The organism is Parerythrobacter jejuensis, from assembly GCF_039536765.1.
In the GTDB taxonomy this organism is placed as follows: Bacteria; Pseudomonadota; Alphaproteobacteria; order Sphingomonadales; family Sphingomonadaceae; genus Parerythrobacter; species Parerythrobacter jejuensis.
On the sequence record NZ_BAAAZF010000001.1, the window covers coordinates 1,924,254 to 1,980,518 of the forward strand.

The 56,265-nt window shown below is 59.5% G+C and carries 58 protein-coding genes and 1 tRNA gene (2 of these 59 running past the window's edge); 25 read left to right on the top strand and 34 right to left on the bottom strand.

The window, feature by feature from the left end; all coding sequences use genetic code 11:
- Positions 1-543, top strand: the 3' portion of a protein-coding gene (locus tag ABD653_RS09530; protein ID WP_234032129.1) for a metallophosphoesterase family protein. 210 nt of this gene lie to the left of the window's left edge; only the last 543 of its 753 coding nucleotides appear in the window; its start codon lies beyond the left edge, outside the window; its stop codon occupies positions 541-543.
- Between the two features lie 71 nt (positions 544-614).
- Here ABD653_RS09530 and rpsI read toward each other — a convergent pair whose 3' ends face one another.
- The 5 genes from rpsI to ABD653_RS09555 form a co-directional block, all read right to left on the bottom strand.
- On the bottom strand, positions 615-1,100 hold the full coding sequence (rpsI, locus tag ABD653_RS09535; protein WP_234032250.1) for a 30S ribosomal protein S9: 486 nt from the start codon (positions 1,098-1,100) through the stop codon (positions 615-617).
- A 167-nt stretch (positions 1,101-1,267) separates the two neighbouring features.
- Positions 1,268-1,747, bottom strand: coding sequence for a 50S ribosomal protein L13 (rplM, locus tag ABD653_RS09540; protein ID WP_160778461.1), 480 nt, complete (start codon positions 1,745-1,747; stop codon positions 1,268-1,270).
- A gap of 160 nt (positions 1,748-1,907) precedes the next feature.
- Positions 1,908-2,618: a hypothetical protein gene (locus ABD653_RS09545; RefSeq protein ID WP_160778462.1), complete on the bottom strand. Its 711-nt coding sequence runs from the start codon at positions 2,616-2,618 to the stop codon at positions 1,908-1,910.
- Positions 2,619-2,939 (bottom strand): divalent-cation tolerance protein CutA, encoded by a 321-nt coding sequence (cutA, locus tag ABD653_RS09550; protein WP_160778463.1) that lies wholly within the window; start codon positions 2,937-2,939, stop codon positions 2,619-2,621.
- Positions 2,939-4,024 (bottom strand): COX15/CtaA family protein, encoded by a 1,086-nt coding sequence (locus ABD653_RS09555; protein WP_160778464.1) that lies wholly within the window; start codon positions 4,022-4,024, stop codon positions 2,939-2,941. The genes cutA and ABD653_RS09555 overlap by 1 nt, the downstream gene beginning before the upstream one ends.
- Before the next feature lie 93 nt (positions 4,025-4,117).
- Here ABD653_RS09555 and ABD653_RS09560 point away from each other — a divergent pair, with 93 nt between their 5' ends.
- From ABD653_RS09560 to ABD653_RS09570, 3 genes are all read left to right on the top strand, one after another.
- On the top strand, positions 4,118-4,489 hold the full coding sequence (locus tag ABD653_RS09560; protein WP_160778465.1) for a MerC domain-containing protein: 372 nt from the start codon (positions 4,118-4,120) through the stop codon (positions 4,487-4,489).
- Positions 4,490-4,506: 17 nt separating this feature from the next.
- A complete protein-coding gene (thiS, locus tag ABD653_RS09565; protein ID WP_160778466.1) occupies positions 4,507-5,487 on the top strand; it encodes a sulfur carrier protein ThiS in 981 nt (326 codons plus the stop codon).
- A 122-nt stretch (positions 5,488-5,609) separates the two neighbouring features.
- Positions 5,610-6,137 carry a hypothetical protein gene (locus ABD653_RS09570; RefSeq protein WP_160778467.1) on the top strand — a complete coding sequence of 176 codons (528 nt, stop codon included), beginning with the start codon at positions 5,610-5,612 and terminating at the stop codon, positions 6,135-6,137.
- A gap of 90 nt (positions 6,138-6,227) precedes the next feature.
- Here the strand turns inward: ABD653_RS09570 and ABD653_RS09575 are convergent, their stop codons facing one another.
- From ABD653_RS09575 to ABD653_RS09585, 3 genes are all read right to left on the bottom strand, one after another.
- Positions 6,228-8,033, bottom strand: coding sequence for an AMP-dependent synthetase/ligase (locus ABD653_RS09575; RefSeq protein ID WP_160778468.1), 1,806 nt, complete (start codon positions 8,031-8,033; stop codon positions 6,228-6,230).
- 100 nt (positions 8,034-8,133) lie between these two features.
- Positions 8,134-9,867, bottom strand: a complete 1,734-nt coding sequence (gene ggt / locus ABD653_RS09580) for a gamma-glutamyltransferase (protein ID WP_160778469.1) — start codon at positions 9,865-9,867, stop codon at positions 8,134-8,136.
- An 11-nt stretch (positions 9,868-9,878) separates the two neighbouring features.
- The gene (locus tag ABD653_RS09585; RefSeq protein ID WP_160778470.1) at positions 9,879-10,910 is read right to left on the bottom strand and encodes a quinone-dependent dihydroorotate dehydrogenase; all 1,032 of its coding nucleotides are present in this window, start codon (positions 10,908-10,910) and stop codon (positions 9,879-9,881) included.
- Positions 10,911-11,220: 310 nt separating this feature from the next.
- On the opposite strand from ABD653_RS09585, the gene ABD653_RS09590 reads away from it, so the two are divergent.
- The 12 genes from ABD653_RS09590 to ABD653_RS09645 all read left to right on the top strand — a co-directional run bounded on the left by ABD653_RS09590 (position 11,221) and on the right by ABD653_RS09645 (position 20,848).
- Positions 11,221-13,068 (top strand): DUF885 domain-containing protein, encoded by a 1,848-nt coding sequence (locus tag ABD653_RS09590; protein ID WP_160778471.1) that lies wholly within the window; start codon positions 11,221-11,223, stop codon positions 13,066-13,068.
- Positions 13,069-13,084: 16 nt separating this feature from the next.
- A complete protein-coding gene (locus ABD653_RS09595; RefSeq protein WP_160778472.1) occupies positions 13,085-14,035 on the top strand; it encodes a helix-turn-helix domain-containing protein in 951 nt (316 codons plus the stop codon).
- A gap of 104 nt (positions 14,036-14,139) precedes the next feature.
- Complete coding sequence (locus ABD653_RS09600; RefSeq protein WP_160778473.1) at positions 14,140-14,550, top strand: SUF system Fe-S cluster assembly regulator; 411 nt, start codon at positions 14,140-14,142, stop codon at positions 14,548-14,550.
- A complete protein-coding gene (sufB, locus tag ABD653_RS09605) occupies positions 14,547-16,028 on the top strand; it encodes a Fe-S cluster assembly protein SufB (RefSeq protein WP_160778474.1) in 1,482 nt (493 codons plus the stop codon). The genes ABD653_RS09600 and sufB overlap by 4 nt, the downstream gene beginning before the upstream one ends.
- On the top strand, positions 16,025-16,540 hold the full coding sequence (locus ABD653_RS09610) for an endonuclease domain-containing protein (protein WP_160778475.1): 516 nt from the start codon (positions 16,025-16,027) through the stop codon (positions 16,538-16,540). Before sufB ends, ABD653_RS09610 begins: the two co-directional genes overlap by 4 nt.
- Before the next feature lie 17 nt (positions 16,541-16,557).
- Positions 16,558-16,926, top strand: coding sequence for a hypothetical protein (locus ABD653_RS09615; RefSeq protein WP_160778476.1), 369 nt, complete (start codon positions 16,558-16,560; stop codon positions 16,924-16,926).
- Between the two features lie 21 nt (positions 16,927-16,947).
- A complete protein-coding gene (gene sufC / locus ABD653_RS09620) occupies positions 16,948-17,697 on the top strand; it encodes a Fe-S cluster assembly ATPase SufC (RefSeq protein WP_160778477.1) in 750 nt (249 codons plus the stop codon).
- A complete protein-coding gene (locus ABD653_RS09625) occupies positions 17,694-17,999 on the top strand; it encodes a hypothetical protein (RefSeq protein WP_160778478.1) in 306 nt (101 codons plus the stop codon). The genes sufC and ABD653_RS09625 overlap by 4 nt, the downstream gene beginning before the upstream one ends.
- Positions 17,996-18,751, top strand: coding sequence for a SufD family Fe-S cluster assembly protein (locus ABD653_RS09630; protein ID WP_160778479.1), 756 nt, complete (start codon positions 17,996-17,998; stop codon positions 18,749-18,751). The genes ABD653_RS09625 and ABD653_RS09630 overlap by 4 nt, the downstream gene beginning before the upstream one ends.
- Positions 18,748-19,977, top strand: coding sequence for a SufS family cysteine desulfurase (locus ABD653_RS09635; RefSeq protein ID WP_160778480.1), 1,230 nt, complete (start codon positions 18,748-18,750; stop codon positions 19,975-19,977). Before ABD653_RS09630 ends, ABD653_RS09635 begins: the two co-directional genes overlap by 4 nt.
- The gene (locus ABD653_RS09640; protein ID WP_160778481.1) at positions 19,974-20,492 is read left to right on the top strand and encodes an SUF system Fe-S cluster assembly protein; all 519 of its coding nucleotides are present in this window, start codon (positions 19,974-19,976) and stop codon (positions 20,490-20,492) included. The genes ABD653_RS09635 and ABD653_RS09640 overlap by 4 nt, the downstream gene beginning before the upstream one ends.
- Entirely contained in the window at positions 20,492-20,848 is a 357-nt protein-coding gene (locus ABD653_RS09645; RefSeq protein WP_199801083.1) for a HesB/IscA family protein, read from the top strand. Before ABD653_RS09640 ends, ABD653_RS09645 begins: the two co-directional genes overlap by 1 nt.
- 3 nt (positions 20,849-20,851) lie before the next feature.
- Here the strand turns inward: ABD653_RS09645 and ABD653_RS09650 are convergent, their stop codons facing one another.
- From ABD653_RS09650 to ABD653_RS09660, 3 genes are all read right to left on the bottom strand, one after another.
- On the bottom strand, positions 20,852-21,796 hold the full coding sequence (locus tag ABD653_RS09650; RefSeq protein ID WP_160778482.1) for a hypothetical protein: 945 nt from the start codon (positions 21,794-21,796) through the stop codon (positions 20,852-20,854).
- A gap of 74 nt (positions 21,797-21,870) precedes the next feature.
- A complete protein-coding gene (locus ABD653_RS09655) occupies positions 21,871-22,317 on the bottom strand; it encodes a hypothetical protein (RefSeq protein WP_160778483.1) in 447 nt (148 codons plus the stop codon).
- On the bottom strand, positions 22,307-23,029 hold the full coding sequence (locus tag ABD653_RS09660) for an EI24 domain-containing protein (RefSeq protein WP_199801084.1): 723 nt from the start codon (positions 23,027-23,029) through the stop codon (positions 22,307-22,309). The genes ABD653_RS09655 and ABD653_RS09660 overlap by 11 nt, the downstream gene beginning before the upstream one ends.
- A gap of 131 nt (positions 23,030-23,160) precedes the next feature.
- Between ABD653_RS09660 and ABD653_RS09665 the strand changes: the two genes are divergently transcribed.
- Entirely contained in the window at positions 23,161-24,168 is a 1,008-nt protein-coding gene (locus ABD653_RS09665) for an adenosine kinase (RefSeq protein WP_160778484.1), read from the top strand.
- Here the strand turns inward: ABD653_RS09665 and purD are convergent.
- Positions 24,165-25,454 carry a phosphoribosylamine--glycine ligase gene (gene purD / locus ABD653_RS09670; protein ID WP_160778485.1) on the bottom strand — a complete coding sequence of 430 codons (1,290 nt, stop codon included), beginning with the start codon at positions 25,452-25,454 and terminating at the stop codon, positions 24,165-24,167. The two genes, ABD653_RS09665 and purD, sit on opposite strands and share 4 nt — an antisense overlap.
- Between purD and xseA the strand changes: the two genes are divergently transcribed.
- From xseA to ABD653_RS09690, 4 genes are read left to right on the top strand one after another with little or no spacing between them, the layout of a single operon-like run.
- Complete coding sequence (xseA, locus tag ABD653_RS09675; RefSeq protein WP_160778486.1) at positions 25,453-26,919, top strand: exodeoxyribonuclease VII large subunit; 1,467 nt, start codon at positions 25,453-25,455, stop codon at positions 26,917-26,919. The genes purD and xseA overlap by 2 nt on opposite strands.
- Before the next feature lie 24 nt (positions 26,920-26,943).
- Positions 26,944-27,147, top strand: coding sequence for a DUF2093 domain-containing protein (locus tag ABD653_RS09680; RefSeq protein ID WP_160778487.1), 204 nt, complete (start codon positions 26,944-26,946; stop codon positions 27,145-27,147).
- The gene (locus ABD653_RS09685; RefSeq protein ID WP_407672744.1) at positions 27,144-28,103 is read left to right on the top strand and encodes a M23 family metallopeptidase; all 960 of its coding nucleotides are present in this window, start codon (positions 27,144-27,146) and stop codon (positions 28,101-28,103) included. The genes ABD653_RS09680 and ABD653_RS09685 overlap by 4 nt, the downstream gene beginning before the upstream one ends.
- A 16-nt stretch (positions 28,104-28,119) precedes the next feature.
- Positions 28,120-29,094, top strand: a complete 975-nt coding sequence (locus ABD653_RS09690) for an esterase-like activity of phytase family protein (RefSeq protein WP_160778488.1) — start codon at positions 28,120-28,122, stop codon at positions 29,092-29,094.
- A gap of 75 nt (positions 29,095-29,169) precedes the next feature.
- Here the strand turns inward: ABD653_RS09690 and rpmB are convergent, their stop codons facing one another.
- Positions 29,170-29,469, bottom strand: coding sequence for a 50S ribosomal protein L28 (rpmB, locus tag ABD653_RS09695; protein ID WP_160778489.1), 300 nt, complete (start codon positions 29,467-29,469; stop codon positions 29,170-29,172).
- Between the two features lie 119 nt (positions 29,470-29,588).
- Here rpmB and ABD653_RS09700 point away from each other — a divergent pair, with 119 nt between their 5' ends.
- On the top strand, positions 29,589-30,044 hold the full coding sequence (locus tag ABD653_RS09700; RefSeq protein WP_160778490.1) for a nucleoside deaminase: 456 nt from the start codon (positions 29,589-29,591) through the stop codon (positions 30,042-30,044).
- Here the strand turns inward: ABD653_RS09700 and ABD653_RS09705 are convergent.
- The 5 genes from ABD653_RS09705 to ABD653_RS09725 all read right to left on the bottom strand — a co-directional run bounded on the left by ABD653_RS09705 (position 30,015) and on the right by ABD653_RS09725 (position 34,538).
- Complete coding sequence (locus ABD653_RS09705; protein WP_160778491.1) at positions 30,015-30,797, bottom strand: SpoIIAA family protein; 783 nt, start codon at positions 30,795-30,797, stop codon at positions 30,015-30,017. The two genes, ABD653_RS09700 and ABD653_RS09705, sit on opposite strands and share 30 nt — an antisense overlap.
- A gap of 57 nt (positions 30,798-30,854) precedes the next feature.
- The gene (locus ABD653_RS09710) at positions 30,855-31,481 is read right to left on the bottom strand and encodes a ribonuclease T2 family protein (RefSeq protein WP_344705331.1); all 627 of its coding nucleotides are present in this window, start codon (positions 31,479-31,481) and stop codon (positions 30,855-30,857) included.
- 74 nt (positions 31,482-31,555) lie between these two features.
- Positions 31,556-32,416, bottom strand: a complete 861-nt coding sequence (nadC, locus tag ABD653_RS09715; protein WP_160778492.1) for a carboxylating nicotinate-nucleotide diphosphorylase — start codon at positions 32,414-32,416, stop codon at positions 31,556-31,558.
- A 112-nt stretch (positions 32,417-32,528) separates the two neighbouring features.
- On the bottom strand, positions 32,529-33,326 hold the full coding sequence (locus ABD653_RS09720; protein ID WP_160778493.1) for a LytR/AlgR family response regulator transcription factor: 798 nt from the start codon (positions 33,324-33,326) through the stop codon (positions 32,529-32,531).
- 3 nt (positions 33,327-33,329) lie between these two features.
- The gene (locus tag ABD653_RS09725) at positions 33,330-34,538 is read right to left on the bottom strand and encodes a sensor histidine kinase (protein WP_160778494.1); all 1,209 of its coding nucleotides are present in this window, start codon (positions 34,536-34,538) and stop codon (positions 33,330-33,332) included.
- Positions 34,539-34,632: 94 nt separating this feature from the next.
- On the opposite strand from ABD653_RS09725, the gene ABD653_RS09730 reads away from it, so the two are divergent.
- The gene (locus ABD653_RS09730; RefSeq protein WP_160778495.1) at positions 34,633-35,250 is read left to right on the top strand and encodes an HD domain-containing protein; all 618 of its coding nucleotides are present in this window, start codon (positions 34,633-34,635) and stop codon (positions 35,248-35,250) included.
- A gap of 3 nt (positions 35,251-35,253) precedes the next feature.
- On the opposite strand, the gene ABD653_RS09735 is transcribed toward ABD653_RS09730, so the two are convergent.
- The 11 genes from ABD653_RS09735 to ABD653_RS09785 all read right to left on the bottom strand — a co-directional run bounded on the left by ABD653_RS09735 (position 35,254) and on the right by ABD653_RS09785 (position 45,355).
- Entirely contained in the window at positions 35,254-36,228 is a 975-nt protein-coding gene (locus ABD653_RS09735; RefSeq protein WP_160778496.1) for a hypothetical protein, read from the bottom strand.
- Positions 36,225-36,941: a DsbA family protein gene (locus tag ABD653_RS09740; RefSeq protein ID WP_344705332.1), complete on the bottom strand. Its 717-nt coding sequence runs from the start codon at positions 36,939-36,941 to the stop codon at positions 36,225-36,227. The genes ABD653_RS09735 and ABD653_RS09740 overlap by 4 nt, the downstream gene beginning before the upstream one ends.
- Positions 36,942-36,951: 10 nt before the next feature.
- Entirely contained in the window at positions 36,952-38,298 is a 1,347-nt protein-coding gene (locus tag ABD653_RS09745; RefSeq protein ID WP_425566725.1) for a M48 family metalloprotease, read from the bottom strand.
- Between the two features lie 18 nt (positions 38,299-38,316).
- Complete coding sequence (locus ABD653_RS09750; protein WP_234032131.1) at positions 38,317-39,285, bottom strand: alpha/beta hydrolase; 969 nt, start codon at positions 39,283-39,285, stop codon at positions 38,317-38,319.
- A complete protein-coding gene (locus ABD653_RS09755) occupies positions 39,275-40,378 on the bottom strand; it encodes a phosphatase domain-containing protein (protein ID WP_160778499.1) in 1,104 nt (367 codons plus the stop codon). The genes ABD653_RS09750 and ABD653_RS09755 overlap by 11 nt, the downstream gene beginning before the upstream one ends.
- 64 nt (positions 40,379-40,442) lie before the next feature.
- Positions 40,443-42,095 (bottom strand): PAS domain-containing protein, encoded by a 1,653-nt coding sequence (locus ABD653_RS09760; RefSeq protein ID WP_160778500.1) that lies wholly within the window; start codon positions 42,093-42,095, stop codon positions 40,443-40,445.
- Between the two features lie 109 nt (positions 42,096-42,204).
- Positions 42,205-42,621, bottom strand: coding sequence for a DUF2141 domain-containing protein (locus tag ABD653_RS09765; RefSeq protein ID WP_325065371.1), 417 nt, complete (start codon positions 42,619-42,621; stop codon positions 42,205-42,207).
- A gap of 5 nt (positions 42,622-42,626) precedes the next feature.
- Positions 42,627-43,349 carry a sterol desaturase family protein gene (locus ABD653_RS09770; protein ID WP_160778502.1) on the bottom strand — a complete coding sequence of 241 codons (723 nt, stop codon included), beginning with the start codon at positions 43,347-43,349 and terminating at the stop codon, positions 42,627-42,629.
- A 42-nt stretch (positions 43,350-43,391) separates the two neighbouring features.
- Positions 43,392-43,904 carry an MmcB family DNA repair protein gene (locus ABD653_RS09775; RefSeq protein ID WP_160780334.1) on the bottom strand — a complete coding sequence of 171 codons (513 nt, stop codon included), beginning with the start codon at positions 43,902-43,904 and terminating at the stop codon, positions 43,392-43,394.
- Positions 43,905-43,955: 51 nt separating this feature from the next.
- On the bottom strand, positions 43,956-44,360 hold the full coding sequence (locus ABD653_RS09780) for a hypothetical protein (RefSeq protein WP_234032133.1): 405 nt from the start codon (positions 44,358-44,360) through the stop codon (positions 43,956-43,958).
- Between the two features lie 38 nt (positions 44,361-44,398).
- Complete coding sequence (locus ABD653_RS09785; RefSeq protein ID WP_160778503.1) at positions 44,399-45,355, bottom strand: sulfotransferase; 957 nt, start codon at positions 45,353-45,355, stop codon at positions 44,399-44,401.
- A 114-nt stretch (positions 45,356-45,469) separates the two neighbouring features.
- Here ABD653_RS09785 and ABD653_RS09790 point away from each other — a divergent pair.
- Positions 45,470-45,546 (top strand) — tRNA-Arg (locus ABD653_RS09790).
- A 2,508-nt stretch (positions 45,547-48,054) separates the two neighbouring features.
- Here the strand turns inward: ABD653_RS09790 and ABD653_RS09795 are convergent.
- From ABD653_RS09795 to ABD653_RS09815, 5 genes are all read right to left on the bottom strand, one after another.
- Complete coding sequence (locus ABD653_RS09795) at positions 48,055-50,673, bottom strand: ATP-binding protein (protein WP_199801085.1); 2,619 nt, start codon at positions 50,671-50,673, stop codon at positions 48,055-48,057.
- A 1,002-nt stretch (positions 50,674-51,675) separates the two neighbouring features.
- Complete coding sequence (locus ABD653_RS09800) at positions 51,676-51,852, bottom strand: helix-turn-helix domain-containing protein (protein WP_160778505.1); 177 nt, start codon at positions 51,850-51,852, stop codon at positions 51,676-51,678.
- A 131-nt stretch (positions 51,853-51,983) separates the two neighbouring features.
- On the bottom strand, positions 51,984-52,766 hold the full coding sequence (locus ABD653_RS09805; RefSeq protein WP_160778506.1) for a hypothetical protein: 783 nt from the start codon (positions 52,764-52,766) through the stop codon (positions 51,984-51,986).
- Positions 52,767-52,842: 76 nt separating this feature from the next.
- Complete coding sequence (locus tag ABD653_RS09810; RefSeq protein ID WP_199801086.1) at positions 52,843-54,018, bottom strand: tyrosine-type recombinase/integrase; 1,176 nt, start codon at positions 54,016-54,018, stop codon at positions 52,843-52,845.
- Between the two features lie 180 nt (positions 54,019-54,198).
- Entirely contained in the window at positions 54,199-55,737 is a 1,539-nt protein-coding gene (locus ABD653_RS09815; RefSeq protein WP_160778507.1) for a long-chain-fatty-acid--CoA ligase, read from the bottom strand.
- Positions 55,738-55,888: 151 nt separating this feature from the next.
- Between ABD653_RS09815 and ABD653_RS09820 the strand changes: the two genes are divergently transcribed.
- Positions 55,889-56,265 carry the 5' portion of a diacylglycerol/lipid kinase family protein gene (locus ABD653_RS09820; RefSeq protein ID WP_160778508.1) on the top strand. It continues 604 nt past the right edge of the window, so the window shows 377 of its 981 coding nt (coding positions 1-377); the start codon lies at positions 55,889-55,891; its stop codon lies beyond the right edge, outside the window.

Genomic DNA, 56,265 nt, shown 5'->3' on the forward strand with positions numbered 1-56,265 from the left:
CAGCCCGGCAATCATGACATGCCCTATTTCAATCTGTGGGAGCGTTTTCGCCGGCCCTATGCTCGTTTTGGCGAGCTGGAAGCAGCCGTGGGATCTGAGCTATCTCTCGATCACGCTCTGATTGTGCCTTTTGACACCAATGTCCCTGCACAGTTGCGGTGGCCGTGGTCTGATGGTGTCGTTACACGGCGCAATCTCGATGCCGCTCTTGAGCGGCTCGCCCAAGTGTCTGTTGACCCAAGGCCGAAACTGGTTGCCTGTCACCACCCGTTGTTGCCAAAGGACGACGATCGGAAGAACCCGACGATACGCGGCGATATGGCCTTTGAAGAGCTGGCTGCGGCTGGGGCCAGTGCGGTCCTAACCGGCCATGTGCACTTCCCGTTCGACATGGTGCGATCGCGTGGCAATCAGGCGATGCGTATGATCGGAGCAGGAACTCTGTCGACCAGACTGCGGGGTGCGGCACCGTCCTACAACGTGGTCACGATTGCCGAAGATGGTTCGATCTCGGTCGAACAGCGCGACTTCGAATTGGCCTGAAGGGGGCCTGCCATCCAACGAAAAAGGGCGACCCGCTGGGCCGCCCTTTTCGTAATTCCAAGACTGGAAAATCAGCGCTTCGAGAACTGGAAGCTACGGCGTGCTTTCGCACGACCGTATTTCTTACGCTCGACCACACGGCTATCGCGGGTCAGGAAGCCTGCTGCCTTCACTGTGGCGCGCAGTTCCGGCTCGTACTTGGCCAAGGCCTGGCTGATGCCGTGCTTCACTGCACCGGCCTGACCCGAGAGACCGCCGCCGCGAACGGTGGCAATCACGTCATACTGACCTTCGCGATCGGTGATGGAGAAAGGCTGGTTGATGATCAGGCGCAGCGTCGGACGTGCGAAATACACTTCCTGCTCGCGACCGTTGACGGTGACCTTGCCTTTGCCGGGCTTGATCCAGACACGTGCCGTTGCATCTTTACGACGGCCGGTTGCATAGGCACGGCCCTGCGCATCAAGCTCCTGCTCGCGCAGCGGCGCTGTGCTTACCGCGACTGTCGCTGCGTCTGCATCGGGGGCATCGCCCGCAATCGCGCCAAGATCGGCCAGATCCGAAACGGTTTCGGTCTTGGCTTCTTCAGCAGGGGCTTCCTTAGCAGGGTCCTCTTCCGTTTTGGGCTCTTCAGCAGCAGCTTCCGTCTTCGGCGCTTCTGTCTCGGGAGTTTCCGTTGCAGGAGTTTCTGCTGCGGTCTCTTCTGTCTTTTTCTTGTCAGCCATTAGGAGGCAGCCTTGTTCTTGCGGTTCATCGAGGCAACGTCGAGCACACTGGGCTTCTGGCCGTCATGCGGATGCTCGGTGCCGGCATAGAGGTGCAGGGCACGCATCTGGTCACGGCCCAACGGGCCGCGCGGGATCATGCGCTGGATAGCTTTTTCAAGCACGCGCTCCGGGAAGCGGCCTTCCAGCACCTTGGCTGGGGTCGTTTCCTTGATGCCACCAGGGTGACCAGTGTGCTTGTAATAGGTCTTGCCGGTCATCTTGTTGCCGGTGAATTTCACCTTGCCGGCATTGATGATGATGACATGGTCACCGCAATCAACATGCGGGGTGTAGCTGGGCTTGTGCTTGCCGCGCAGCAGATTGGCGACAATCGCTGCCAGACGACCAACGACGAGGCCCTCGGCATCGATAATGTGCCAGTTTTTCTCGACCTCGGCCGGCTTGATCGACCGGGTGGTCTTTGTAAGCGCCTTCATGGCTTGTCTCGTTCCTTGTTGTGTGATGCCCGGAGCGATTCCGGTCATGGGCGCGAATCTCTCATGCGAGAGACTGCTCTGGCCGCGGCAAATGGTCGCGAACCACCTCTAAGTCAAGCATTCTTGCGGGTTTGAGAGGAGGTAAAATAATACCGTGACTCTAGACGGTAAGGCTCCAGACCTCGCTCGATCGGCGGCTGGAACTACCGATACGTGTGCTGATCGTGCGATCCGCCCTCACGAGCAGGCCAGAGTCTGGATCAGTTGTCGCCGCGAAGTCGATGGTCATTTCTCCGGCCTGTTGCCCAGGCAAGGCGAGCGTTTTGGCCTCTCGCCAGTCCTTGTCTCGCGGGAAGAACAGATCTCTCGGCAAGAGCGAAAGCAATCCTGCAGCCCGTTGATCGAGGGAAGCGGCAAACGTCCGCGCAGCGGCCTTCAGATCGTCACTGGGCGCTTGGCCCGCTAAGAAATCCTCTGCTTTCGCGAGAGCATTGTCCATGGAGGCCGGGGTGAGCGGGTCTACCCCTGCCCGCAGAAGCCCGGAAGCGTCGAGCTCGATAGGAAACAAGTTGGTCTCAGTCCGCTTAGCCTCCATCTGCGCCAGCCCGGCCAATGACGGCGGGGCGTCGACGCTGACAGCGATCTGCCTTCCGCTCACCACAAAGCCGCCCGAAACCGCAGAAAAGCCGATCTGCCACTCCCGCTTCACGGAGATAGCATTGCCGTCGCTCAGCGTCCGGATAAGGGAACGCGACAAAGTACATAGCTTGTCTGGAACGATCACCTTCGCGGCGAGGGTCGCATGGGCGGGCGCCAGCAGGCCAAACCCTATCCCGACGGTGCCGACCAGAAATTGCCTGCGACTGCCCATCTACGAAATCTTCCCTGCCAGCAGGCCCAGCCAGTCCCGCGTCGCCCGCGCCGGAGCATCAGCGCGCCACCCGAGGATGGCTGGCGCTTTATACGGGTGCAAATCCTCTATCCTGGCGACTGCTTGGTCTAGAATCGTCGCATCGGTCTTGAACAGCACGCCAATCTCTGCCGCATTCGTCCTCTCGCCACCCCAGTCGAAGATCGATTCAACCGAACCCAATATGTTGGCGCAAGCCACAAGCTTCTCGTCAAGCAATATGCCTGCGGCTGTTCGCGCAGCCTCGTGATCGGGGAAAGGCGCCCAGATCATTGCCGACATCAGGCAGTGGCTCCTTTTCGCCCTGCCACATGCGCAGCCCAAGCTGTTGCAATCACGAGGAGAGCCCCGACAAGTTGGTGGGCAACGGCAATCCACAAGGCGACGCCCGTCATCACCGTTGCGATACCCAGCAGGATCTGGATGCCGAAGGCAGAATGCACTGCCACGGAAGCCCTGCGATCAATCGGGCGGACAACCCGCGCAAGAACGATTAGGGCTGCAACCGCTGCCCAGGCCCACCATCTGTGCAGGAAATGAAGCAGGAAGGGATCGTGCGTAATGGCCCAAAGCACTCCCTTTGTAGTGTCATATTCGGGAATGAAGCGCCCCTGCATCAACGGCCACGTGTCTGAGGCCAGCCCGGCATTCAGGCCCGCCACCCACGCACCAAGCAGCATCTGGATGAACAGAATGATTGCCGTCACGGTCGAAATGGCGGTGAGGCGTGATGGCGCCGCTGATGGGTCGCGTGCCAGCGCCCGCAGGTCCAGCGCGGTCCAGATCAACCCTGCCAAAGTAATAAAGGCAGTGAGCAAATGGACAGACAGCCAGAAATGGCTGACATCGGTCATGTCGCCCGAAAGGCCCGACCGGACCATCAGCCAGCCGAATGTGCCCTGCAGACCGCCCAAGGCGAGCAGGGCGAGGAGCCGTGGCTTGTAGCCGGTCGGGATCAGGCCCTTGACCCAATAGAAGGCCAGTGGGATCGCGAATGCGAGCCCGATCAGCCGGCCCATCAGTCGATGAAACCATTCCCAAAAGAAGATGAACTTGAAATCGCTCAGCGTCATGCCCGCCGGGCCGGCCTCAAGCCGGAATTCAGGCGTTTCCCGATACTCGGCGAACTCGGCCAGCCACGCTTCCTCTGTCAGGGGGGGCAAGGTGCCGGTCACCGGTTGCCACTGGGTAATTGAAAGCCCTGATTCGGTGAGGCGGGTAATTCCTCCGACCGCAACAATCGTTACCACCATGGCAGCGACAAAATATAGCCAACGGGCGAGCCGATCTGGCGCTCCATCGATGATTGGCGAACTCTTGCTCGCCAATTCAGCCGATTTTGCCGGAAAAGCTGATTGTACAACCATAGCCCCTTGATGGGGCCCGCCGGGCCGGGTTGCAAGCTGCGAAGAACGCATCACCTCTTGCGAAAAGATATACTATAACATAAATGGACCCGCATGAATCGCTCCGCCCTTTCCAACAGGTCTCGACTCGACCGAGCCGGCATTGCTTTGTCGGGCCTGTGCGCGATTCATTGTCTGGCGAGTATTGTGGTTGTTTCGGCGCTCGGGCTGGGCGGCCAGTGGCTCCTGGCCCCGGAAATCCATCGGTGGGGCCTTGCGCTTGCCTGTGTAATTGCAGGCGTCGCGATTGGCTGGGGGGCGCTACGTCACCGCCGTCGCACGCCATTTGTCGTCGCGATGACCGGGCTGACCTTCATGGGGGGCGCATTGGCTGCCCCACACGGCATTGAAGAGGCTGTATTGACCATCATCGGGGTCGCGTTGGTTTCGCTCGGCCACATACTCAACTTGCGCCACTCACATTGAACGCTATTTCGCTTGGCATGAGCGAAACATTGTCCCTGACCGTCAATGGCGAAACCCGCCGGACCACCGCCGCCACGATTGCCGCGCTGGTCCGCGAACTGGAGCTGGAGCCTGCCAAGGTTGCCGTCGAGCGCAATGGCGAGATTGCGCCCCGCGCCCAACTCGACTCGATTGTGCTTTCCGATGGGGATGCGCTGGAGATTGTCCACTTCGTGGGCGGAGGCGAGAGCGCTGACACCTGGTCGGTTGCGGGCCGGACCTTTTCGTCGCGACTCATAGTCGGCACCGGCAAATACAAGGACTTCGAACAGAACGCCGCGGCTCTCGATGCGAGCGGTGCTGAAATCGTCACTGTCGCGGTGCGCCGTGTGAATGTCAGCGATCCGAACGCACCCATGCTAACCGACTTTATCGATCCCAAGACGACAACCTATCTGCCCAACACAGCGGGATGCTTTACCGCTGAAGACGCCATTCGCACTCTGAGGCTGGCCCGTGAAGCGGGCGGCTGGGACCTCGTCAAACTCGAAGTATTGGGCGAAGCGCGCACTCTCTACCCCAATATGGTCGAGACCATTCGCGCTTGTGAGGTGTTGGCCAATGAAGGCTTCCACCCGATGGTCTACTGCACCGACGACCCGATCGCTGCGAAGCAGTTGGAGGAGGCTGGTGCCGTCGCTGTCATGCCGTTGGGTGCGCCGATTGGCTCAGGCCTCGGCATCCAGAACCGGGTAACGATCCGCCTGATCGTCGAAGGTGCGAAAGTTCCGGTGCTGGTTGACGCCGGCGTCGGCACGGCCAGTGATGCGGCAGTGGCGATGGAGCTTGGGTGCGATGGCGTGCTGATGAACACGGCAATCGCCGAGGCCAAGGATCCGATCCGGATGGCGCGGGCGATGAAGCTTGCTGTTGAAGCGGGGCGGGAGGCCTATCTCTCAGGACGCATGGCAACGCGCAAATACGCCGATCCGTCTTCGCCGTTGGCAGGCCTCATTTAACCCTTTCCTGCCGATCGCCGCTCTGGGCTGAGGGCAGAGAGTGAAGGCCGCTCTTACCCTTTATTAACCATCTTCGACGACAGTCCCCTGAGCACCCAAATGTGCAACAAGGGAATTGCAACATGGCCACCACCGGCACCCAATCGCTGTCCATCGCCGAGATGCGCGAATTCGCAAGCTTCAGTCCATGCGAGCAGCGCTATATCCGCCGTAGCCTGGATATCGGCCTGGGCCGTTGCGACGCTTTCAAGGTCTGGGCGCGGGACGCAGAAGAGAACATCGCGATCCGCAGCCAGTATGTGGCCTATCAGGAACTCAAGGCTCTGCGTGATGAATTGCCGCATATCGGCCCGGGTGACCGCATCGATACCTTTATCGGCACACTAATCCGGGTCGCCACGTTCGATCTCGGTCAAGAGCGGATCGAAGGCTTTTCGGCTTTTCGCTTTCTCTACGAGCGCCTGCTTGGTGCTCAGGCCAGGCCATGGCTGCCCAGCGCCTTCGTCGGTGCGTCCGCACTGCCGGATATTCGCCCTGAGCGCCGCAAGATCCTGCTGCAAAGCCTGAGTGAGGCTGCGGCAACGGCGCCCGGCTGGTCTGACCAGCAACCGAGCTTTTATCCGGAGTTCATCGAAGCCGAGGCTGCTTGATCCGCGGTTCTGCCAGAAACGACTAGTCCAATGGGTCGCCTCCTCGATTGACGAGGACGTGATGACCATGGCCAAATTGAGAACGGCGGCCTAACTCCGGTATAAACCGTTGAGCTGCTCCTGATACCGTTCGCGGATCATGTGGCGGCGGATTTTCATGCTCGGCGTCATTTCTTCGTTTTCGATCGAAAAAGCTTCATCGGCAAAAGTGAATTGCCGCACCTTCTCGATCACTGAAAGATCCTTGTTCACCCGGTCGACCGCGGCGCGAACGGCAGTCTTGAACGCTGGCAGGTCCTGCAACGCCTTCAGGTCGAACTTCTCGTCATTGGCCTTCGCCCATTCCAGCGCCCATTCGGCATCTGGCACGATCAGGCCGACAACATAGGGTCGCTTGTCACCCGCAACCATTGCCTGGCCAATCTCGGGCTGCAGTGTCAGCATGCCCTCGATCTTCTGCGGCGCAACATTATCGCCCTTGTCGTTGACGATCATGTCTTTCTTGCGATCGGTGATGACAATCCGGCCATTGGCATCGAGATGGCCGATATCGCCCGTGTGCAGCCAGCCGTCCTTCAATGTACGATCTGTTTCGGCTTGGTTCTGCCAATAGCCTTGCATCACCAGTTCGCCGCGCACGAGGATTTCGCCATCTTCGGCAATCTTTACCTCGACCCCATGCATCGGCGGGCCGACAGTTTCCATTGCAATGCCCGCCTTGGGCCGGTTGCAACTGATGACCGGCCCGGACTCGGTCTGGCCATAGCCTTGCAGCATGGTCAGCCCCATTGCTTCGAAGAAGATGCCGACGTCGGGATTGAGCGGGGCGCCGCCACTGACCATCGCCTTGATCCGTCCGCCAAAACGCTGCCGAATCTTCGGGCGCAGCAGGCGTTCGAGCATGAAGTCCATCGGCTTGTCGCGCAGCCGGCCTTTGCCTTCTGCCTTTTTCTCGCCAATCGCGAGGGCGCGGTCCATCATGTAGTTTGCCATCCGGCCCTGCTTGGCAACCTGTTTCATAATCCGGGTGCGCAAGACCTCGAACAGACGCGGGACGACCACCATGATTGTCGGGCGGGTTTCCTCGATATTGCTGGCGAGCTTTTCGAGGCCTTCGGAATAGTAGATTTGTGCGCCTACACCGATCGGCAAAAACTGCCCTCCAGTATGCTCGTAAGCATGGCTGAGCGGCAGAAAGGAGAGGAAGCGCTCTTCTTCATCCAGCCCGAAATCATTTGCGAGAATTTCGGCCGCGCCCATGACATTGCAAAGGATAGCGCCATGGTGCTGCAGCACACCGCGCGGCGCGCCGCCTGTGCCGCTCGTGTAGATAATGCAGGCAGTGGTATCGCGGCCAATCCCTGCCAACCGCGATTCGACAGCCTGGCGAGCAGTATCGACGTCGCCCTGGACCATGTCGGCCCATGCACTGACGGTTACAGACCCTGACTGGTGCGGGCGCATGCTATCGATGGGGATCACATGTTCTGCGATACCCGTCCGCATGATCGCGGGCAGCAACGGATCCGACAGCTTCTCGTTCGAGACAATCACAGCCCGCGCGCCTGAATTGTCCAGAATGTGGATGTGGTCGCGCTGAGTGTTGGTGGTGTAGGCGGGTACTGTGATGCAGCCAGCCGCCATGATGGCGAGATCCGCGATGCACCATTCGGGCCGGTTCTCGGACACCAGCATGACCCGGTCACCATCTGCCAGCCCCAGACCGCGCAGGTTTTCGGCGAGAACACACACTTGCTGCGCCACTTCGCGCCAGCTCTGTGTTTGCCATGTCCCATCGTGCTTTGCGCCCAGGAATGGCTTGTCACCATTCTCGTCAGCACGCTTCAGGAATAGTTCGACGAGGTTATTTGCGGTTTCGAAATCGCTCAGTTGCACTGCGGTGCACTCCTGCTCCCGGGGAGGATTGAGATTGTTTTCTTCGTTGTCGGCGTTCTAGGCTTCTGGTTTTGCGGCGGCAAGCGCGCAGGAATCCAGATCAGTCTTCTGCCGGCATCTGCAATAGCGGGATCAGGCGCGGATCGTGGGCCGCCGTCCATCCATCTTGCGTGCGCATAGCTGCATTGGTCCGAAACAGGAATGCACTGGTGATGACCTGTTCATGGCCGAGCGCATTGAGCTGTGGCGCTGCATCAGCCAGCCAGGTGTCTTTCTCTACAATGACGCGCGGCCCGAATGCCATGATCATCGGCATCGCCAGCGCCTCTTCCAGCGACAAGCCGAAGTCGATCACTCCGATGATCGATCGCGCTGTCTGGATCGGAATGGTCGGACCGCCAGCAGCCCCGATCGCCAGCAGGGGCTTCCCGTCCGGATCGTAAACAACCGTGGGTGCCATCGAACTGCGCGGTCGCTTCCCGCCTTGCACCCGATTGGCGACGGGCTGACCATCCCGCTCTGGCCGGAAGCTGAAATCGGTGAGTTCATTGTTGAGGTAGAACCCTCCGAACATATAGCCCGAGCCGAACGCACCCTCGATCGTAGAGGTGTAACTGACCATCGTCCCGTCCGCGCCAATGGCGACCAGATGGGTGGTGCCGCTATCAGGATAATTCTCGCCTACCGCGCGCGCTTGCGGGGCGCTCGGCGGCTTGCCAGCTTCAAAGCGGGCAGTTCTCCTGTCCGGATCAATAAGTTGCGACCGGGCTGCAAGATAGGCAGGGCTGATCAGGCCATCGACCGGGATGTCGACGAAGTCCGCGTCGCCGGTGTAAAGTGCACGATCAGCATATGCTAGACGCTGCGATTCCACGAACAGGTGCCACGCCTTTACCGATCTCGGACCCATCGCTGCGAGGTCGAACCGTTCGAGCTGCTCAAGTATCGCGATAATAGCCAGACCGCCGGACGATGGCGGACCCATGCCGCAGATCTTGTAGCCACGGTAGTCCCCGCACACCGGATCCCTCTCTTTGGATTGATAGGCGATGACATCATCCATCGTCATCTTCTCCGCCCGGGGTGTCGCGGCTGCGATCGTGTCCGCGAGGCCGGAGGCAAAGGGGCCGGAATAGAAATGATCGGGCCCCATAGTGGCCAGCATTTCCAGGGTTCCAGCCAGTGCCGGCTGCAGGATTCGTGACCCTACTGCCTTCGGAGTTTCGCCCTCTGCGTAAAACGTTGCCTTGCCACCTTCTGTCAGCCCAGCCCGATAGGCGTAACCGTCAAGCGAGGCATTCAGTCGCGGATTGAGGATGAACCCGTCGCGTGCCAGCTTGATGGCGGGCTCGAACAATGTCGCCCAAGGCAGCTTGCCATGCTTCCCGTGTGCCCTTTGCGCGACAGAGATATTGCCGGGCACACCGATGCTGAGGCCAGACAGAACCGCTTCGCGCGACGGAAGGGGTTTGCCGTCTTCATCGAGAAACCAGTCGGGCGAAGCGGCGGCTGGTGCCGTTTCGCGCCCGTCATAACTGGTGACTTCCCCACCTGGCGCACCCCTGACAATGAAGCCGCCGCCGCCAATGCCCGAACTTTGTGGCTCGACAACCGTCAGCGCAATCATGGTGGCAATGGCTGCATCGGTTGCGCTTCCTCCGCGCCGCAGCATTTCCTCGCCGGCTGCTGTGGCGCGCGGGTCCGCTGATGCGACAGTTCCGGCAAATGCTGGCTGCGATGCTTGCGACGCAGTCTCGACCTCGCCCGAATAGGCAGAGGAGCAACTTGCGAGGAAAAGGGATCCGGTGGCGATTAAGAGCGTGCGCAGTTTCATGGCCGCAGGTGCTATTCGCTTCCGACCGCCTCTTCAATCGAAGTCATACCGCGCTGGCGCAATTTTCTCGAAAGTCCACGCGCAATAGACCGGCCTAGCCCGGGCCCTTCATAGACCATCGCCGAATAGAGTTGCACCAAGCTCGCCCCGGCGCAGATGCGGGTCCAGGCATCCTCAATCGAGGAGATACCCCCGACTCCCACTAGTGGGAGCGCGCCGCCGGTTGCGGTTCGAAAATCGCGCAGGCGTTGCAAGGCAAGGTCACGCAGGGGCTGCCCGGACAAGCCCCCGGCTTCATGCGCATCCGAGGATAGGAGCGGTGGCCGCGAAATGGTGGTGTTGGAAACGATCAGTGCAGCGAGGCCTTTTGCGATCCCGATCCGCGCGATCGCATCGATATCGGCAGGCTCGAGATCGGGCGCCACCTTTAACATAACTGGCACGTCATGCGATCTGCGTGCTTCCATGATAGCGTCGAGCAAGCCGGATAAGGCACCTTCATCCTGCAAGGCGCGCAGGCCAGGGGTGTTCGGGCTCGAAATATTGGCAGTCAGATAAGAAGCATAGGGGGCCATGCGCCGGGTCATTTCGGCATAATCAGCTATGCGATCGGCAGAATCCTTGTTGGCCCCGATATTGATGCCAATCATACCGCCACGGTTCTTGCGCTTTGCAAGCCTGCGTTCGACCACATCTGCCCCGGAATTGTTGAAACCCATACGGTTGATCACCGCCCGATCCTTGGTCAGGCGGAACAAGCGCGGCTTGGGATTGCCTGCCTGAGGGCGCGGCGTGATCGAACCCACCTCGACAAAGCCGAAACCAAGGCCAAGCAGTGCGTCAGGAACCTCGGCATCTTTGTCATAGCCGGCAGCCACCCCGACGGGCGTTGGGAAACGCAGGCCCGCCAAATTCACCGCCAGCGAATCATCGGCATGCCGTGCATGTGGCAATGGGGCCAGCTTGAGCGCCGCCACAGAGAGTTTGTGCGCTGATTCGGGGTCGAACGCGTGAATAGCGGGGCGAAGAAGGGAAAAAACCATAATACAGCGGCATCTATGCCCTGCCGGAGACTCGGTGTCGAGCACTACGATGTCACTATAATGTAACAAGAAATTGGCCACCAACCGCCCCGGCTGAAACGTTTTGTCGTTTCCATACAATCAGCGAATCGGAGCCTTTGGTAGCTAGTCCCTGCGACCCGAAGGGCTCGAGGCAGCAATGCAACGAGTTCCTCAACTTCATAGGGCGGCTTCTTCACTTGCAAGAAGCCGCCCTCTTTTTCACAAGGCTCCTGAGAACGTGTTGGCCTGCCGTGCCTGGCGGGCGCGCCAGCTTCTATGGAGTCGAACTATGAAGACCCTCCCGATCCTCTTCACTAGCGTTGCCACACTGGCTGTTGCCGGATGCAGTGGCGCCTATGGCGAAACCGCCACAGCCACTTCGACCCAGCGTTCCGCGACCGACACCGCGGTGGCGGCCCCTGCCACTGACATTAGCCAGCTTTTCGAAGACTACGATGCGGCCCAGCTCGAGCTTTCGCCCATGTCCAAGTCATACCGCGGCATTCGTGATGCAGACTACGGGCGGTGGGGTGACTTCTCGGATGCTGCAGAGAAACGTGAATTCGATTTGCTGATGAGCACGGCCAGCGCGATGGAGGGCGGCTATGATCTGGCCAGCCTGAACGCTCAAGACGGACTATCCTATCGCTTGTTCAATGCCATGGCCGAACGGCGGGCATCCCTGTTCCCGTTCCGCAATTACGGCTATATTTTCAATCAGATGAATGGTGCGCAAAGCCAGCTGCCTGCATTCCTGATCAACATCCACCGCGTGTCGAACGAAAGCCAGGCGGCGGACTATGTCAGCCGGATCGAGGGTATGGGCGAAGTTGTCGACACACTCGTCGCTGAAGCGCGGGAGCGGGCCGATGCAGGGGTGATGCCGCCCGACTGGGTCTATCCTTATGTGATCTCCGATGTCGAAAACCTGGTCAAGGATGGCCAGAGCAATGCCATTCTGGACGACTTCGCAGCGAAAGTCGCTGCCTTGGACATTGCTGACGAAGCCAAGATGGAATTGGTCAATGCTTCGCTTGCGGCGTGGAGCAGATCCGCCAAACCCGCTTATCAACGCCTCCTCGCGGAAATGAAGCGCCAGCAATCCATTGCGCCGACCGACGATGGAGTGTGGCGTTTCCCGCAAGGGGCTGACTATTACAAGGCGCTACTGGCCAACTATACGACGACGGATTTGTCGGCCGACGAGATCCACAATATCGGCCTGCGCGAAGTTGAGCGTATCCATGGCGAGATGCGGGCGATTATGGCCAAGGTCGGATTTGAGGGATCGCTACAGGATTTCTTCCAGTTCACCCGCAATGATGATCGTTTTTTCTATACCAGCCGCGAGGAATACATCGCCGACGCCCAGGCCAAGATCGATGCGCTAGGCGAGAAAATGCCCGAGTTCTTCGGCGTCCTCCCGACTGATCCACTGACGATCAAACCGGTCGAAGCCTTCCGTGAGAAAAGTGCCGGCAAGGCGTTCTACCAGCGCCCTGCTCCAGACGGGTCACGGCCGGGCACATACTATGTGAACCTCTACAATCTGCGCGACATGTCGAAGAACGAGCTCGAGGCGCTGGCCTATCATGAAGGTCTGCCGGGCCATCACCTCCAGCTGTCTATACAGACCCAACTGGGCAACGTACCGGCCTTCCGTCGGTTTGGCGGAGTGACAGCCTATTCCGAAGGTTGGGGCCTCTATTCGGAGGAGCTGGGCAAGGATATGGGGTTCTATACCGATCCCTATTCCGACTTCGGGCGACTCGGCATGGAATTGTGGCGCGCATGCAGGCTGGTGGTCGATACGGGCCTGCACCACAAACGCTGGAGCCGGGAACAGGCGATCCAGTACCTGACCGACAACACACCGAATCCCGATGGCGACATTCGCAAGGCGATCGAGCGCTATATCGTCTACCCTGGACAAGCCACGGCCTACATGATCGGCAAGCTCAAGATTATGGAGCTAAGGTCCCGCGCACGCACTGAATTGGGAGACCGGTTTGATATCAGGGGCTTCCACGATACGATCCTGACCAGTGGTCCGGTTCCGCTTTCGATCATGGAAGAGAACGTAATTTCTTGGATCGAACAGCAAAAAGGTGCACAACCTGTCATGGGTCAAAAATAGAACAGAAGATCGCGCAATGAAAAGGGTGGCAGAGGCTGGTGGGGCAGCTTTGAAGCTGTTGCATGGGGAAGAGGGACAGCTCGTACCCCCGTCGATAGTGTCGATAGACTATTTCGATCCCCCGGGGGATCTGCGCCCCTATGTCACGACCCTGTTCCACTTTTGCTGCGATGATGATGAAATCCGGGATATCCAGCCCGCTGATCTGGGTAAACTGATGCTTGTTCTCAAAGGAACGGGCATGGCCCACTTCCGTGACGGGCGGAGCGAAGCGATCCCGACCTTTTCGCTGCAATCGCCCACCAGCGTGGCGTTGCCGTTTCATTTTGTGAACGGCTTCCATTCGCTTGGTGCGGCTTTGACGCCGCTGGGCTGGGCGGCCCTGAGCAAGCTTTCGGCAGACGAACATGGCAATATGCTGTTCGATGCCGCGGCGATTCTGGGTGAGGAAAGCAATGCATTTCGCCAGAAGATCACAGATGACTACGGCTTTGCGGCATTCGATCAAGACACCATGATCGATGCCTTGGCGCAGTTCATTCGGGGCAATCTGAAAATGGTGGCCCCACGCCACATCCAGCTGATCCAGACCGTGGTGGACTGGCTGGGCACATCGCTCGATCCGAGCCTTGACGATCTGTATGCGCAAACGACCTATTCGACGCGGCAGTCACAGCGCTTGGTGGAACGTTACTTCGGCCTCACTCCGCGCGCGCTGAAGCGCAAATATCGTGCCGTGAGGGCTGCCGCGATCCTGACGGCCCCGGATGTCGATGATGACAGTGTTACAGCGGTCGAAGAGCATTTCTATGACCAGTCGCATTTGATTCGCGAGATTGGCCTGTTTGTCGGACGGACCCCTTCACGCCTTGGCGGAGATGATAACCCGATCCTCAATGAATTGCTCGATCTGCGGAATTTCCGCATCAAGGGGCCCGGCGAAAGCCAATTCGACCCTTCGATCTGAAGTTTCTGCTAACGACTCGCAACAAGTGGTTTGGCATTGAAACCATGCATTTGCGCGCATAGATGCAAATCGGAACGAATTAGTCCGATTAGAGTCATTTGCATATGCGCCTTTCCAATCTAGCAGACTACGCCGTCGTCACGATGAGCGCCGCTGCCCGCCATTGCGGGGGCGGACGCGTTTCGGCTGCGGAGCTGGCGCGCGAAACCGGTTTGCCTGCGCCCACCGTACAGAAGGTGGTCAGCAAGCTGACGGCCGCCGGCCTTCTGCGATCCGTTCGTGGTGCTGGCGGCGGGCTGCAATTGGCGCGTCCAGCAGCAGCGATTTCGGTTGCCGAAATTGTCGAGGCCGTCGAGGGCCCGATCGCACTTACGGCCTGCGTCGAAGGCGGCGATTGCGCGGTCGATCACAGTTGCACGGTCAAACCGCATTGGCCGGTCATTAATCAGGCAATGCGCGGCGCGCTTGCCAGCATCCCGCTGACACAGCTTGCGGGCACAAGAGAGTTTGCATGAGCGAAGATATCGATATCCAGGATCGTGATGCACGCGAGGCTGCAGACAAGGCAGCCGAGTACGAACATGGCTGGTCCTCTGACATTGAACAGGACTTCGCGCCGAAGGGGCTGAACGAAGATACAATCCGCTTCATCAGCGAGAAGAAGGGCGAGCCGCAATGGATGCTTGATTGGCGGCTCAAGGCGTTTCGCCTGTGGCAGACCATGGAGGAGCCTGACTGGGCCAAGGTCGGCTATCCCAAGATCGATTATCAAGACGCGTATTATTACGCCGAACCGACCAAGAAGCCGGAGCTGGACTCGCTCGATGACCTCGATCCGGCGATCAAGGAAGTGTACGACAAGCTCGGCATTCCGCTCGGAGAGCAAGAGGTACTCGCCGGCGTCAAGGGTGCACGCAAAGTTGCCGTCGATGCGGTGTTTGACAGTGTCAGCGTGGCGACAACTTTCCGCGAGGAACTGGAAAAGGCGGGTGTGATTTTCCGCTCCATTTCCGAAGCTATCAAGGAGTATCCCGACCTTGTGAAGGCGTGGCTCGGTAAGGTCGTGCCAATGCGTGACAATTACTTTGCCACACTCAACTGCGCGGTCTTTTCCGACGGCACTTTCGTCTACATCCCCGAAGGCGTGCGCTGCCCGATGGAGCTGAGCACCTATTTCCGCATCAATGCTGAGAATACCGGACAGTTCGAACGCACGCTAATCGTGGCCGAAAAGGGTTCCTATGTCAGCTATCTTGAAGGCTGCACCGCGCCGATGCGCGACGAGAACCAGCTGCATGCCGCCGTGGTCGAACTGGTCGCGATGGACGATGCCGAGATCAAATATTCAACCGTGCAGAACTGGTATCCCGGCGATGCCGAAGGCAAGGGCGGGATCTACAATTTCGTCACCAAACGCGGACTGTGCCAAGGTGCGCGCAGCAAGATCAGCTGGACGCAAGTCGAAACCGGCAGCGCGGTGACGTGGAAATATCCCAGCTGCGTGCTCAATGGCGAGGACAGCGTGGGCGAGTTCTACTCGGTCGCGGTGACCAACAACTACCAACAGGCAGATACCGGCACCAAGATGATCCACAATGGCAAGGGCAGCCGTTCAACGATCATCTCCAAAGGCATCAGCGCGGGCAAATCGAACAACACCTATCGCGGCCTGGTGCGGGTTGGCCCCAATGCCGATGGCGTGCGCAATTTCACTCAGTGCGATAGCTTGCTGCTGGGTGACCAGTGCGGTGCACACACGGTGCCCTACATCGAAGTCAAGAACCCCGGGGCGCAGATCGAGCATGAGGCGACAACCAGCAAGATCAGCGACGACCAGATGTTCTACGCCCAGCAACGCGGACTGGACGAGGAAGAGGCTGTGGCGCTGATCGTTAACGGCTTTGCCAAGGAGGTTCTGAAAGAGCTGCCGATGGAGTTCGCCGTCGAGGCGCAGAAGCTGCTGGCAATCTCGCTTGAAGGGAGTGTGGGGTGACTGACCGCAAAACCCTGAAACTTCGTGACGCTTCCGAGCAGGAAGGCACCGCACCAACCCTCAACAAGAAGGGCAGGGGCTGGAAGATTTCGGAGAAGCGGCTTGATGCTTTGCACGACCGTGCCCGCGAACTGCGGCGACATCCATCCGAGGCGCACAAGGCGCTCGCAGCGCGCTTTGCGCAGGAGGACTTCGGCAAGTTCAAGTTCCAGAAGCAGGTTGTGATCGGCTCTGCCATTATGGACTTTGCCTCGCACCCGCTCGGCCTGGCGATCGATATCGAGGAGCCGGATGCAACCGAGCTCGAGAAACGCCGCGACAAGAGCCTTGCTGCGGTCGGGATCGAAATTGTCCGGATTCCTGCGGCCGATATCCTCGCTGATATGGAGGGTTCGATGAAAACCATCTTTGCCGCGATGAATGCGCGGTACCGTGAAAAACAGGAGCGCCGCCGTTCGGCTCCGCGCTCCGGCGGTGTCCGCCCGGACCGCCCGCAACGGCGCCATGACTGAGATTAAGGGAAGGGAGAATGATGATGAATAGTGTTGCAATGACCCTGGCTGCGATTGCCCTGCAAGCTGCCCCGGCGGACGAACCCGTCCAGACGCCGGAGAAGCTTGAGAACATCTCGATCCCGCAGGAAATCTCGCCTGCGCTGATGCCGTATCTGACCTGCCGCCAGACGGAGCAGGGCATTGCCTTGTATGATGATGACGGCAATTTGATGAATCCGCGTGAGGCCAAGCAAGACTGCGCACCACTGCGCGAAAAGGCGCGCGGCAAGACCATCGGCATCCTCAAGGACCTGATGCTCGGTCGCAACCGCACCGAACGCGCGCAAATCGCCGATTACTGGCTTGGCCGCATCGACAGCCTTTCCGGCCCCACCGAAACCTGATCGGAACCAAAGACCCCAACCATGCTGAAAATCGACAACCTTACCGCTGAAATAGCTGGCAAGCAGATCCTCAACGGCCTGACCCTCGAAGTGAAGGCGGGCGAGGTCCATGCCATTATGGGCCCGAACGGTGCCGGAAAATCCACACTGTCTTATGTCCTGGGCGGGAGGCCCGAATACGAAGTGACGGGCGGATCGGTCGAGTTCATGGGGCAGGACCTGCTGGACCTGGAACCGCATGAGCGTGCCGCAGCGGGACTGTTCCTCGGCTTTCAGTACCCGGTCGAGATTCCGGGGGTGTCCAATGTCCAGTTTCTGCGTGAGGCACTCAATGCGCAGCGCAAAGGGCGTGGGGAAGAGCCACTTTCGGGCGGGGACTTCCTCAAGCTTGCCAAGGAAAAGGCAGCACTGCTCAAGCTCGATATGGAAATGCTCAAGCGGCAGGTAAATGTCGGATTCTCTGGCGGAGAAAAGAAACGCGCCGAGATGGTTCAGATGGGCATTCTCGATCCCAAATTTGCTGTGCTGGACGAGACTGATAGCGGGCTCGACATCGATGCGCTGCGCGTGGTCGGCGACGGTATCAATGCCATCATGCGTGACCCGGCCAAAGGCGTGCTGTTGATCACCCACTACCAGCGGCTGCTGGACGTGGTGCGCCCTGACAAGGTGAGCATCCTTGCTGCTGGCCGCATTGTCCAGACCGGGGGGCCGGAACTGGCCCTGCGGCTTGAGAGCGAAGGCTATGATGCTGTGATGGAAGAAGCATGAGTTTCGCAGCTATCCTCGCGCTAGCCGTCGCCGCGCCGATCTCGGATATTCCCGAGATTGTGGTGATTGCCAAGCGGCTGGATGGTGTGTCTGCCTCGGTCGGGCAAGACCCGGAAGGCAAGTGGCATTGCAGCCTGGACAAATCGAGCGGGGTGCGCTCGCTCGACAACGGCCTATGCAAAGCCGTGACCAAGTGTGTCCGCAAGGGCGCGCGTAACGACGATGCCATCCATGGCTGCGTGACCAAGAGCAAGCGCCGCCTGCTGAAGCGGTTTGAACGCGAATACAGGAAACGGATGTGACTGAGGCCGGAACTCTACCGACACGCAGGGACGAAGCGTGGCGCTATGCCGATATCGATGCCGTGACCCAGCTCGGCCTAGATGCCCTGGCAGATTGGCAAGAGATATCCCTCGCTGCAGGCGAGAGTCATAAGCAATGCATTGTGGTTGGCAGCGATTCTCCTGAATTGCACCGAATCCGGCTGTCCCTTGGCGAAGGCGCGCGCGCAGAAATCTTTGCTTCGATCGTGGGCCCGGCTTCGTGCCGGTTCGAAGTCGAAGTGCGGCTGGCCAAAGGCGCCCATTTCGAATTTGGCGGCGTTACAATCGGTGGTGGCGAGGCCATCCGGGAATTTGTCACCCATGCCGTGCATGCTGAACCCGAAGGAACCTCCAACCAGGTCGTGCGGGCGGTCCATTGGGATCAGGCCAGCGGCAATTTTCTCGGTCAGATCGATGTCGTGCGCGACGCGCAAAAGACGGATGCGGCGCAGGACTTCAAGGGGCTGCTTCTCAACAAGGGCGCCAGCGCCAATGCAGTGCCGCAGCTGGAAATTTTCGCCGATGATGTGAAATGCGCGCATGGCGCGACCGTCGGCCAGCTCGACGAAATGGCGCGATACTACATGGCGGCGCGCGGCATTCCGCCCCAGACCGCCAAGAAGCTGCTTGTGCGCGCGTTCCTCGCCGATGCGTTTGTGGCAATTGAGGATGAAGCCGAGCAAGAGCGGCTGCTGGATGCTGCCCTGGATGCGTTGGGAAACACTCTATGAGTTCCGCCCCTACCATTACTCGCAGGGCCGATTTCCCCGGGCTGATAACGCCCGACGGCAACCCGTGGCACTATCTCGATACCGCCGCGACGGCCCAGAAGCCGCAGGCGGTGATCGATGCCATGAGCCATGCCTTGGGCCGCGATTACGCGACCGTGCATCGCGGCGTTTATGCGCGGTCCGCGAATATGACCCTCGCTTATGAAGCTGCGCGCCGCCGAACTGCGGAGTTCATCGGCGCCAAGAGCGAGAATGAAATCGTCTTTGTGCGCGGTGCGACTGAGGGCATCAATGTGGTTGCTGAAAGCTGGGGTGGCGCCAATCTGAAAGCGGGTGACCGCATCATGCTCAGCCAGCTGGAGCACCATTCCAACATCGTGCCGTGGCAGATGCTGGCTGAACGTGTCGGCGCTGCAATCGATGTGTGCCCGATCACCGAGGAGGGCCTGGTCGATCTCGACTGGCTCGAAGCAAACCTGACGAGGGAACATAAGCTTGTCGCGCTGGCCCATGTTTCGAACGTGCTCGGGTCCGTTCTGGGCGCGAAGCGGGCGGCTAAAGCTGCACATGCGGTGGGCGCGAAATTGTTGCTCGATGGTTGCCAATCCGCTCCGCGAATGCGGCTTAACATGGCCGAACTCGATTGCGACTTCTTCGTATTCTCAGGCCACAAGCTTTACGGTCCAACCGGGATCGGCGTGCTGTGGGCGCGCGAAGAATTGTTCGATGCGATGCCCCCCTACCAAGGTGGTGGATCGATGATCGACCGGGTCACTTTCGAAAAGACGACCTACGCCCCGCCACCGCAGCGGTTCGAGGCAGGCACGCCGATGATTACCGAGGCGATCGCGTTGCATGCCGCGATCGACTACACTCTTTCGGCAGCCGGTTCGGGCGGGATGGAAAGCCTGTTCGCGCATGAATCCGGTCTTGCCAGACAGGCACGGGAGGCGCTCTCCAAGATCAATTCGATCCGCGTCCTTGGCCCAGAGAGAAGCGCCGGCATCGTCTCATTTGTGATGGAAGGGGTTCATCCGCATGATCTCGGCACCATATTGGATGAAGAGAACGTTGCGATCCGCGCAGGCCACCATTGTGCGCAGCCGCTGATGGATCACCTTGGCGTGCCGGCCACGGCCCGCGCCAGCTTCGGATTGTATAGCGATGAAGACGATATCGAGGCGCTGATGCGCGGTATCGAGCGAACCCAGAGGATATTTGGATGAGCGAAGGACAGGACAAGGAATTCGTGGCGGCCCCGGCACCCAACGAGGATGTGCTGAGCGAAGCGCCGCCCAAGCCTCCGCGCGCGCGGGTCGAGGATGCGGTGGACGATAGCCCGCCGGAATCGATAGGCGAGAAGCTCGGGCGCAAGCGCGACTACCTGGAGGGTTTCCTGCAGAAGAAGCCCGAAGGCTTGAAGTCCGGTGAGCCGGGCGGCGATCTCTATGAGGCAGTCGTATCGGCCTTGAAAGAGATCTATGATCCGGAAATCCCGGTGAACATCTACGATCTCGGGCTTATTTACGGGGTCGAGATTTCGGATGAAGCAGATGCGATTGTGACTATGACGCTCACCACGCCGCACTGCCCGGTGGCGGAAACCATGCCGGGTGAAGTTGAATTGCGCGCCGCCAGCGTGCCTGGTGTGCGCGATGCCGAGGTTAACCTGGTCTGGGACCCGCCCTGGGGCCCAGAGAAAATGACCGACGAGGCGCGGCTCGAATTGGGGATGCTCTGATGGCTGATACCAAGACCCGCACGCTTCCCGCTGCAGTCAAGCTTACGCTTGCGGCAGAAAAACGCGTCGCCGATCTGATGGTGGATGCGCCCTCTGATGCAATTGGCGTCAAGCTCTCGACCCCGCGCCGAGGATGCTCGGGCCTCGCCTATTCCGTCGATTACGTCACTGAAGAGGTGAAATTCGACGAGAAGATCGAAACCCCCGGCGGCGTCTTCTACATCGACGGCGCTAGTGTTCTCTACCTGGTCGGCAGTGTGATGGACTGGGTCGAGGACGACTTTACCGCCGGTTTCGTGTTCGAAAACCCTAACGCCAAGGGCGCGTGTGGCTGCGGCGAGAGCTTTATGGTCTGAACGTTAGTTCAGATCCTCTTCCACTCTGGCGATCAAGGCCTTTTCCAGCGGATCGAGCTTGCCATCGGCCTCGATCATGCTGTCGAGCCAATTCTGCTCGTTCTCGGTGACGATCTCACCTTCGATCGCCCTCAAGGTAGGGTCGGTGCCCGCACGCTTTTGGCCGAACACTTTTCCGAAATGATTGGCCACCTTCGGCGCTTCCTTGGCCATCCGGCCAAAGAACCGGCCGACATTGACCGAATTGTCGGCGATGAAGCCTTCCAGCTCCTTCGTGCGATTATGGGATAGCTGGGCGTTGGCAGCACTGAAGCCGCGCAGATAGTTCGCGGTGCCGTCCACGAACAAGTCTTGCCATTCCGGCGCGTTTGTTGCGTCGAGCGTTGCATCCTTGATCCGGAACAGCATCTCCGCATCGAAGCGACTGACTGCGGCAGGGCCGTGGCCGCCGCTGGCAAAAATCACACGGCGCAGCAGGGCGCATTCTGCGGCACTGAGATGGGTGGCCGAGAGATCGCCGCCACAGCGCGTCGGGCCTTCGCCGTACAGAACGGCCTGTTCGATTTGCTCCAGCGTATAGTGTTTCAGCGCGTCCGGCACATTGCGCGCGCGCTCGATGATCCGCACGAGGGTTTCCAGCTCGGCCATGGTCTCCAGTTTGCCATCATGATCGAAGGCCCGGATCAACCAGTCGGCTTCCCTTTCGTCGCACATCCCCTTGGGGTCTGTGCCGTTGAGCACGAATTCACCGATCGCTTCGACAAAGAAATCGACCCAGTCATTGCCCGGGAGCGTGATTTGCCGGTTAATGGCAAAGATTGCCTCTGCTTCCTCGCGGGTCATGATCCCGTCACCCCAGCCCAGGCGGCGCAAGGACAGGATTTCATCTGGCGCGATGCGGCCATCCTCGGCAACAGCGCGGGCGAGATCGGCAAACTGGACACTCATGGCGTAAAAACCCCCAAATCATGAGGGTCCAGCCCTGACAGACTATCCTTAAATCGAGGTTACCTGTGGCGTCCTTAACGCTTGCGCAAGGCCCGCACGCACGAGACGCGGTCGACATCCAGCGCATCGCTTGCGCGCCGCGCATCAAGATATGTCGCCGTCGGTTCCGCACCCGCCCTTAGAGGGTAGAGATAGATGTCCAGCACACAGGCCTCGCCGGTAAACTGCAGTTTGCGCGCGTCCCCCTCGAACACGTCGAGCCGCGCTGTACCGAACTGACGCTGCAATTGCTGGGCATTCTGGCCAATCACCCCTTCCAGCCCGCGAATACTCATCACTTGCGGTGCCAGGAAGCCATTCGAGCTGCTGCGCGGGGGCGCGGTTGGCTGGGTTGGCGGGACACGAACACTGCCCGTGCGCGGCGGCGGTGCGCTGACGGTGCCGGTACTGGCCACGGGGGTACTGGGCGCTGCACAGGCAGCAAGCGCAGGGATCAGGATTAGGGGAAGTTTACGCAGCATCGGAACTCCGCGAGGCTCGGGAATGGACAAGATGGGTTGCAGTAGCCGCGCCCACAACAGGCGCCAGCAGATTGATAAAGGGCACAGCGAGCAATCCGGCGACCGCTCCGCCCAGCAGGAATCGGATGGGGCCTGGAACCGGCATGGTCTGGCCCTTGGGGGCCTGCCCGGGCTCGCGATGGCGGGCCCAGGCCAGGTCCTGCAATTCCCGGCCCAACAGCCATGCATTGACGAACCAGAACAGCAGGAAGGTTCCGATCCCGGTTACCAGCAAGATTGCGGCGATCGGCATGACGGCAAGATTGACCAGCAGTGCCCTGCCGACCCCGCGCAGGCTGTCGCGCAGGCTTTCCGAAAACGGCAAATCGCGGGCCGTCAGTGCCGCATCCGGATAGTGCTTGCGCTCCACAGCCAATACGATCTCGTCTGCGAAAAACTGGATGACGGCCAGAGCAACGATGCGGAACAATAACCATCCTGCTATGACGCCGATGATCACCGCGAGGGCAGTTGCAATCGTGTCGCTATAGTCGTTGTCGGCATAGGACGCGATCCAGCCTTCAATGACGGAGTCAAGCGCGATCCAGAGCAATGCAAAGAGCGCGGCGAAGATGACCAGGGTCGCCAAAATCGATTTGGCCAGCACCCGCAGGATTGCAGGATCGCCCAATTGGCCGATTGCGCGGGCAAACGAAGTGGTCAGCATCTTCATCGGTGCCGCTTGTGAGTCGCTCGAGGTGCCAAGTCAATCGCCCCGCAAGGCAACGCCCCAAGACAAGGCTTGGCCTGTGCATGGCAAGCGGCTAGTCGCGGGCGCAAATCAAGATACGGAACCGAGACCCTATGACCCAAGCTTCCCAAGACCCGCGCTATGATGTGATCGCCATCGGCAATGCTGTGGTCGACGTGATTGCCTCGTGCGAAGAGGAGCTAATTGAAGAGCTCGATCTCAATCGCGGCGGCATGACCCTGGTCGATGAAGCGCGGGCCGATGAATTGTATGGCGCGATGCCACCGGCACGCGAATTGTCTGGTGGGTCTGCGGCCAACACGCTCGCAGGCCTTTCAACTTTGGGCCTGCAATGCGCCTTTATAGGGCAGGTGGCGGATGACCAGCTGGGCAAAGTCTTTCGCCACGATATGCGCGCCACAGGAATCGATTTCGATACTCCTGCGCGCGCAGGCGAACCCGCCACCGGGCGCGTCCTGATATTTGTGACGCCAGATGGCGAGCGGACCATGAACACGTTCCTGGGCGCAGGCCAGTTCTTGCCCGCCGCGGCGCTCGATGAAGAGCTGATTGCCAGTGGCGCGATCCTCTATCTCGAAGGCTATCTGTGGGACCCGGAAGAGCCGCGCCGTGCCATGCGCCGCGCGATCGAAGTTGCCCGGGCCGCCGGCCGCAAAATCGCCTTCACCGCCAGCGAGAGCTTTGTGATCGACCGCCATGGCGATGATTTCCGCGCGATGATGGAGGATGGCGTGATCGATATCCTGTTCGTCAACGAGCATGAACTGGCAACGCTGACCGGTGAGGACGACTTCGATAAGGGCGTCGAAATGGTCGCTGCCAAAGTGCCCGTCCTGGTTGCAACCCGCAGCGAGAAAGGTGCGATTGCGGTGGCCAATGGCACTCGTGCCGAAGTTGCGGCCGAGCCGATTGCCAAGGTCGTCGATACGACCGGTGCTGGCGACCAGTTTGCCGCTGGCTTCCTGGCAGGCCATGCGCGCGGCGAAGGCCTGAAGCGCTGCCTAGAGCGCGGTGCCATTGCTGCGGCCGAAGTGATCAGCCATTACGGGCCTCGTCCGGAGGTCGATATGAAGGCCTTGATGGCTGAAAAGCTGGGCTAGGCTGGGCTTTCACGCTCCACTTCTCGCCAGCCGATATCACGGCGACAGAAACCGGTCGGAAAAGTGATAGCGTCGACCGCTGCATAGGCGGCAGTTTGTGCCTGCGTCACATTCGCACCCATCGCGGTGACATTGAGCACTCTGCCGCCATTGGCGCGCAATTGCTCGCCTTCGATCTTGGTTCCGGCATGGAAGACCTTTGCGCTGGAGGTTTCGGCAGAGCCGAGCTGGATTGCGCCGCCTTTCTCGGGTGTCCCGGGATAGCCATTGGCAGCCATTACGACCGTCAGAGCTGTTTCGGATGACAGATTTGCAGCCGAGTACTCGCTCAGCTTGCCCTCGGCGCAGGCCAGCATCAATTCGCCCAGATCCTCCTCCAGCCGCATCATCAGCACCTGACATTCCGGATCGCCAAAACGCGCGTTGTATTCGATCAGTTTGGGACCTTTATCAGTCAGCATGAGCCCTGCAAATAGCACCCCGGAATAGGGTGTGCCCTCCGCACGCAGGGCATCGACTGTCGGCGTGATGATGCGGTCCATCACATCTTGTTGCAATGCGGCGGTCAGCACCGGGGCGGGGCTATAGGCCCCCATGCCGCCAGTGTTGGGGCCGGTATCGCCTTCGCCCACACGCTTGTGATCCTGCGCACTGCCGAGCGGCAGGATAGCGGTGCCATCGGTCAGCGCGAAAAAGCTTGCTTCCTCGCCAACCATGAATTCCTCGATCACCACTTCGGCTCCTGCCGCGCCAAAACGCCCGCCGAACATGTCTTCCAGCGCCGCTTCGGCTTCTTCGCGGGTTTCAGGCAGGACCACGCCCTTGCCTGCGGCCAATCCGTCCGCCTTGAGCACATAGGGTGGTGAGAATCGATCCAGTGCGGTTATCGCCTCGTCCAGCGAGGTTGTGCGCACATAGCCTGCTGTCGGAATGCCTGCGCGTTCGCACAGATCTTTCGTGAAGCCTTTGCTCCCTTCCAGTTGGGCAGGGCCCTGGTTGGGCCCGAAGACGGGGATGCCGGCATTGCGTAGCGCATCGCCCAATCCATTCACCAGCGGTGCTTCCGGGCCGACCGCTACCAGCCCGATGGCTTTGGCAGAGCAGAATTCCAGCACCGCTGCATGATCCCCAGCATCCAGCGCGACGCATTCGGCATGTTCCGCAATGCCCGGATTGCCCGGCGCGGCATAGAATTGATCCCCATCTCCCGCCAGCAGCCGGGATTGCGCGAGTTTCCAGGCCAAGGCATGTTCACGCCCACCCGAACCGATCAGAAGGATATTCATGGCAGACCCCCATAGCGATGACAGCACTAGCGGGCTGGTAGCGCGCGAGAAGGCAGGCGACAACGCCGAGCCGCTCTCTGTCAGCGCCTTGTCCCAAATGCTGAAGCGCACGGTGGAGGACCGGTTTGGCTATGTCCGGTTGCGCGGGGAGCTATCCGGGGTGAAACGGGCGGCATCGGGCCATCTCTATTGCTCACTCAAAGACGAAAAGGCCGTGATCGATGGAGTGATGTGGAAGGGCAATACCCGCCGCCTCGCTTTCGTGCCCGAAGATGGCCTGGAAGTGGTCGCCACCGGCAAGCTGACGACATATCCCGGGCGCTCGAAATACCAGATCGTGATGGAAAGCGTGGAGCTTGCAGGTGAGGGAGCGCTGCTTGCGCTGCTTGAGAAGACTCGCCTGCGGCTGGAGGCCGAGGGGCTGTTTGCCCGCGAGCGCAAACGGCCTTTGCCCTTCCTGCCACGCACGATCGGGGTGGTCACATCGCCAACCGGCGCGGTAATCCGCGATATCCTGCACCGGCTGGCAGACCGCTTCCCCAGCCACGTGCTGGTGTGGCCGGTGCTGGTGCAGGGCAAGGGGGCAGCGGAGCAGGTATCGGCGGCCATTCGCGGCTTCGGCGCTATCGGTCCCGGTGGCGCAGCTCCGCGGCCAGACCTGTTGATCGTCGCCCGAGGAGGTGGCTCGATTGAGGATCTCTGGAGCTTCAACGAGGAAAGTGTGGTGCGCGCGATTGCGGAAAGCCCGATTCCGGTCATCAGCGCAGTCGGGCATGAAACCGATACGACGCTGGCAGATTATGCTGCCGATCGCCGTGCGCCGACACCCACGGCTGCTGCGGAAATGGCTGTACCGGTGCGCGGGGAGCTGGCGGCGACACTCAATGATTTTGCTTCGCGCCAACAGCGCGGCGTGCTCCGGCCAATGGCGCTTGGTCGAGAGCGGCTGGAGGCCCGGATCCAGCGCCTGCCGCGGATCGAGGCGCTGTTGCAGCCACAGGCGCAGAGGCTGGATGAGTTGACCGACAAGTTGCGGCGCGGCTTGCGGGATCGTGTGGGCCATGCGCGAGAGGCGATGCAGCGCGATTCTGCGCGACTGTCTCCTGCCAGCCTGCGCCTGCGGTTGGAGAAGGCGCAAATCGGCCTCGATAGCCAGCGTCTTGGCCCGCGCATGGTCACAGATCGGCTGATGCAGGCGAGCGAACGGCTCGCCGGTCTTGCCCGCGTGCATTCCTCGCTCGACCCCAAAGCGCCCCTCACACGCGGCTATGCGCTGGTGCATGATGCAGCAGGCAATCTGGTCGGTTCGCGCAAGGTTGCTGCCAAGTCCGCGCAGCTCTCGGTCGAGTTTGCTGACGGTGCGCTGGATGTGGTTCCTGGCGCATCGGCACCAACTGCTCCCAAGCGGGCAAAGAAAGCAGCCAAAACGCCACCTGCTTCGACGCAAGAAGATTTGTTTGGCTAGGGCGTGCCTGCTAAGGGCTTGGCCATGCTAATGTCTTCCCGAGATGAGCCGGCCAAGTTGCAATATGGCCCCAATGATTTTCGCGTGCTGCGCGCCGGGCGATTTGTCCATTGCGCGGTTAGCGGCGAGCCAATCCTGCTCGAGGATTTGCGCTATTGGAGTGCGGAATTGCAGGAGCCCTACGCCAGCGCAGAGCACGCAACCCGACGATTGACCGGAGAAGCATGATGGCCTTGCCTTGGGATCGCTGGGCAATCGGAGGCGCCGTGATGGCTCTCGCTGCCAGTTGCAATCCGGTTGCGCTGGAAAGCAGTGGCGCCATCGCGGCTGAAACTGCCCAGCCGGCTGCAGCGCCAACCGAAGCCTCGGTTCCGGCGGGGTCGACCACCATTCTTGCGCAAAGTGTTCCCGAACCAACAGGGCCGTCGAATTTCGAGGTCGAGGGTGAATTGGAGCAAGGCGGCTGGATTCGCGGCCAGGCCCCTGCCGGTGCATTCCGCGCCAGGTTGGGCGGCCGCGCGCTCGAGCTTGATAGCGAAGGACGGTTCTTTGCCGCTTTTGACCGCGACGCAGGCCGTTCGACCCAGCTGATTGCCGACCTGCGCGATGGCAGCACGGTGACAGCGGATCTGGCGATCTCCCCACGGTCGTGGAATATCGAAAGGGTCAATGTTGCACGCCGTAGCGGTGGGCCGAGCGCGGCATTCTGGAAGCGGCGAAAGCCCGAGCTTGACCAGATCAATGCCGCACGCAGTGTCAATGCGGACAGTGACGGTTGGCGCCAGGATTTCGTATGGCCTGTTAAGGGTCGGATTTCGGGCCGGTTTGGCTCCCAGCGCATATATCGCGGGGAGCCAGGCAGCTATCATTCCGGCATCGATATCGCGACCGGGGCAAGCGGCACGCCGTTTGTTGCGCCTGCTGACGGGGTCGTTACGCTGGCCACTCCGCGCCCGTTCTCGCTTGAGGGATACCTGTTGATCATTGATCACGGCCAGGGCCTCAACAGTGCCTTCCTGCATATGTCCAAGATCGCAGTTGGAGTGGGAGAAACCGTGCGGCGCGGGCAGTATATCGGCAATATCGGCTCTTCGGGCCGTGCCACTGGCCCGCATCTTCATTGGAGCATCAAGTGGCGCGATACCCGGCTCGATCCGTTGTTGTTCACTGGCCCGATGAACTGAGCGGCGGAACTCTGCCATGATCCGCAGGCTGATCCTGCTGGCGTTTGTATGTTTGCTTCTTGCGCCCGGCACCTGGATCCGGACCCAGCTGCCCGCCCCCAATCTTGATGCGGGCATCGAGATCACCCGGTTGCCGGTTGACGACCGGCGCGTCGGCGCACTGGATATGACGGGTATATGGCAACTGGTAAGCGAGAACGACCTGTTCGGCAGCTATTCGGGCCTGGTGTCACTTGGTGGCGCCGAGTTTCTGGCGGCGAGCGACACCGGCAACATGCTGCGATTTGCGCTGACACAGGCTGGCGTCTCGATTGTGACGCAGGGGCGCTATGGCGCGGAAAGAGGGCCGCAGGACAAGTTTGCCGTTGATATCGAGGCGCTGACGCGGGACGAGGCCAGCGGCCGGATCTGGGCAGCATATGAGGGGCTCAACCTGATCGAGCGTCGTGACCGCGGACTGGCCGATCCACTGGCTGTGAGGCCTGCTGCAATGGCAGAGTGGCGCGGCAATAGCGGCCCAGAGGCCATGACCCGCCTTGTCGATGGACGGTTCATCGTGGTCGGGGAAGGCACACAGGGCTGGATGGGCGAAGATTTCCCGGCGCTGCTTTGGCCCGGCGATCCGGTTGAAAGCGATGATCCGCTCGCCTTCACGCTAAAGACGCCAGAGGGTTATCGGCCGACCGATATGGCCGTCTTGCCTGATGGCCGGGTGCTGATTCTGCTGCGCAAGCTGGTCATTGGTCTGCCGCCCCGTTTTGAGTCCGGGCTGATGGTGGCAGACCCGCGCCAAATCACGGCGGATGGAATGTGGACGGGGACGTTGCTTGCAGAGTTTGCCGCGCCATTTCCCACCGACAATTACGAAGGCCTGGCGATTGTGCCGACAGATCGATTCCCGGTCACGCTCGCGATCATCTCGGACGATAACGGTGTGCGATATCAACGCACCTTGTTGGCGCGGTTCCAGTGGGATGGCCGCGCGCCCTGAGCCGGCGCACAGCAAAAGGCGCGCAGGTTGCCCCGCGCGCCTTTGCAATCATTATATGGCCAAAGGGCCGGTCGGTCAGGCCGCAGCAGTTTCTGCAGCGACGACTTTCTTCAGCTCACGCTTCACCTTGAGGGCGTTGGCAGAGAGCTTGTCGTCCTTGGTCTTGAGCAGCCAGTTGTCGAGGCCACCATTATGCTCGACCGAACGCAGGCCGTTGGTCGAGACACGGAACTTGAAGCTGCGATCGAGCTTCTCGCTCAGCAGGGTGACATTCTGAAGGTTCGGCAAGAACACACGCTTGGTCTTGTTATTGGCGTGGCTCACGTTGTGGCCGACCTGGCGACCTTTGCCGGTCAGTTCGCAGATGCGCGACATGGTTCGTCTCTTCTCGTAAAATCGGTCTAATGCCGGGAAAGGCGCGCGCATAACGGTGATGGGCCGAATCGTCAACACGAGTCTGGCCATTCGCGCTCTGCGAAGGTAGCGCCGGAGCGATGACCAAATGGCCTCTTCCCGACCCGATGCGCCGTGCGCTGGAGGAAGCGCGCGCCGCGGCCGAGGCTGGCGAAGTGCCGATCGGGGCTGTCGTGGTCAAGGGGGACGAGGTGATCGCCGCTGCGCATAATTCACCCCGGACCAACCATGACCCGACCGCTCACGCCGAAATCGCCGTGATTCGCGCTGCGGCGAGGGTGCTGGGGCAGGAGCGGCTCGAAGATTGTGATCTATGGGTCACCTTGGAGCCCTGCGCGATGTGCGCTGGTGCCATCAGCCACGCGCGGATCGCGCGGCTCTATTACGCCGCCAGTGACCCGAAAGGCGGCGCGGTAGAGCATGGGGCGAAGGTTTTCGAGCACAAGCAATGCCTGCATGCGCCCGAGGTGTATACGGGGATGGGGGAAGGCGAAGCGGCGAATATGCTACGCGGATTCTTTCAAGAGCGCCGCTGATTCTTTTTCTTCAAGCCACGCTATCGCTTCGCGCTTCTCATCAGGTTCGAATGCTTTTATCTCGGCATTTACAAAATGCCTGGTGAACTCAGCGTAATTTCGCACCCAGCGCGGGCCACCGACGATGGCGTACCGTTCCAGCTTGCGCGCGATATCAAGCTTGCCGGCCAGCACATCCTTACTGAACAGGCGGTCGACATCGAATCCGTGCCAATTGCGGATGATGAGCAGGAGACGGTTGCAGTCCGGATTCTCAAGACGAGCTCTCACCATGGCGATTCCGCGTTCCGATTCCTCGCGATCCAGTCTGCCCGACAGCTCGAAGGCTGCGATCTCGGACTTGCCAAGATCGAGTTCCTTGACGGCACCGGCATGGGGGCCTTCACTCTCTTCCAGCACCCACGCGCGGGCGGCGCCGGCTTCGTCCTCGTCATAGACTTCATATACGACGCCAGGGAGAAGTGCGCTTTCGAATCGCGCCCCTGTCCGCACCCACGCCTCGTCCGAGACGACAGCAATCCGGTCCAACCGATAGATGAACTTCATCAGGGTCGGCATGTGTTTGAATTCGACTCCTAGGGCGGGCCACGTGAAGTCGGATATCGCCGTGACATCGATAAGCAGATGGCTACCGGCAGAAGCCTCTGTGCTTTCGCTGGCGAATTCGACGAGACGTTCGGCATCGGCCTGGTTAAACTGGTCGGACACCACAATGTGGTAGGCCTTGTCAGAGATTTTTTCGATTTTGATCATGCTCGAAGCCTATCGGCTCGGCAAACAGCGCGCCTTGATATCGATCAATTACGGCGTTCAGAGACCTCGCCAGATCTTGGCAAGTGCATTATCTCTCGCGCCCATCTGTCTTGGCTTGCAGCGGGTCGGCATGAAATCCTTGCCATAGCAAAGCCGCAGCTCTTGCAGCCAGCCGCGCTGGTTGAGCTTTATGCCGACATGTTCAGGCCGCCAGTGCTTGCCATTAGCGCTGGCGAAAGCGCGTCGAATATCACCAGCGGTGAGATTGTCCTGGCGAGAAATCCGATCATAGTCTGGGAAACGCAGGCTGTCGTAAAGGATACGCGTCACTTTGAAGTAGGTCTCCGGCTTTCGGCTCATGCAGCTGCCGTGCTTGGTCCATTGACGCGCCATCAGGCTTGGGGAGGGCATCATGCACAAATTGCGTTTCGCTTCGGGAACGGTCACGCGCTGTGCCGTGCGGCAATATTGTGGCCAGGTCGAACGGCCATCCGGCCACAGGCCATGCACGATAAGGCCGAAGCGGCCCGTCCGGCCCGAGCATTGGGTTGCATCGCGTCGCGAAGACTGGCGGTTGCGGCAGAACTCGGGCGACCAGCTCAGTGCCAGCGTATAGCCGGTGACCGGCAATTGCCGGGTCGGGCTATCAGCGCGCTGCTCTGGCACCAGCAGGTTTTGCGGCACTCTGCACTGATAGGATTGGGCAAGCGCCGATGCTGGCAGCGCCAATGCAGCCAAGCCGAAGATCAATCGGCGAATCAAAGCGGCGTGAAGTCCAGGCCGATGTCCGCAGCGGGGGCGCTTTGGGTCAGACGGCCGACAGAGACATAGTCGACCCCTGTGGCTGCCTTGGCCTTGATTGTATCCAGGTTGATGCCGCCGCTGGCTTCGGTAGGCACGCGACCTGCGACCAGTGCTACGGCCTCTCGCAAGGTTTCAGGCTCCATATTGTCCAGCAGCAGCCGGGTTGCACCGGCTTGCAGCGCAGGCTCGATCTGGTCGGTCCGGTCGACTTCGCAAATGATGTCTTGCACGCCGGCTTCGACGGCACGGCTGACAGCCGCTCCGACAGACCCGGCGACCAGAACGTGGTTGTCCTTGATCATGGCGGCGTCCCACAATCCCATCCGGTGATTGCTCGCCCCGCCCATGCGAACGGCGTACTTTTCCAGGTGACGCAGGCCGGGAATAGTCTTGCGGGTATCGAGCAAAGTGCAATCGGGATTGTCCATCGCGTCGACATATTCGCGTACCATGCTGGCGATGCCGGACAGGTGTTGGACAGTATTGAGCGCGCTGCGCTCTGCCGTCAGCATGGCGCGGGCATTGCCGGACAGGCGCATCAGGTCGGTACCCGGAGCAACTTGCGCGCCTTCCGTCACCAGCAGGTCGATTTGCATATCGGGATCGAGTGCGCGGAAGAACTCAGCTGCCACTGGCAATCCGGCAACCGTAATCGGATCGCGGCTATCCATGACACCGGTAAACTTCGCGTCAGCCGGAATAACGCTCTCGGCAGTGACATCGCGGCCGCCACCGGGAAGGCCATGACCCAGATCTTCCGCGAGGGTTTCGCGCACAAATGTATCGATATCGAAGCCTGAAAGCGTGAGTGCCATAGGCACTCAATAGACTGACAGGCGGCGTCCGCAAGGGTGGCGACTGCCCAAGGGCCGAAGCTTTTCCGGTAGAATTATGCGCGAGCTTTAGAGCAGTCCAGGCCCGTCTGCATCAGTGGACGAACCGCGCGACCACATCGCGATAGCTGCGACTGACTTTCACTTCGGCACCCGAATCCAGCACAAGGAAGCACTCGCCATTGGTATGCGGCTTTACCTGGCGGACCTGGTTCAGATTGACGATGGTCGAGCGATGGACGCGCTGGAAATGGCGCGGATCCAGGCGGCGCTCCAGGTCCTTCATCGTTTCGCGCAGGATAAGCGAATTGTCGCCGGTATAAATGCACATGTAGTCGCCGGCGGCTTCGATATGCTCGATAGAATCGACCTCGACCCGGAATATCTGGCCGCGGTCCTTCACGTTGATCAGCTTCTCGAAGCGTTCGGTTGCCTCGCCTTCGGTTTCCTGGAATTCTTCCGCAGCTGCCGGTGCGACTTCGGCCAGAACATTTTTCAGCTTGTCGGCCTCTTCGGAACTGCGTTTCTCGGCCAATCGCTGGCGCACCCGCTCGATGGTGTCGGCCAGTTTGTCCTCATCCACCGGTTTCATCAGGTAATTGACCGCATTGGCCTCGAAGGCCCGGATCGCATGTTCCTGGAATGCGGTCACGAATACGATCAAAGGCGGCTCGATCTCCATCACACCTTTGACGACGGAGAATCCGTCGAAGCCGGGCATCTGGATGTCGAGGAATACCAGGTCGGGCTTTTCGGTCTTGATCTTGCGAATCGCTTCGCGCCCGTTCGAGCAGGTGTCGATAATCTCGACATCCTCGAACGGCTCAAGCCGCAATTGCAGGCCCTGAATGGCCAGTTTTTCGTCGTCGACGAGGATTGTTCGGATGGTCATGGGTCAGCTTCCGGTGGCGCGATGCGCCGCTAGCGATTCCACATTGTCGGGGAGCGTGGCTGAGGGGTCAGCCGGGGCCGTGGGGGATGCGGCCAACTCGCCGCCCTGCGACGCGGTTTCGTGGGGGATTTCGATGATCACGGTAAAGCCGCCATCATCGGGCGTGCGGATTTCGAACAGATGGTCCTCTCCATAGGCTTGTGCAAGCCGGTCGCGAATATTCGCCAGGCCGACGCCGGTCGAAACCGGTTCACCGGTCAGCACTGCAGGGAGGCTGGCCCGCGTTTGGGGGCTTTGCAATCCTGGCCCGGTATCGGAAACGACAATGCGCAGCTTCTGTCCGACGAGTTGCGCTGAAAGCGTAATCCGGGCCCCTTCTTCCTGCTGCGAAACGGCATATTTGATCGCGTTTTCGATCAGCGGTTGCAGAAGGAGCGACGGAAGGCAGGCCTTGGCAGCCTCTTCCGACACGTCAAATTCGGTCCGCAAACGCTCCTCGAACCGCATCCGTTCGATATCGAGGTAGAGCTTCAGCGTCTCGACCTCTTGCGCAACTGTCACCTTACCGCCCGGCTCGCTAATCAGCGTGTGCCTGAGAAACCCGGACAGGCGAGTCAGCATGGCATTGGCAGGTTCGGTCTGCTTAAGCAGAACCAGGGTGCTGATCGAATTGAGAGTATTGAAGAGGAAATGCGGATTGAGCTGGTAGCGCAGCATCGCCAGCTGAGCGCTGGTGGCTTGTAGCTCCAGCCGTTCCAGCCGGTCCGCCTGCTCTTCCACCTGAAGGAAGAAATTGATCGCGTAATAGAGCCCGGTCCAGGCCCCCAAGAGCGAGAAATCGAAGAACAGATAAAGCAGGACGAGCTGGGTCAGCGTGTTTTCGCGATCCGAGAAATAGAGCCCGACAACCCATGCCTCGATCAAGGCATAAATGCCCACGGCCACCGCAAGCACCCCCGCTGTTGCCCCCCAGGTAAACAATGGGGGTCGATTGATCAGCTGGCGATAGATGACAGACAGGACCAGGCTGATCGAAAAGCCGGTAATGCCGACAATCAGCATCAGGATAATGTAAGATGCGCTCTGGCCGTTGGAGATGCCTTGGATAGAGCGCAGCACCATTGCGCCTGCCCAACCCACAAATTGCAGGTTCCAGAAGGCACGCGACTTGTTCTCGAAGAACGGGGTAGGGCGGAAGGGCAGCACAGCCATAGCTGGGGACTCTAGCTTATTGTGACGTAAACGTCAGATGTTTTGCGAAAAGGGCTATTTTCGGCTAATTGGCGACTCATAGGGAGAGTTACTGATGAATGCACCGACACATCCTGAAGCCGATACGACCGAGCGCGCGAAATTCCGCCAGATGAAGGAAGGCACGGCCGACGATTGGGCGATTATCGGCAAGGGTTATCGCGAGCACTCCAAGGGGCTGGCTGATCGCGTGCTGGATCATCTCCGTCTGCTCGATGGCGATTTCGGCGGCTTCCCGGTGGACCGGCTTGAGCATTCTTTGCAGACAGCGACACGCGCCCATCGCGACGGGCGTGACGAACAATATGTCGTCATGGCCCTGCTGCACGATATTGGGGACACCCTGGGCAGCTATAACCACCCGGAAGTCGCTGCCTCGATCATCAAGCCCTTCGTGACCGACGAAATTCACTGGATTTGCCAGAACCATGGCGCATTCCAGGGATACTACTACTTCCACCATCTGGGTATGAACCGGAACCTGCGCGACAAGTTCGAAAACCACCCGCACTATCAAGCCTGTGCCGATTTCTGCGAGAAATACGACCAGGCTGCGTTCGATCCGGACTATGACAGCGAGCCGCTGGAATTCTTCGAACCGATCGTGCGCCGCGTGATGGAGCGGCCTTTGGCATCGATGTATGCCAAGGCGATGGAAGACGAAGCCGCCTGAACCTTATTTCGGTGCGGGGAGTGTCTCGCGTTTGAAGTGCGTGCGCCAATCGGCCTGGCCGGTTGCGGCGAACAGGCGTTCGACAAGGACTGTCTCGGCTTCGATGAACTCGACCCGTTCGTCCCAACCATCATGTGTGCGTTTGCGGAAGATGCCACCGCTGTGATCCGGCCCCCATTCCTGCATGAAGCGGACGGCCGCCCGCGGGTCATATCCGGAATTGGCCAATAGCCACGGCATCAAACGGTCAGCCTCGCGCTCGGTGATGCGGACAGCCTTGCGCTTGCGGCCACCATTGGCATCGAACCAGGCCCTGTGGCGCAGTACATTATGCGCCAGCTCATGCGCCATGACGGCCGCCATCAATTCGTCGGGATAGGCGTGGCCCGGGAACTTGTTGCCAATGACGACGCGTTCTCCGTCGGCTACGGCACGTTTGCCCAAGGGGCCTACCTCGAACCGTGATCGGCAAGCTTGCACGCCGCTGATCCGAATCTCGACCGCATCAGTATCCCGCGCGGTCGACAGCACCACGTCTCCGCTGGTGCTCAAACTAGCATCGATGGCCTTGCGCACATCTTCAAGGCGCTTCCAGCGCTTCTTGCGGTCCAGCGCGAAACTGGAAACGGGGCTTTGGGCGACCATCAATACGGACTGGTCCGGGCGCAGACCTGCTTTTTCCGCGGGGGATCCAGGCACGACGCCTTGCACCCCGATGTCACCCATCAGCCCAAGGGCGTCACGTAGCTCATCACCATCGGGATAGGTCGCAACATCGTGCAGCAGAAGGCCGGTCGCCGGTGTCGTGCGCTCGCAAAAACGGGCATTGCCCGTGGCAAGTGCAAATCCAATCCGCTGAACACGCTCGTCCTTCGCGCGCAGCGCAGAAAAACCAACCGGGAGCTCCATCGCCACCGCGGCCGGACCGGCCAGCGATGATGCGACAAGTGTCAGACCTGCCAGTATAATCCGGATCATGACGTGCCGGATTGTCCGCTGTTCGAAAGCGCTTCGGAAAGCGCTTCAGCTGGTACTGCACCCTCTAGGATGGTGTCGCCGATCACCCAGCTAGGGGTGCCCGTAAAGCCCAATTCCTGGGCCATCGCGGTGTTGCGTGCCAGTTCATAGGCGATTTGCGGATCTCCGGCATCCTTCACGGCCTGGTCGAAATCGACCCCGGAGGCTTGCGCAGCGGCCTTCAACCCCGCCTCGCTGGTGTCACCGCCCGCGAAGACGGCGCTATGGAAAGCGGAGTACTTGCCTTGCTTGGCCGCGGCCAGCGCCATGCTCGCGACGCGTTCGCTGCCCTCGAAGATGGGCCATTCGCGAATGATAACCTTCAGATCAGGATCCTGTGCCACCAGTTTTGCCACCTCGGCGGAGCTCGCGCGGCAATAGCCGCAATTATAGTCGGTGAACTTGATCAATGTGCGTGTGCCCGCCGGGTTGCCGAGCACCGCCCCTGCGAAGGGCTCCCGCAGATCGGCGCCGGCACTGGAGAGCTTTTGCTCGGCCTGCTGGCGTTCATAGGCCTGTACCATGCGTGGCAGCAGGTCAGGATTGGCGAGCAGATACTTTTCGACCTGCCGGTCGCCCAGACCAGACCAGGCGAAGGCCGCCGCCCCGCCAAATCCTGCCAAAAGGCAAAGCGCAACCAGCAAAGCGGACCGGATCATTTTCGAATTCCCCATTGGCTGGATGCTATCGGCGGTCTTGCAGGCGTTCAAGTTCCGCCGTCGCTTGCATCCGGATATCCTGCGCGCGCAGCCAATCTGCAGTCCCCTCGGTCAAACCATTTTCGGCGACCTGTGCGCTGCGCATTGCGAGTGCATACTGACGGGTCATGACCTGTTGTTCTGCACTGGCCAGGCGAGCCCGCGGCATATCGCCCCGGGCAGCGTAGACGACACCCAGCTGGTACCAGGCAAACGGGTTGCGGCGATCTTTGCCCACTGCCGTACGCAAGACTCGCTCGGCCTCTTCGAAATTGCCCTGGTCTTCGGTCGCGATAAGCGCGTGGCCGAAGATCGATGCGATCAGCGGGTGATTGGCGGTCAACTCGGTCGCGCGGCGCAGAGGCGGCAACGCTTCGTCCGGCCGGCCGGACTCAAGCAGGATCTGCCCTTTGAGCTCGAGGAAATAGGGATTGCCCGGATCGCTGGCGATCAGCCCTTCGGCTTCGTCAAGTGCGCGTTGCACCTGGGCGTCCTTGTGAAACGCATAGGCCCGAGCATAGCGGGCCGGCACATCCTGCCTGGAATTGGGATACGCGCGCATGACCCGGGCCGGTTCAGCCAGATAGCCATAGAGTTTGGCCTTGATCCGCGCAAAGCGGGCTTCCAACACCGGATCGTCTGGTGCTTCCCAGGCAGGGTCCACGATATAGGCTTCGCGCAAGCGGGCGATCCGGTCACCGGACAAGGGGTGCGTGCGTGTGAAGGTCGCTTCGTCAGACTGGCTGCGGGCGTAGCGGAATTCCTGGTTCTGCAACTTGCGGAAGAAGCTGAGCGATCCGCGCCCGGAAATTCCCGCCTTGGACAGATATTCGGCGCCTGCCGCATCGGCGGAGCTTTCCTGGACGCGACTGAATGCGAGGAACTTCCCCAGTGCGGCACGCTGGCCGGCCATAATGGCGCCCATCGCCGCTTCGCCCGCGCCTGCCGCAGCCGCAGCAACACCGATCAGGAGGGACAGGATCGAAATATTGGTTGCGGCCCCTATTCCCTCGCTGGAGCGGATGATGTGGCCGCCCGTAATGTGGCCCAATTCGTGTGCGATCACGCCTTGCACTTCGTTCGCTGTGTCGGCGGCATTGATCAGGCCGCTGTGCAAATAAACGATCTGGCCCCCGGCAACGAAAGCATTGATGGAGGGGTCGTTGACCAAGACGATATCGACATTGCCCGGTTCCAGCCCGGCAGCGACGACCAGTGGAGCCGCCATGTCCTGCAGCAGCGCTTCTGTCTCGGCATCGCGCAGGATCGATTGCGCCATCGCGGGCTGCGCAACGAAAGCCAGCGCCGTCAGGCAGGCGAAAATCTGGAGCATTATGCGCATGGTTGTCTGCTAGCCTTGTGCGGGCTGAATGGTGCCTGAAGGTGTACCATTTTCAAGATCCTGCGTCGCTTCTTGCTTCGCCAACCATTCAATGATCGCGCGTTTCACGGCCCCGTCTCCCGCAAAGGGGCGCGATAGTGCCATGATGATCCCGGCGTGACCCATATTGTCGAATTCGACCGGTTCGTTTTGCGCTCCAGACTTGCTGATCTTCGCGGCCAGAGCACGGGAATTACGAGGCCGGACGGTTTCGTCCGCATTCCCCGTCAGCAATAGAATGGGCGGCGTATTCGGCCCGACAAAGTTGATCGGCTGCGTGCGATCGAGGTTGCTCGCTGCGCCAAAGGCATTCTTCGTGCTTTCGCTGTCGAGCGGTAGAAAGTCATACGGGCCGGCGAGGCCGATCGCGCCATCTATGGTGTTGCCTGGCAAGCCTTCCTGCTCAAGCCATTGGGGGTCGAGCGCCAGCATGACAGCGTTATAAGCGCCGGCAGAATGGCCCATCAGGTAAATCCGGTCGGGATTGCCGCCATAGTGTGCGATGTTGTCCACCACCCAGCGTACGGAGGCGGCACCGTCTTCCAGCATGGCCGGAAACTCGCCCCCGGGAACCAGCCGGTAGCCCGCACTCACGACGACATAGCCCTCGGGCGCAAAATTCCTGCCGATATAGGCATAGTCGACCGGATCACCCTTGGCCCAACTCCCTCCATGGATGAAGATGACGACTGGAAGTGGTCGTTCTGCCGGTTTCGAGGGGGTGACCACCACCAGTTTCTGATCGGCTTCCGGCCCGAACAAAATCGGCTGTGACACCTTGGCGGAATTGCTTGTGAAAATGGCATCGGCCCGGTCCAATGTACTGACCGACTGCGCATTCAGGGCCCAATGCCACAGGCCGAACAGCAGCGCTGCCAGCCAGACCAAGAGGATTAGCGTCCAGCCCAACTTGCCCAATCCCTTCGTGTTAGTGCGCATGGTGTTCGCGCCTCTCAACCGTTTCGACAATGCGGGACGTATCGCCGTGCGGCGTCACGCCTGCAGCCCGCAGGAAGTCTTGCCCGATGGCGTAGCTATCGCCCAACCACAAGGGAATTCCGGCGGATGTGATGCTCGCCTTGGCGGCAACCTCGTCCGGCGACAATTCATGCTCGGTGGTACGGATGAAAACGGCAGCAATCTGGTCGGGAGATTCCGATGCAATGGTGCTGAAGGCAACCAGATCACCCTGGGAATCGTCGCCGATCAAGGCGAAACGAAGGTCTGAATATTTGCTCAGAATGCCCTTGATCGCGTCAACCTTGTGGGAGCCATGGCTGGCTTTACCGAAAGTGGCGCTGTTCAGGCCCCAGTCGCGCAGCAAAAGCGGCCCCAGCGGAAGATTGCGGGTACGCTGGAATGTCACGAGGTAGGAATAAAGATTCCACGGCGAGGACGAGACGTAGAAAAAGGGGCGGTGGGTTGCTGGAAGCCGTGTCCCGGCCTCACCGCTGTCCTCAACCCTGACCGAGCCCCCGCCCAAGGCATGATAAAACAGGTTCGCCCCGGGCACGACAATGCGTTCATGCGGCAATTCGGCAAGCACGCGCTGCCAATTGCGCAACAAGCTACGTAGCCCCCCGGTTATGCCGGTTTCGATGATCGTGTCGTCAATGTCCGAGATAATGCCGAGGTCGATATCCTGGCCGGGCACCAAAATATGGCCATCGACGCATTGCGCGCCATCGCGATTGTACCATTGCAATGTGGCGACCTCCCAAGCGGTATGCACGGGGTAGTCCCAAGGCCCGGACAGATCGATGTCGAAGTGCAGGAAGCCTTCCTTGTCGGATATGGCTGTTTGCTCGAATACCGCCCCGTCTGGACGCGCATATTCGAGCCGCACTTCTATATTTTCGGCCTCGCGGCTTGCGAATTGCGCGATCATGGTGCGCATGGCTTGCCAGCGACCACCTTGCTTGAAGCCGGGCTTGGTGGCCTTCAGCGCACGCGCAGTGAGGCGGAGCGCAGTGCGGCTGCGATAGCCGAAATAGGGCTGGATGCGGACCGGGGAGTCTTGGAACAATGCCATCGGCGAGCGCTAACGCTTCGAACGCGCTGCGCAAAGTCCCGCCGCCAATTGATATGTCCAGATTTTACCCGACGAGTTTTCGGCCAACACGTTCAATCAGAGGGACATCGTCACTCACTTCGCCAACGATCACGATTTCGCCCGTCTCGAGACGACGGATCATGACCACGCCGAATTCCGCTCCGTCACGATCTAGGTCTTCAAACGCCTTTGGTTCGATGGCGCGTAGCTTTTTGGCAAGCGCTTCCTTCGGGGCGTCAATGGCCTCAACCGGTTTGCCGCTTTCTTCGCGGCGAAGACGACGCTCGGCCTGAACAACACCTTTGAGGCCACCTTCGGCGCGGGACAGGAACCCGGCAAGGCTGCCGCGCTCGACACCGACGCGGTGGGCGTGGCTCAGAACTGCAGCGTATTCGGTCAGGCGGGTCTTGTCGTACTCGGCACCGAAAACCAGTTTCACAACCGGCGTCATCGGCGCACGATCCTGGACGGTCAGACCGCTTTCAGCGACCAGCTCGTCAAAATCGTCGGGCTCTTCCTCAGCGGCAATGCTGACATCATAGGCGCGGCCGACGGCGGCGTAGAGCGCCGCCCGGCTACGATCTTCGCTGGACCGGGCAGCCTGTGCCAGTTCCCGCGCGGATGCGAGACAATCGTGAAGGCCAAGCTCACCTGCATCAGATGGCTCGGCAATCGCGATAGAGGCGTCTTCTGCTGCGGCTTCGCTGTCAGGAGTATCGCTTGTCGCGAGGACGGGGCTGTCAGGATGATCTGAGATTTGTTCGCCAACCGGAGTGGACCAGTCGTCAGCCGTTTCCTCGGGCACAATATCGAAATCGCTTTCGAGCAAATCGTCTAGCCCTGCATCTTCCATTCCGAAGGATGGCATGGGCAAGTCGTCGGCTTCTGCGCCCGGCAGGGGCGCAAGATCGACCGGGGTCGACAGGTCGAGTGGCTTCTTGTTGGGCTTGTTGCGCAGGCCGGTAAGGCCGAGCGAGCCGGCATCAATGCCTTCCTCTTCATCATCTTGGGGCTGGTCGTCATTGGCGGACACAGCGTCTACCGAGGGGCCGTCGGCCCAATCGGTTACCGGATCAGGCGTCCGCATTGCGGCCGCTTCGGCCTCTTCTTCCAGCGCCTGGTCGATTTCCAGCAGCAACTCGTCAGTGGTCAGCTGGTCAGCCGTTTCTTTCCAGTTGATGACCCCATAAATGAAGTCGATCGTATCATCGTCGCTGGAAAACGGCAGGAGGATCCCGCGATACAGGATCGTGGCACCGCGCTGGTTCACGAATTCGGCTTCGAAGCCGATCGGGGCCTGATTGGCCAGGATCTGCATGTAGTGATCGGTGATGCGGCTCAACAAGGATCGGCTGGGAACATCGTCCAGCGTTTCTATCGGAGCTTCGGCACCACACTCGGTGGCCAGCTGGTCACCCAGATAATGGATTGCGGGATTCTCGATGCCCGAAGTGAAATCGAGCAGTACGCTATATGGGCCGAAATCCGGCAGCTCGTCTGGCGCCAGATCCTCGATCGAGGGAAAGTTGCGATCCTGCAGCAAGCTCGCCCAGTGATTATAGGCGCGCACCTGCATGCGCCGCTCGTCCTGTCCTACAGGACTCGGCGGGGCCTCGCGCGAGATATCATCCTCGCCATAATCATCATTGAGGCTATCTTCTTCAAATGACCCGAAATTTCCGCGCAGCGTGTCCATGACGTGCTTTGCCCCTGTTTTGGCTATCAGGGGCGTTTTGGCGCGACATGGTAAACATCCCGTTAAGTTGTGCCGGGATCATTTCGGGCGTCGGCAATCAGGGGCAATGTCACCTGAACAGGTAACGCATCCGGATGCGCTGAACTCCGGTTGTCTGGTCCACTGTAAACACCGCGTCAGCGAATTTTGGCGGCCCCATGCGGATCTTCGCATCGCGGGAAAAGCCGAAGCCTTCGCGCGGGATCATCAAGGTGCGGTCGGCCTTGCCATTGGCATTCTCGTCATGAAGCAGCGAGATTGCATATTCGCCGGGTGTGACCCCGCGAAACGTGAAGGTCACCGTGGTGGCAGCATCCACGGTCGCCGAAATGGCGTCGGGATCCTTGTCGCAATTGGGAAACGCTTTCGCCTTCCTGGTCAGGCAGGCGAGCACTTTTCCGTCGCCTGAGCGCAGATCGGTAACGGTCACTCTGACATTATGCGATTGCGCAGCGGCGCTACCGGTCGAAGCGAGTGCAGCGGCCACTGCAATTACTGCTGATAGGCATCGGCCAAGCCCCTGTCGGTTTTGCATATGCGGTCCCAAATTCTGAAATACAGCCCGTAATTGCAGCTATATCGTTCGTGATGCAGCTGATGATGGCTCGCTGTTATCAGCCAATTCCCTACCCGGGAATGAACAAGCCAGCGAGGAAACAATTCCCACCCCATATGGTTGGTGACACCCATGATGGTCATGATCGTCAGCACGATGCCCAGCATCGCGACATGGATGGGGATCAGGAAAACCAGCGCGGGAATAACGACAGCACCGGTGAGCGCCTCGATCGGATGGAAACTCATCGCTGCCCATGCCGTTGGCGGCCGGCTCGCATGGTGGACGGCATGAGCGATTTTGAACGGGCGCGGGGCGTGCATCCAGCGATGTGTCCAGTAAAACCACGTGTCATGCGCGAGCAAATAGAGCAGGATCGAGACGGGAAGATACCACAGGGGATAGGTATTCCAGTTGGAATAGACCTGCGTCCAGCCCAGGTTTTGCCAACCCCAGGCGATGATGCCCGCAGGCACGCCATAGATTGCAGTCGAGGCAAGGGACCAGGCAATCTCGCTGTGCATCTGCGATCCAAGCTTCGCATAATATCCGGGCCGGACCCGCGTCGTTAGCCACGCAAAGCCACCACTGGTCAGCAGATAGCGAAGCGCAACGATCACTGTCATTGCCAGCGCGGAAAGGAGGATCGGCATCATCATTTCGGCTGGCTTATGCCTTGGTGGATACCAAGATGGTAGTGCCTAATCGCTCAGGCCCCAGGGCTCACAATGGGGATCACCCAGAACCGTCAATCGCCGCATGGCCGCGCGCGACAAGCGCTCGATTTCTACTTTGCGCCTTGCAGCGGCAAGCGGCCGCGTCGGAGCAGGGCGGACGATTTCGGCGTCATACCCGTCGGCGACGATAATGCCGCAGTCCTCGGGGCGATATCCGTCTGTTTCCAGGGGCGAATGATCGATATGGGGGGCGATGCCCCAGTAGAACCGGTCGCAATGGTCGAGATAGTCGGGCCACTTGTTGTCACCGAGCAGATCGGCCCTCGCCACTTTGATTTCTACGATCACGACCTGTCCCTTGGGGTCGACGCCCATCAGATCTGCGCGCCTGCCACCCTTCAACGGCATTTCTGCCAGAGACCAAATGTTGTTGCGCGCGAACAATCGCATGATCCCACGCGCAACCGCTGCAGAATCAACTGCCAGCGCTTCGGCGGGGGATGGGTCTTGGGTGGGGGGAGCGATCGTGGGCGACATGAAGCGATAATGGAACAGACAGCGAACGAATGTCAACTGATCTGAGCTGACCTAGGCGCTTCGACGAGGTCCCAGCGTGCCGGTATCGGGGACCAGGCCGAGAACAGCGGTGCGGGCCCGGTGGAATTCGTGCCACAAGGTAAGTGCTGGAACCTTTGCGTCCTGACCGCGGGCATTGACTGCCAGCAAGGCTGTCACGCCTGGCTGCATCATCGCGGTGAGATCGGCGATCGTTTGTTCAGCCAGCTCGAAACGCCATCCGCCGGCATCTTTGATAAGAGCAGGAAAATTGCGGATCTGGGCGCTGGTGCGTTCTGGTGCCAGCCCGGCCATGGCAGCGACAGCAGCGGCGGCATCCTGCAATGCGGTCCACTGTACACTCAGCGATTGCGCGGGATTGCGCGCAGAGGCGTCCCTCATCGCTGGATCGGAAAAATTGGTGCGTGATGCGCTCATGATGGGCACGCCATAGGCCCATCCCACTTGCCAAATCGCTAATGCGACCAGTCGAAATCGTTGTATCCCAGGCGCGCCGCCAGTTCGCCTGTCTGCTCTTGCAGGAGGGCAATATCATCGGCGCCGAGCCTTTCGCGCCATTTGTTAGTCGCGGCAGCGCCATCGCGGCGGATATAGGAACCACCCGCGTGATCGTCTGATTGAGCCTGGAGATTCTTCGCCACCAAACGTCCGGTTGATGGAGTAGGCTGCGCATGGGCGAAGGCGAACAGGCGATCAATGGCTGCTTGTGTGTTGCTTACCATATCCTCTTGCCGGACCGTCATTGTGCGCGCATCGGGCACGAGATAGCGGGCAGCGAAACCATAGATGACGCGCCACAGCAGTGCGGCCTGTTCGATGGCCGGCGGGTTGGAGGCGGCAAATCTGCAAATCTCATCAGCCTCGTCCGGCACGGTTTCGAGCAGACTGTGCTGGGACGCCAGGTCGGAAAAATCAAACTGGCCGGCTTTCCGGATCATGCTTTCCGCGAACCCGGCTGGATGGCGAAGGGTGAGCACCACTTTCATACCGAGCTCTTGCTGCAGGGTCCTCGCGGAGAACGCGAGAAACGGATCCTTGAGAACGGCGGGTCGCGCGGACAACACGAACGGCATCTTGCGCTGGCAGTACCGGGCCACCTGCCCGACCTCTTGTGGCGTCCGCACGCTAGACAAGCGATCAAGGACCTGAGCGGGAAAGGAATTGCGGTCGAGGAAAACGGCCAGTGCCTGCGCCAATTCTTCAAACCGGTCCGTCCCGTAATACTCGTACCACCGCGGCGGGCGCAGGGAGTCGTAGCTCAGAGTTGGCTCGGGATTGAGCGGCTCGTGCAGCAAATGGTACTCATCCGCGGTGGCCAGAAGAGCGCCGGTGAGCGTGGTCATGGAATAATGCGTGCCGGTCACAATCACCGACCGGCTCAGCAGGTCGAAAGGGTTGGCGGCCGGTTCCATACAGCGAAGCTAAGCCATGCCAGCGGGCCTGTGACAAGCACGCCGGTGCTTTTATCGGTGGCGCGGCGCAGTTGCCTTTGCTAGACGCGCGCCGCGCTCAGGCGATTTGCATGCGCACCCGTAGCTCAGCTGGATAGAGCGCTGCCCTCCGAAGGCAGAGGTCACAGGTTCGAATCCTGTCGGGTGCGCCAGTTTTTCAACGACTTAGTGAGACGTCGCTCATTCCGTATGGAATGAGTATGGAAAACATGGGGTCGGACTTGTCATCGTTCTATGCGATCTGAGGGGCGCATGATCGAACAGTCTAGGGGCGGCCGACAGTTCAGAAATGCGCGGGTCCTACCTATTGGTTGCGCCTGCTTGAGGCGCTAGCTGACCGCTTCTTCTCGGGCTTCTTTGCATTCAGGACTTAAGCTCGGTTTGAAGTTCCTGTTCAAGCAATGCTGTCTGGCGACTCGGGCCGGAAAGGCTATAGCTTTGCGCCCTAATCTCGGTCGTCAGAGTGGATTGACTGACCACCCGAGAGCGGACATCGAATAAGTCTCCATCCGAAGGCAATGGCCAGAGATTGGCAACCTTTCAGGGCACCATTACTACAGCAATCTGGCGAAAACGATTCCGCTTTGTATCGAATGAGCATGGGGAAGGGCTGACCAAATCGCGTCTCTAGAAGCTACGAGATTGGCGACGACTCCTGTGCTCCAATTAGGAGCCGAGGCGACTTATCTCGCTTTGGAGCCGTTTTGACCATCTCGCGTTGCGAAGCAGGCCCGAGTGCCGAATTGCGAGCCTCTGGCAGCCTGGCATGCTCTTGATGATCTGTTGAATGGATGCGAAGAGCGAATGCGGAACCCTCCCGCTGATATAGACACTGGTGACACAATTGAGATCTAGTGGGACCGGGTATGTGTCAGAGTATTCCGTCGCGCTTGCGCGGACGGCGATCCGGTACTCTTTTTCAAAACGATATACGCTTCGCTTCATGAATGGCAGGCGGTCGTTACTCAAGATGCTTTGGTTCAATTCCCTCCACTGCACATATGACATCGGACCGTGCGCTATTCCAAGTGCGTCGAGCTGGGCGCTAAGCCTCTCTTCACTGAAGCGAACACACGCACCTTGACCGCTATCGGCAAATACCTGCCAATGGTGGGCGGTCTCATTTCCCTGAGCCATGCACGCGGCGAACACTTTGCTCTCTGGCTCGCTCCGCTCCCAAACTTCCATCACTTCTCGGTCGTTTCGATCTTCCCAATGGCTTGGACTGATCAACACAAGCCGTTTATGAAGAAGTAAGTCCAATGCTGCTGGAATGGACGTGTATCTAGAGAGTGTAGCCATTGGTTCGGTCCTCGATATTGTCGGGTCCTTACCGCGACATTTTTCATAGCTTGCGGCTGGGCGCCGCTCTTGAACCGTTTGTAGCTCGACCGACGAACAGCGTTAATGGCAGCGCCTCCAATAGCCTTCTCTTGGAATTGTTCGCTGTTCCGCCAAACAACAGCCCTAAGCTAGTTTCTGGAAGGTAAGGACCGTCTCAGTTCGCATTCGCTTCTGCAGGGGGTTCGCGGTGGAACCACCAACCGGGAGGTATCGCCTATTCTCAGGCAGCTTCCGCTCTGACTCATCAACTAGGGTCAATCCGTGTTTCTCTGAGAGTGCCTTCATGCAGTCTGAGTTGCTGACAAAGGTGCCCTTCAAGCAACTGTTTCCGACGACGTAGGTTGCTTTTCCGCTCGGCTTAAGGACCCGCGCGCAACGCGAGGCTAGCCGATCAAGGTCGCAAATATATCGGTCGATCATTCCGAGTTGGCGAGAGCTAAGTGTATCACCATCGAGCATTATCGCTCTAATCCCATCAATCTCGCGTCGGCTAAGCGGCGGATCGATGGACTTCTCGGCGCCAATGCTGTGCGACCGGATCTGACTTAGGCTTCCTATCGCGTGGCCCAGCCAAACTAGCGCGAGCTTATGTCCTCGCATGTAGTCGATCGCATTCAAGTAGGGCGGTGAAGTCACGATCGCGTCGATCGACTGGCTACGAACGCCCCTCAGGTCCCGCGCATCGCCGTGACGTACCGTGAACGTGGCGGCCTTGGGCACCAGATTGCAGATTCGCTCTACCTTCACCGCCGCGTCCCTCAGCCCCCAAAAAACATCGTACTCGGAGCCTGCCCGAGTCCGATGTGGCCGACTGTGTGAGGTGTCGCTCGCCAATGAGGCACCACCCGATTTCGTTATGATCGTGCGGCTCAGGCAGAGACGCAGCACGTCAAGAAGGTCACGCTCCCGCCGGCGAAGCCGTCGCGATTCAATATCATTGAGATGCCATGCAATTTTTGCCAACTGAGACCTCTGAGGTTCAGCGAACCAAAACTCCATAAAATCTTTAGTCTTCTCGCAAGCCCAAGGAAGATCATCGAGGCCCCTGTCCGAATTTCTAGCAACGTTAATCAACTCGTCGCAGTATTGCGTGAGTGCACCGCTAGGAACATGGGTGGACCATACCTTGGTCATAAGGACGGCAAGAGGGTCCAAGTCATACCCTATGGCTGTATGTCCACGCTCGATTGCCTGTCGAACGACAACGCCTGACCCAGACATTGGATCTAGAATCGTGGCATTCTCACCGATCCCTTCAAGAGCAGCGATCGCAAGCTCTGGTGCCATCCTGGCAGGGAATGGATGCGGGGACTTGATCATTTCCCTGCATCGGCTGCTTTGCTGAGACTTTCAAGTTGAACATTCACCGCTTCGGCCACTCGGTCTGCGCTGGCATTGATGATGACCTTGTCTTCATCGGTTCCAACCAAGTCCGGAACGATAACAGCAAGACCCTTCGCCAGCGAAACTACGTCCCGGTCTTGGACTTCCTTTGCCCCCAGCTCACGCCTGCATATATGTGCGATGAGTGACGCCGACAGTGCATCGGGCACTTCCTTACGCAGCCGCTGGATCGATTCAAGAAAAGTATCAAGAGTCAATCTGTTGTCACTCTGTAAACTGTCTTCGAGATGATCGACCCAATCGGAAACCATGCTTGGGTCGTATAGTTTGAACAACTCCTCAAGCTTGGTAAGCGGTATCGCTCCGTACTTGGCCGTAAACTCAAGAAGCCGCCCAAGGTCCTTGGCGACAATTGGAGTGATCTGAAGTTGGCCGCAGCGAGTGATAACGGCTCCGTCTTGAAAGCCCGGAGCGACAACCAGCGCATACTGTGCATTATAGCGCTCCTTGTGCTCGTTCACTCCGTCAAGGCTCAGATTGCCAGTCTTAGAGGCTTCGCCCTTCGCGCTCTTGGCATCATAAGTCACCCGATACGCGGGCGGGTTTGGGTTATTGGCTGTCGGCGCCACTCTTGTGGGATACGGAAACGCATCTGCATACCCTTCTGGCTCACCCGGCTTACCAAGCGGCGTCACGTCAAATCCCAGGTAACTGAGGGCATCTGTTACGACTGCTTCCAAGCGTTTGTGATTTTTGTGATCGTTCTGCGTTGCAAGAAGCAGCGAAGCGATATGGTGGCCTGATCTCCGCGTTTGTCTAGCACGGTACCGAAGGAGCTTATCACGGTAATCGCGCACGCCCTTGAGCACGTCCGCATCAACTCCCTGCTCCAGAGCGTAAACATCGGTCAACAAATTGACCATTGCAAAGGTGCGAATGAGTTCTTTTTCTGCCTTCTTGCTATGCTCAAGCACGAATGGGTGCTTGTTATTCACGACAACAGCGCTGTCGCTGATGCGAAACTTGACGAACTCGTCGTCACCAGTCGCCTCATACCTCACTTCGCCAAGCGCATTGCTGATGTCTTCGGCGGTCTGCGACCGCCACCGCTCGTTGGCAGCGGTGCGGTCGGTCAAGTCTCTTTCATCAAACATCTCTGGGATTGCAGCAGAGTTTGCGAGAGTGTCCGAGACGATTGATCTGAGGGGATTTAGCGAGATCACCCCGAGAGCTTTGACAAGCAAGTCACCGCCATCTGACAAGCCAGCGTCCGGGTCTGAATCGTACTTCGTTCGGACTAGATTGAATGTGCGTCGGAGGAACGCACGAAAGATGGCGATTTGTCGCGTTTCTTTGAACTGTTCTCGGTTTGTGATCAGACTGGTGTTCAGGCCATCCGCCCGGACTGCCATTCTGAATCGTGCCCAAGCAGCATGGCTGAGGTTTTCCTCTCCAAAACTTGGATCGCTTTGGTTCACGACACGGCCAAGAACATTCACATGGAAGCCATTCGAAGCACCTCTCGTCTCACTCTTGCCGGTGCTTATTTTGTCTTCGAACAGCCGAACTGTGCCAGTTATTTTGCCGATACCGTCAATTATAGCATGAGGTTCAGGCGACGAATGGAACGTCACTGGGATCACTTCGGTTGCGTCCTCATGGGCCTCACTGTCGTTGTTCTCGTCTTCATCGTCGGTTGCGGCGTTCTTCTTAACAAGCCGAACCTCAGAAAATTCGAGGTCTGGCCCGATGACCCATTCCCGCAGGACAGGGCTATCCATCTTTGATGAGCGCAGAAATTCACCATTCAATGAGATTGCCATTTCCGAACCAAATGGGAGTGCAGTCGACAGCATTCGCCTAAGAATGCCAATCTTCAACTCTCGGCCAGAGGGTTTGAGATCCGAAAGGATAGCTAGAGTCCAGGTACCACTTGGCGGGCGATCGAATGAAGTTTCGCCAGCCCCAAACTCATCATCATCTTCCTCAAGCTCCGGCGCGGGAATGCCGTCCTCAATCAACTTGAGGATCTCTTCGCCGTCTGAGATCTCAGACACAACCGCCCTGAGCTCCGTCTCGGTCACTTCAAAGATGTCAAGGCCGAGCTGACTAACCAGCTTGTCCTCGCTGCCTTCATTCTGGACTTGCCCATAGTCCATCGTGACGCGACGGATCTTGCCGTCACTTGCCTTGCAGAAATAAGTTAGTTTGTTGGCTAGGACGTAGGTGGCCAGTTTGCCGATGCCGAACTTCCCGATAACCGGCCGCCCATAGGCCACACTTTGTGTTTCTTTTGCAGAGAAGGCGATATGCCACAGGGCCTTAAGCCCCCCCTCGTTCATTGAGACGCCATTATCCAGAACGCTCAGGGTTGCCGCTGGCGAGTATAGGTCAGATGACACCCTGACATCGACGTTCGATGCGCCCGCGTCCCACCCGTTAGAGATCAATTCCTCGAAGGCTTTTTGCGGTGAGCTATAGAGTTGCTCACTAAAGTGCTCCAAGAAACGAGTGCTTATCTCAACAGAAATTTCGTCAGTCTTCTTGCCAACTTGATCAAGTCGAACTGCGCTTTTGCTTTGTGAACTCACAAACAAGACCTCCTGTACCGAGCACTAGAAGCGTTGAGTTGTTCCTTCAAGTGTGGGAACACGCTTGTCGGACACGGGACAGTCGAGGACTGCTCCAATGGGTTCACCTCGTCCGAGTCCGAATTCTCTACAATCTGTCAGTAGAGCAATTGGCCGTTGTGGCTCACAGTGCTGCGAGTGATTGCAACAACCGTCTTGGGGCGATGCTCCCAAGGCCGTTTGCCTTCTGATCCTGCTCCTATCTGAGATAGAGTTCTGTTCTCTGGGCCGGAGTGGAGTCGGCATTGATTGTAGTCGTGCCGCCGGGTCGAGATCCATTTGGAAATCAGACCCTGAAGCCTAGCCGCTTTTCCTTTCTGACCAACTTGGTAGGAATTCTGCCATATTGGCTTCTCTCCGTACTGGAAACCGAAACCGCAATTGCTTTCAGTTTGGTACAGTCTCAGCCCAGAGTGTCGGGATTCAATGCCGGCAATCAACCTGAATCGCGGAGGCCCTCACGCACCGGGGCTGACCAGCCTGAGAGTACATCCAACTCACAATTCCTCCGAAGCCAGGCACAGCTACCCCACCCGTTTGGGCCACCTCACAAGGAATCCTTGCTGGGCGAAACGGATTAACCCACTGGCACTCTCTGACATGTTTACCGCGCATCCGTATCGTGGATCATTCGGGGCCCCCACCGTTGGCCGTCCGGCCTGCCGTGGTCGCAGTCGGCTCACCGATGAAAGCCGTGGCGTTTGAGCGCGTATATCCGCATTGCCATCCAGCGAGGCTTTGCGAGGGGCGGGTGATACCCCCATGCCATCGACCCGTCAGAGTGGATCACTCTCTTTGCGGGCTCACCCTTGTCCGGATGCCTAGCAACTCGGAAGCGATGGACTTACCCAAGGCAGCTTCATTTAGTGGAGCGGGAGGAAGCGCCAATTCGCATAAACCGCTGGCCGCCAATCGTGACCAGGCACGGCTGGCGACGTAGATCGGGATAGGGTCGTGTCTCGGTTAGTTGGTGGAACTTGGAAGGCTTGCCGCCCACGCTTCTGCGTCGGCGACCGCGATGCGCGTGGAGCGTCCGATCTTACGGATAGGGATGCGCTTGGCTGCCACCTCGCGGTAGAACGCGGAATGGCTGATGCTGTAGCGGTCCTTGAATTCCGCCACGGTCAATAGTTGGCTCATAGTCAGCTTCCATGCCTCTGTAGAGACTGCGCGGAATTGCGCAGCGCCTCAGGGCATGGCTTGGGATTCCACGGAACAGGGTGGCGATTGCAGCAACGGGGATGCGAAAGTTCGCGCGCTTGTTGCGGCAATCAGGGATAGCGCATTATCTGCGCGACCTTTCCGCGCAGATTCCTCACTCTCATTGCTACGTTATCAGGATTGATCGAAGCCTCAGGATCATCAGAATAAGCGGTCGCAAACTCTGCAATCGCCTTCCACGGTAGCTTTGGAGACAAGACGGCGGGCCTCGGGAAGTGGTTTCCTCCTGCGCGATGCTCATCCTTGCGGAAACCTGTCACGAGGTCCGCAAGCACCAGCGCAACAGCGATTTCGCGCTCGGGCAGACGAGGAATTGTATCGTAGAGCAGCGGACCAAAGCGCACCGGGGAACGGTCAACGCGCGACCAGCGTTTTTCCAACTCGCGAAGCGCATTGGCTACCGCATTGCAGCTATCCTTGTGTTCCAGTTCAAATTTGGCGTGCGGACAAAACTCAGCGGCTATTGAGACGCCCAATTCTCGTTCAGCCCTTCTGAAACTTGACCTACCAATTGCCTGCCGGAATGCCTGAGTAGCCTTCACCAGCGATGGCCGGTGCCTCGCGTCCTGCTTTCTCGCGGCAATCTGATCCCTGTCAGCTTGCCAATCGTGGGCCTGCCATTTCGCGCAAGCCTCAATGAGAAAGTGCCTGAGCGGGAAGAAGCCGCTTGCAGCATTGTCGGGCCAGCTTGGACCGGCCCAATCAGCGAGCGAAAATGAGGCGGCGTGATAGCGCTCTGGAATCGGCGCTCTGCCCGGCGCAACCCATAGCGGGGTAACGCCTTCGAAATAGGTTGAGCTCACGGCATCTGGGCGATTGCGAGGCTTGGCCATGTTTAGACAACGGCAGCGGCGATGCCGCCTTCCATTCCCCCGATAGTGTCATTCCCACGGTAGGGCTGCTCCCACCTCACAGCGCAAGTTCCCCAAGCGCCTTCACCGCCGCATCGCTGGCTAGGTGCCCGTAGTGGCGCTCGATCATCTCGGCGCTCGTGCCCGAAATTTGCGCAATAGTGAGTAGCGGCAATCCCGCGCTCACAAGGTCCGTTATGGTGCTATGGCGCAAGGTGTAGGCAGTGGCATCGGCTGGTAGCTCGGCAGCAGTTACGGCGGTTGCAATGGGCCGTTTCCAGCTATCCTTGTCCCATGCCTTGCCGTTAGCGCGCATGAAGAGCGGAGCGCCTGGCAGCTTGTTCTTGGCCTGCTTGGCGAGCAGTTGCGCTGCCTCCTGCGGCAACTGAATGCGGCGCGGTTTCCCGGTCTTGTCCTTGCCGATGGTGAGTTCCGCCGTGCGCTTGTCGAAGTCGCCAGCGGTGAGCGCCGCCATAGCTCCGGGACGAAGCGGCAAGAGGCACAAGGCGCGGACAAACGGCGCTGCCTCTGCATCGGTGCTCTCGATCAGTTTCTTGCGCTGCTTGCGGTCCAGATAGAGCGTGCGGCGTCCGTTGGCGTTGGGAATGGCCTTCAAGGCTTCCTGCCATGCCGCTTCGCTATTCGGTGCGCCGGGTGACAGAACCTTGCTCAAAGCCGCTCGTAGTACGGCCATGTCCCGATTGACGGTGGATGGTGCCCGCTCGCGCTCGACCGGATCGCCCTTCTTGCGTCGGCTCACCAATGCAGGTTGTGCTTCCAGCCGCTCGCGCCATTCCTTGACGTGACGGCGGCGCAGCTTGTCCAGCTTCACCTTGGCGATTGCATCCTCATAGACGTAGCGCTTGAAGCGCTGCTCGGCTTCCGGGCGGTCCTTGGCATACTCACGGCAGGCATCGGCAACGGTTTCGATCTTTGCGCGGATTTCTCCGCCCGATTCCACAAGCTCGGCAAGCTTCTCTGCTTCCATCTTGGCTGCTGCGAACATCGCGTTGCCGGGCAGCGTGCCGAAATCGCCAAGCGACTTCACCTGATAGCGGCTGGCATCCTCGTCATAGACGCGGGCAATCCATGTGCCCTTGCCCCCGCGCTTGGAGGGCCTGAAGCCAAGGAAGCATCCGGCGCGCAACCTTTGCCAGTGCGGCTCGCGTTGCACTTTCAACCGCTCCCGGTTGCCGACTTTGCTCAGGTCCAATGCCACTACCTGTTCCCTCATTCCGTTCCGTATGGAATGCGTATGGAATACATGCAGGGATTATCGGGAACAAGCAGAGATAGGAAATGACGCTATTTCAGGGCTTTCAGTGTTTCAGCTTGTCCCGCATTGTGCGGAAACTCTGCACTCCGAAGGCAGAGGTCACAGGTTCGAATCCTGTCGGGTGCGCCATTGCGTGCGCTAATTTACCGCCCTCTCTTTTCCTTCCCAATACGGTGCACGCAATTCACGGCGCAGGATTTTGCCGGACGGATTGCGTGGAAGGGCTTCGATGAAATCAACCGATTTCGGGCATTTGAAACCGGCAATCCGTTCCCGGGCATGGCCGATGATGCTGTCTTCGCTTGGGGTGCAACCTGGCTTCGCGACGACGACGGCCTTGACGGTCTCGCCCCACTTTTCGTCAGGAACGCCAATCACGGCAACATCGGCAACTTCATCATGCCCGAACAGGGCGCTTTCGACTTCTGCCGGATAGACGTTCTCGCCGCCGGAGATAATCATGTCCTTGATCCGGTCCTGGATGTAGAGATAGCCTTCCTCATCCACGATCCCGGCGTCACCGGTACGCAACCAGCCATCGCCGGTCAGCGTCTTGGCGTTCTCTTCCGGCCGGTTCCAGTATTCGAGCATGGTGGTCGGGCTCTTGATCAGCACTTCGCCGATTTCGCCTGTCGGCACTGGCGTCAAACTCTCGTCGACGATCTGGATTTCTACGCCTGGCAGGGGCTTGCCGGCACTGCGCATGACTCTCTCACGGCCCGGGCGATGATCGTCCGGCGGGAGACTGACCACTGTGCCATAGGTTTCGGTCATTCCATAGAGCTGGGCAAATTCGCAGCCGAGCCGCTCGACACCTTCTTTGAGAAGGTCGAGCGGGATCGGGCTCGCACCATAGGTCAGCCCCTTGATCGAAGAGAAGTCGGCGTCATTGGCGTCGGGATGCGATAGCAGCACGCGGATGGCAGCAGGCACGAGGAATATCCATTTGACGCGGTAGTCGCGGATATCCTTGATCGTCAGAGCTGGATCGAATTCGGCGTGGACGATCAGTTCCTGGCCCGCGAGAGCCGCCCCGGCAGCCGAGCCGACGCCAGCGATGTGGCCATACGGCATGGCAAGGATCATCGTGTCGCCCGGATCGGCATTGTACCAGTAGATGTCGTTCTCTTGCAGGATGGGCCGCATCGCCGTGCCATTATAGTGGCTCAGGACAACGCCTTTCGGCATGCCGGTGGTGCCTGATGTATACAGCTGCAAGAACGGATCTTGTGCAGTTACCTGAGTGGCGACGCCGCTGTCGGATTGGGCATCGCGCCAAGCTTCGAACTCGCGTTCCATCACGATTTTCTGGCCGTCGAAGGGGACGCTTTCGAACCCTTCCTCGACGAACAAGATCGTGGCGCCAGCATCTTTGGTGATAAAGTCGACCTCTGGTGCTGCCAGGCGCCAGATCACAGGCACAAAGACATAGCCGCCCCGTGCGCAGCCCAACGCAAGCTCCACTGCGTGATCGCTGTTCTTGCCCAGATAGGCGATCCGGTCGCCCTTGGAGTATCCTTTGGCCGCCAGTCCATTGGCGATCTGGTCGGCATGGCGATCAAACGCGGCGTAGTCGGTCACCCGGTCTCCAAACCGCAAGGCGATCTGGTCGGGCCGTTCCTGGGCATGCGCTGCGAGGGCTTCTCCGAACGTTTGCGGGTGAAGGGTGGTCGCCATTGTCCGTTACTCTCCTGTCGGGGCCGAATCGGCCTTCTCGTTGTGTGTGATCCTGTCCGCAGGCGGCCTGCTAGTCAAAAGGCGATTTTTCCGATGAGAGGCATGGGAAAGCACTGGCCCAATCCATGGTTTCGCGGCATGGCAGGGGAGCATGAGCGAGCAGGCGCCCATCAAATTGTCCGAAATGCCCGGCCTCCCGGTCACGGGGGTGCTGTACAATCCGCGCAGCCACCGCAATCGTGACCGTCAGGTGGTTGAACCGGATTACCCAGTCATCCGTGTGGAGCAGCCCCAGCGCCGCCGCGATCTCAAGGCTGCGATGCAGCGCTTCGTCGACAGCGGAGTGGAGCTTCTGGTCATCAACGGTGGTGACGGGACTGTGCGCGATGCCCTGACCGGCGGGGCAATGGTATTTGGCGACAAATGGCCTGACATCGCTGTCTTGCCGCGCGGCAAGACCAACGCACTGACGATCGATCTTGAAATGCCCAAGAGCTGGTCGCTGGAAGAAGCGATCATCGCGCATCG

Coding starts and splice junctions, on each gene's coding strand:
- ABD653_RS09705 (WP_160778491.1), bottom strand. CDS start 30,797: ATGATCAAAATCGAAAAAATCTCTGACAAGGCCTACCACATTGTGGTG.
- ggt (WP_160778469.1), bottom strand. CDS start 9,867: ATGAAACTGCGCACGCTCTTAATCGCCACCGGATCCCTTTTCCTCGCA.
- ABD653_RS09720 (WP_160778493.1), bottom strand. CDS start 33,326: ATGACCATCCGAACAATCCTCGTCGACGACGAAAAACTGGCCATTCAG.
- ABD653_RS09725 (WP_160778494.1), bottom strand. CDS start 34,538: ATGGCTGTGCTGCCCTTCCGCCCTACCCCGTTCTTCGAGAACAAGTCG.
- ABD653_RS09615 (WP_160778476.1), top strand. CDS start 16,558: ATGATGATGAATAGTGTTGCAATGACCCTGGCTGCGATTGCCCTGCAA.
- ABD653_RS09690 (WP_160778488.1), top strand. CDS start 28,120: ATGATCCGCAGGCTGATCCTGCTGGCGTTTGTATGTTTGCTTCTTGCG.
- ABD653_RS09750 (WP_234032131.1), bottom strand. CDS start 39,285: ATGCGCACTAACACGAAGGGATTGGGCAAGTTGGGCTGGACGCTAATC.
- nadC (WP_160778492.1), bottom strand. CDS start 32,416: ATGGCACTCACGCTTTCAGGCTTCGATATCGATACATTTGTGCGCGAA.
- ABD653_RS09570 (WP_160778467.1), top strand. CDS start 5,610: ATGGCCACCACCGGCACCCAATCGCTGTCCATCGCCGAGATGCGCGAA.
- ABD653_RS09650 (WP_160778482.1), bottom strand. CDS start 21,796: ATGAGTGTCCAGTTTGCCGATCTCGCCCGCGCTGTTGCCGAGGATGGC.
- ABD653_RS09770 (WP_160778502.1), bottom strand. CDS start 43,349: ATGATGATGCCGATCCTCCTTTCCGCGCTGGCAATGACAGTGATCGTT.
- ABD653_RS09700 (WP_160778490.1), top strand. CDS start 29,589: ATGACCAAATGGCCTCTTCCCGACCCGATGCGCCGTGCGCTGGAGGAA.
- ABD653_RS09780 (WP_234032133.1), bottom strand. CDS start 44,360: ATGAGCGCATCACGCACCAATTTTTCCGATCCAGCGATGAGGGACGCC.
- ABD653_RS09585 (WP_160778470.1), bottom strand. CDS start 10,910: ATGGTTTTTTCCCTTCTTCGCCCCGCTATTCACGCGTTCGACCCCGAA.
- ABD653_RS09660 (WP_199801084.1), bottom strand. CDS start 23,029: ATGAAGATGCTGACCACTTCGTTTGCCCGCGCAATCGGCCAATTGGGC.
- sufB (WP_160778474.1), top strand. CDS start 14,547: ATGAGCGAAGATATCGATATCCAGGATCGTGATGCACGCGAGGCTGCA.
- ABD653_RS09745 (WP_425566725.1), bottom strand. CDS start 38,298: ATGCTCCAGATTTTCGCCTGCCTGACGGCGCTGGCTTTCGTTGCGCAG.
- ABD653_RS09810 (WP_199801086.1), bottom strand. CDS start 54,018: ATGAGGGAACAGGTAGTGGCATTGGACCTGAGCAAAGTCGGCAACCGG.
- ABD653_RS09755 (WP_160778499.1), bottom strand. CDS start 40,378: ATGGCATTGTTCCAAGACTCCCCGGTCCGCATCCAGCCCTATTTCGGC.
- thiS (WP_160778466.1), top strand. CDS start 4,507: ATGAGCGAAACATTGTCCCTGACCGTCAATGGCGAAACCCGCCGGACC.
- ABD653_RS09595 (WP_160778472.1), top strand. CDS start 13,085: ATGAAAAGGGTGGCAGAGGCTGGTGGGGCAGCTTTGAAGCTGTTGCAT.
- purD (WP_160778485.1), bottom strand. CDS start 25,454: ATGAATATCCTTCTGATCGGTTCGGGTGGGCGTGAACATGCCTTGGCC.
- ABD653_RS09590 (WP_160778471.1), top strand. CDS start 11,221: ATGAAGACCCTCCCGATCCTCTTCACTAGCGTTGCCACACTGGCTGTT.
- rplM (WP_160778461.1), bottom strand. CDS start 1,747: ATGAAGGCGCTTACAAAGACCACCCGGTCGATCAAGCCGGCCGAGGTC.
- ABD653_RS09680 (WP_160778487.1), top strand. CDS start 26,944: ATGCTAATGTCTTCCCGAGATGAGCCGGCCAAGTTGCAATATGGCCCC.
- ABD653_RS09555 (WP_160778464.1), bottom strand. CDS start 4,024: ATGGTTGTACAATCAGCTTTTCCGGCAAAATCGGCTGAATTGGCGAGC.
- ABD653_RS09785 (WP_160778503.1), bottom strand. CDS start 45,355: ATGGAACCGGCCGCCAACCCTTTCGACCTGCTGAGCCGGTCGGTGATT.
- ABD653_RS09560 (WP_160778465.1), top strand. CDS start 4,118: ATGAATCGCTCCGCCCTTTCCAACAGGTCTCGACTCGACCGAGCCGGC.
- ABD653_RS09655 (WP_160778483.1), bottom strand. CDS start 22,317: ATGCTGCGTAAACTTCCCCTAATCCTGATCCCTGCGCTTGCTGCCTGT.
- ABD653_RS09635 (WP_160778480.1), top strand. CDS start 18,748: ATGAGTTCCGCCCCTACCATTACTCGCAGGGCCGATTTCCCCGGGCTG.
- sufC (WP_160778477.1), top strand. CDS start 16,948: ATGCTGAAAATCGACAACCTTACCGCTGAAATAGCTGGCAAGCAGATC.
- xseA (WP_160778486.1), top strand. CDS start 25,453: ATGGCAGACCCCCATAGCGATGACAGCACTAGCGGGCTGGTAGCGCGC.
- ABD653_RS09800 (WP_160778505.1), bottom strand. CDS start 51,852: ATGAGCCAACTATTGACCGTGGCGGAATTCAAGGACCGCTACAGCATC.
- cutA (WP_160778463.1), bottom strand. CDS start 2,939: ATGTCGGCAATGATCTGGGCGCCTTTCCCCGATCACGAGGCTGCGCGA.
- ABD653_RS09775 (WP_160780334.1), bottom strand. CDS start 43,904: ATGTCGCCCACGATCGCTCCCCCCACCCAAGACCCATCCCCCGCCGAA.
- ABD653_RS09545 (WP_160778462.1), bottom strand. CDS start 2,618: ATGGGCAGTCGCAGGCAATTTCTGGTCGGCACCGTCGGGATAGGGTTT.
- ABD653_RS09805 (WP_160778506.1), bottom strand. CDS start 52,766: ATGGCCAAGCCTCGCAATCGCCCAGATGCCGTGAGCTCAACCTATTTC.
- ABD653_RS09740 (WP_344705332.1), bottom strand. CDS start 36,941: ATGGGGAATTCGAAAATGATCCGGTCCGCTTTGCTGGTTGCGCTTTGC.
- ABD653_RS09760 (WP_160778500.1), bottom strand. CDS start 42,095: ATGGACACGCTGCGCGGAAATTTCGGGTCATTTGAAGAAGATAGCCTC.
- ABD653_RS09625 (WP_160778478.1), top strand. CDS start 17,694: ATGAGTTTCGCAGCTATCCTCGCGCTAGCCGTCGCCGCGCCGATCTCG.
- ABD653_RS09735 (WP_160778496.1), bottom strand. CDS start 36,228: ATGATCCGGATTATACTGGCAGGTCTGACACTTGTCGCATCATCGCTG.
- ABD653_RS09815 (WP_160778507.1), bottom strand. CDS start 55,737: ATGGCGACCACCCTTCACCCGCAAACGTTCGGAGAAGCCCTCGCAGCG.
- ABD653_RS09665 (WP_160778484.1), top strand. CDS start 23,161: ATGACCCAAGCTTCCCAAGACCCGCGCTATGATGTGATCGCCATCGGC.
- ABD653_RS09645 (WP_199801083.1), top strand. CDS start 20,492: ATGGCTGATACCAAGACCCGCACGCTTCCCGCTGCAGTCAAGCTTACG.
- ABD653_RS09685 (WP_407672744.1), top strand. CDS start 27,144: ATGATGGCCTTGCCTTGGGATCGCTGGGCAATCGGAGGCGCCGTGATG.
- ABD653_RS09600 (WP_160778473.1), top strand. CDS start 14,140: ATGCGCCTTTCCAATCTAGCAGACTACGCCGTCGTCACGATGAGCGCC.
- ABD653_RS09730 (WP_160778495.1), top strand. CDS start 34,633: ATGAATGCACCGACACATCCTGAAGCCGATACGACCGAGCGCGCGAAA.
- rpmB (WP_160778489.1), bottom strand. CDS start 29,469: ATGTCGCGCATCTGCGAACTGACCGGCAAAGGTCGCCAGGTCGGCCAC.
- ABD653_RS09640 (WP_160778481.1), top strand. CDS start 19,974: ATGAGCGAAGGACAGGACAAGGAATTCGTGGCGGCCCCGGCACCCAAC.